The 57671-nt window shown below is 50.5% G+C and carries 47 protein-coding genes (1 of these 47 running past the window's edge); 19 read left to right on the top strand and 28 right to left on the bottom strand.

Features of this window, described 5'->3' with window-relative positions:
* Positions 1 to 473: 473 nt before the first annotated feature.
* From DWY57_RS16865 to DWY57_RS16895, 7 genes are all read right to left on the bottom strand, one after another.
* Positions 474 to 947 carry an N-acetylmuramoyl-L-alanine amidase gene (locus DWY57_RS16865; protein ID WP_035448724.1) on the bottom strand — a complete coding sequence of 158 codons (474 nt, stop codon included), beginning with the start codon at positions 945 to 947 and terminating at the stop codon, positions 474 to 476.
* A gap of 46 nt (positions 948 to 993) precedes the next feature.
* Positions 994 to 1095, bottom strand: coding sequence for a smalltalk protein (locus DWY57_RS20970; RefSeq protein ID WP_005837396.1), 102 nt, complete (start codon positions 1093 to 1095; stop codon positions 994 to 996).
* Positions 1096 to 1251: 156 nt separating this feature from the next.
* Positions 1252 to 1764: an HU family DNA-binding protein gene (locus DWY57_RS16870; RefSeq protein WP_005837397.1), complete on the bottom strand. Its 513-nt coding sequence runs from the start codon at positions 1762 to 1764 to the stop codon at positions 1252 to 1254.
* A gap of 252 nt (positions 1765 to 2016) precedes the next feature.
* On the bottom strand, positions 2017 to 3396 hold the full coding sequence (gene dnaB / locus DWY57_RS16875; RefSeq protein ID WP_119962126.1) for a replicative DNA helicase: 1380 nt from the start codon (positions 3394 to 3396) through the stop codon (positions 2017 to 2019).
* Positions 3386 to 4042 carry a hypothetical protein gene (locus DWY57_RS16880; RefSeq protein WP_117601228.1) on the bottom strand — a complete coding sequence of 219 codons (657 nt, stop codon included), beginning with the start codon at positions 4040 to 4042 and terminating at the stop codon, positions 3386 to 3388. Before DWY57_RS16880 ends, dnaB begins: the two co-directional genes overlap by 11 nt.
* 187 nt (positions 4043 to 4229) lie before the next feature.
* On the bottom strand, positions 4230 to 4532 hold the full coding sequence (locus DWY57_RS16885; RefSeq protein WP_005831107.1) for a DUF4248 domain-containing protein: 303 nt from the start codon (positions 4530 to 4532) through the stop codon (positions 4230 to 4232).
* A 319-nt stretch (positions 4533 to 4851) separates the two neighbouring features.
* The gene (locus DWY57_RS16895) at positions 4852 to 5289 is read right to left on the bottom strand and encodes a hypothetical protein (protein WP_117601286.1); all 438 of its coding nucleotides are present in this window, start codon (positions 5287 to 5289) and stop codon (positions 4852 to 4854) included.
* Positions 5290 to 5769: 480 nt separating this feature from the next.
* Between DWY57_RS16895 and DWY57_RS16900 the strand changes: the two genes are divergently transcribed.
* From DWY57_RS16900 to DWY57_RS16930, 7 genes are read left to right on the top strand one after another with little or no spacing between them, the layout of a single operon-like run.
* Positions 5770 to 6249, top strand: coding sequence for a hypothetical protein (locus DWY57_RS16900; protein WP_117601230.1), 480 nt, complete (start codon positions 5770 to 5772; stop codon positions 6247 to 6249).
* Complete coding sequence (gene bioA, locus DWY57_RS16905) at positions 6246 to 8480, top strand: adenosylmethionine--8-amino-7-oxononanoate transaminase (RefSeq protein ID WP_117601231.1); 2235 nt, start codon at positions 6246 to 6248, stop codon at positions 8478 to 8480. Before DWY57_RS16900 ends, bioA begins: the two co-directional genes overlap by 4 nt.
* A gap of 34 nt (positions 8481 to 8514) precedes the next feature.
* Complete coding sequence (locus DWY57_RS16910; protein ID WP_117601232.1) at positions 8515 to 9705, top strand: 8-amino-7-oxononanoate synthase; 1191 nt, start codon at positions 8515 to 8517, stop codon at positions 9703 to 9705.
* A gap of 6 nt (positions 9706 to 9711) precedes the next feature.
* Positions 9712 to 10401, top strand: a complete 690-nt coding sequence (locus DWY57_RS16915; RefSeq protein ID WP_057252819.1) for a pimeloyl-ACP methyl esterase BioG family protein — start codon at positions 9712 to 9714, stop codon at positions 10399 to 10401.
* Positions 10386 to 11162: a malonyl-ACP O-methyltransferase BioC gene (bioC, locus tag DWY57_RS16920; RefSeq protein ID WP_117601233.1), complete on the top strand. Its 777-nt coding sequence runs from the start codon at positions 10386 to 10388 to the stop codon at positions 11160 to 11162. Before DWY57_RS16915 ends, bioC begins: the two co-directional genes overlap by 16 nt.
* Positions 11162 to 11809, top strand: a complete 648-nt coding sequence (gene bioD, locus DWY57_RS16925; RefSeq protein WP_117601234.1) for a dethiobiotin synthase — start codon at positions 11162 to 11164, stop codon at positions 11807 to 11809. Before bioC ends, bioD begins: the two co-directional genes overlap by 1 nt.
* Before the next feature lie 29 nt (positions 11810 to 11838).
* Positions 11839 to 13011: a glycosyltransferase gene (locus tag DWY57_RS16930; protein WP_117601235.1), complete on the top strand. Its 1173-nt coding sequence runs from the start codon at positions 11839 to 11841 to the stop codon at positions 13009 to 13011.
* A gap of 5 nt (positions 13012 to 13016) precedes the next feature.
* On the opposite strand, the gene DWY57_RS16935 is transcribed toward DWY57_RS16930, so the two are convergent.
* Together DWY57_RS16935 and DWY57_RS16940 are read right to left on the bottom strand one after the other, a co-directional pair.
* A complete protein-coding gene (locus tag DWY57_RS16935) occupies positions 13017 to 14261 on the bottom strand; it encodes an ABC transporter permease (protein ID WP_117601236.1) in 1245 nt (414 codons plus the stop codon).
* 99 nt (positions 14262 to 14360) lie between these two features.
* Entirely contained in the window at positions 14361 to 15560 is a 1200-nt protein-coding gene (locus tag DWY57_RS16940; protein ID WP_117601237.1) for a pyridoxal phosphate-dependent aminotransferase, read from the bottom strand.
* Positions 15561 to 15821: 261 nt separating this feature from the next.
* Here DWY57_RS16940 and DWY57_RS16950 point away from each other — a divergent pair, with 261 nt between their 5' ends.
* Positions 15822 to 17057, top strand: coding sequence for a fucose isomerase (locus DWY57_RS16950; RefSeq protein WP_117601238.1), 1236 nt, complete (start codon positions 15822 to 15824; stop codon positions 17055 to 17057).
* Here DWY57_RS16950 and DWY57_RS16955 read toward each other — a convergent pair whose 3' ends face one another.
* The 13 genes from DWY57_RS16955 to DWY57_RS17015 form a co-directional block, all read right to left on the bottom strand.
* A complete protein-coding gene (locus DWY57_RS16955; RefSeq protein WP_117601239.1) occupies positions 17058 to 19661 on the bottom strand; it encodes a PAS domain-containing sensor histidine kinase in 2604 nt (867 codons plus the stop codon). It lies immediately after the preceding gene.
* A gap of 94 nt (positions 19662 to 19755) precedes the next feature.
* The gene (locus DWY57_RS16960; RefSeq protein ID WP_117601240.1) at positions 19756 to 21003 is read right to left on the bottom strand and encodes an FtsX-like permease family protein; all 1248 of its coding nucleotides are present in this window, start codon (positions 21001 to 21003) and stop codon (positions 19756 to 19758) included.
* Between the two features lie 39 nt (positions 21004 to 21042).
* Positions 21043 to 22275, bottom strand: coding sequence for an ABC transporter permease (locus DWY57_RS16965; RefSeq protein WP_119962127.1), 1233 nt, complete (start codon positions 22273 to 22275; stop codon positions 21043 to 21045).
* A gap of 6 nt (positions 22276 to 22281) precedes the next feature.
* Positions 22282 to 23550, bottom strand: a complete 1269-nt coding sequence (locus DWY57_RS16970) for an FtsX-like permease family protein (protein ID WP_117601242.1) — start codon at positions 23548 to 23550, stop codon at positions 22282 to 22284.
* A gap of 3 nt (positions 23551 to 23553) precedes the next feature.
* Positions 23554 to 24834: an ABC transporter permease gene (locus DWY57_RS16975; RefSeq protein WP_119962128.1), complete on the bottom strand. Its 1281-nt coding sequence runs from the start codon at positions 24832 to 24834 to the stop codon at positions 23554 to 23556.
* 25 nt (positions 24835 to 24859) lie between these two features.
* Positions 24860 to 26098: an FtsX-like permease family protein gene (locus DWY57_RS16980; protein ID WP_119962129.1), complete on the bottom strand. Its 1239-nt coding sequence runs from the start codon at positions 26096 to 26098 to the stop codon at positions 24860 to 24862.
* Positions 26099 to 26131: 33 nt separating this feature from the next.
* A complete protein-coding gene (locus DWY57_RS16985; RefSeq protein WP_117601245.1) occupies positions 26132 to 27427 on the bottom strand; it encodes an ABC transporter permease in 1296 nt (431 codons plus the stop codon).
* 1 nt (position 27428) lies between these two features.
* A complete protein-coding gene (locus DWY57_RS16990; protein ID WP_117601246.1) occupies positions 27429 to 28043 on the bottom strand; it encodes a DUF2807 domain-containing protein in 615 nt (204 codons plus the stop codon).
* Between the two features lie 144 nt (positions 28044 to 28187).
* A complete protein-coding gene (locus DWY57_RS16995) occupies positions 28188 to 29450 on the bottom strand; it encodes an FtsX-like permease family protein (protein WP_117601247.1) in 1263 nt (420 codons plus the stop codon).
* A 13-nt stretch (positions 29451 to 29463) separates the two neighbouring features.
* Positions 29464 to 30738: an ABC transporter permease gene (locus tag DWY57_RS17000; protein WP_119962130.1), complete on the bottom strand. Its 1275-nt coding sequence runs from the start codon at positions 30736 to 30738 to the stop codon at positions 29464 to 29466.
* Between the two features lie 50 nt (positions 30739 to 30788).
* Positions 30789 to 31454 carry an ABC transporter ATP-binding protein gene (locus tag DWY57_RS17005; RefSeq protein WP_117601249.1) on the bottom strand — a complete coding sequence of 222 codons (666 nt, stop codon included), beginning with the start codon at positions 31452 to 31454 and terminating at the stop codon, positions 30789 to 30791.
* A 261-nt stretch (positions 31455 to 31715) separates the two neighbouring features.
* A complete protein-coding gene (locus DWY57_RS17010) occupies positions 31716 to 32963 on the bottom strand; it encodes an HlyD family efflux transporter periplasmic adaptor subunit (RefSeq protein ID WP_117601250.1) in 1248 nt (415 codons plus the stop codon).
* A gap of 143 nt (positions 32964 to 33106) precedes the next feature.
* Positions 33107 to 34030 (bottom strand): glucosaminidase domain-containing protein, encoded by a 924-nt coding sequence (locus tag DWY57_RS17015; RefSeq protein WP_016274394.1) that lies wholly within the window; start codon positions 34028 to 34030, stop codon positions 33107 to 33109.
* Positions 34031 to 34131: 101 nt separating this feature from the next.
* Between DWY57_RS17015 and cdd the strand changes: the two genes are divergently transcribed.
* From cdd to DWY57_RS17045, 6 genes are all read left to right on the top strand, one after another.
* Entirely contained in the window at positions 34132 to 34614 is a 483-nt protein-coding gene (gene cdd, locus DWY57_RS17020) for a cytidine deaminase (protein WP_005837423.1), read from the top strand.
* 358 nt (positions 34615 to 34972) lie between these two features.
* Complete coding sequence (locus tag DWY57_RS17025) at positions 34973 to 36607, top strand: ABC-F family ATP-binding cassette domain-containing protein (RefSeq protein WP_119962131.1); 1635 nt, start codon at positions 34973 to 34975, stop codon at positions 36605 to 36607.
* A 105-nt stretch (positions 36608 to 36712) separates the two neighbouring features.
* The gene (locus DWY57_RS17030) at positions 36713 to 37252 is read left to right on the top strand and encodes a flavodoxin family protein (protein ID WP_087333058.1); all 540 of its coding nucleotides are present in this window, start codon (positions 36713 to 36715) and stop codon (positions 37250 to 37252) included.
* A 20-nt stretch (positions 37253 to 37272) separates the two neighbouring features.
* The gene (locus DWY57_RS17035) at positions 37273 to 38769 is read left to right on the top strand and encodes a 4Fe-4S binding protein (RefSeq protein ID WP_119962132.1); all 1497 of its coding nucleotides are present in this window, start codon (positions 37273 to 37275) and stop codon (positions 38767 to 38769) included.
* Positions 38770 to 38817: 48 nt separating this feature from the next.
* On the top strand, positions 38818 to 40218 hold the full coding sequence (locus tag DWY57_RS17040; RefSeq protein ID WP_119962133.1) for an aldo/keto reductase: 1401 nt from the start codon (positions 38818 to 38820) through the stop codon (positions 40216 to 40218).
* A 99-nt stretch (positions 40219 to 40317) separates the two neighbouring features.
* Positions 40318 to 42243: a TonB-dependent receptor gene (locus DWY57_RS17045; protein ID WP_119962134.1), complete on the top strand. Its 1926-nt coding sequence runs from the start codon at positions 40318 to 40320 to the stop codon at positions 42241 to 42243.
* Here DWY57_RS17045 and DWY57_RS17050 read toward each other — a convergent pair.
* A complete protein-coding gene (locus tag DWY57_RS17050) occupies positions 42240 to 43685 on the bottom strand; it encodes a hypothetical protein (protein ID WP_119962146.1) in 1446 nt (481 codons plus the stop codon). The two genes, DWY57_RS17045 and DWY57_RS17050, sit on opposite strands and share 4 nt — an antisense overlap.
* 27 nt (positions 43686 to 43712) lie before the next feature.
* Positions 43713 to 45266, bottom strand: coding sequence for an AAA family ATPase (locus DWY57_RS17055; RefSeq protein ID WP_117601255.1), 1554 nt, complete (start codon positions 45264 to 45266; stop codon positions 43713 to 43715).
* A gap of 529 nt (positions 45267 to 45795) precedes the next feature.
* On the opposite strand from DWY57_RS17055, the gene DWY57_RS17060 reads away from it, so the two are divergent.
* A complete protein-coding gene (locus tag DWY57_RS17060) occupies positions 45796 to 46434 on the top strand; it encodes an HU family DNA-binding protein (RefSeq protein WP_117601256.1) in 639 nt (212 codons plus the stop codon).
* Positions 46435 to 46548: 114 nt separating this feature from the next.
* Positions 46549 to 47355 carry an NAD(+) diphosphatase gene (gene nudC / locus DWY57_RS17065; protein ID WP_117601257.1) on the top strand — a complete coding sequence of 269 codons (807 nt, stop codon included), beginning with the start codon at positions 46549 to 46551 and terminating at the stop codon, positions 47353 to 47355.
* Positions 47356 to 47644: 289 nt separating this feature from the next.
* On the opposite strand, the gene DWY57_RS17070 is transcribed toward nudC, so the two are convergent.
* The 3 genes from DWY57_RS17070 to DWY57_RS17080 form a co-directional block, all read right to left on the bottom strand.
* Entirely contained in the window at positions 47645 to 49387 is a 1743-nt protein-coding gene (locus DWY57_RS17070) for a phospho-sugar mutase (RefSeq protein WP_119962135.1), read from the bottom strand.
* Between the two features lie 81 nt (positions 49388 to 49468).
* Positions 49469 to 51112: a C69 family dipeptidase gene (locus tag DWY57_RS17075; RefSeq protein ID WP_117601258.1), complete on the bottom strand. Its 1644-nt coding sequence runs from the start codon at positions 51110 to 51112 to the stop codon at positions 49469 to 49471.
* Between the two features lie 36 nt (positions 51113 to 51148).
* Positions 51149 to 52816, bottom strand: a complete 1668-nt coding sequence (locus DWY57_RS17080) for a M23 family metallopeptidase (protein ID WP_242496956.1) — start codon at positions 52814 to 52816, stop codon at positions 51149 to 51151.
* Between the two features lie 198 nt (positions 52817 to 53014).
* Here DWY57_RS17080 and ald point away from each other — a divergent pair, with 198 nt between their 5' ends.
* Positions 53015 to 54118: an alanine dehydrogenase gene (gene ald, locus DWY57_RS17085; RefSeq protein ID WP_117601260.1), complete on the top strand. Its 1104-nt coding sequence runs from the start codon at positions 53015 to 53017 to the stop codon at positions 54116 to 54118.
* 86 nt (positions 54119 to 54204) lie between these two features.
* Here the strand turns inward: ald and DWY57_RS17090 are convergent, their stop codons facing one another.
* Entirely contained in the window at positions 54205 to 55428 is a 1224-nt protein-coding gene (locus tag DWY57_RS17090) for an MFS transporter (RefSeq protein ID WP_117601261.1), read from the bottom strand.
* A gap of 202 nt (positions 55429 to 55630) precedes the next feature.
* Here DWY57_RS17090 and DWY57_RS17095 point away from each other — a divergent pair, with 202 nt between their 5' ends.
* On the top strand, positions 55631 to 57067 hold the full coding sequence (locus tag DWY57_RS17095) for a glutamate decarboxylase (protein WP_117601262.1): 1437 nt from the start codon (positions 55631 to 55633) through the stop codon (positions 57065 to 57067).
* Positions 57068 to 57075: 8 nt separating this feature from the next.
* Positions 57076 to 57671, top strand: the 5' portion of a protein-coding gene (glsA, locus tag DWY57_RS17100; protein ID WP_117601263.1) for a glutaminase A. Its footprint extends 370 nt past the window's final position; only the first 596 of its 966 coding nucleotides appear in the window; it begins with the start codon at positions 57076 to 57078; its stop codon lies off the right edge, out of view.

Here is a 57671-nt window from a genome sequence, read left to right on the forward strand (position 1 = left end):
AAAGGTAAGAACTTTTAAGTATATCCTCCAAATATTTTCGGAAGTTTTTTTTCTTTTTTCTGTATTTTCAAATCCTTTAAACAAGGATAAGAAAAGTAAAACAAGAAAAATTCTTTTTCTTTGCGAATCGGACTGCAAAGATAAAGAGAATTATTAATAAGCTCCAAATATTTTTCGAAAAATATTTTTATCTCTCTTTATTTCTCTGTGTCACCTTCCACACTTCTGTCTCAGTATTTCAATCTTACCACTTTCCTTCTCTTGGAAAGCGAGTGCAAAGGTATAGGATTTAACAATACAAGCCAAACATATCTATCATTTTCTTTTAATAAAAATGAAACTTTTTTGTAACTTACTGATTCATAAAAGCATTTCGCATGAACAATTTTGAAGAAAGGAAAAAGAGAGAAAATAACTATACATTATATATATACGTGCGCGAGAAAAGCACAAAGAAAGAGAATAAAAACATTTTATAAGCATGCCGGATTGGGTGGTGGCGGTTCTGTCAGTATAGTCGCCGCATCAAAGCAGGGACATTGTTTCACCCACTCTTCCGGCTCTATCTCCCCGTTATGGTTCAGGTCGGGGCTCAGGTCGCGGTGACCGCAAAGCCGGGAACCGGGATAATCCTTCAGCAGCAGCAACACAAGCACACGCAGGGAGTGCTTTTGGAAAAGGGTGCGTGTATCGGCAGGGCGACCGCACTCGTCAAGACCGCCTTCGTAGCAGACACCGATGCTACCTGCATTCCACCCCCGGACATGGGCACCAGGCAGGGACAAGGGACGCAGGGACTTGATGTCACCGTTCTTGCGGATATAAAAATGATAACCTGCGCCGGAGAAGCCCCGGCGCAGGTGGTCTGTCGTCAAGTCGTGCTCCGTATAGCAGCGGTCGCAGCGGGTGGCGGAACAATGGACGACGATAAGATTGATGAATCTCATGAGAATTAAAAATTAGAAATTAAAAATTAAAAGTGAAGGAAACCCGCTACACTGTCATGGCATGGGCGCTCAGGGCACCAATAAGCGCGGAGGCTACAGCGATTATCACTTTCAGAATCTTATCCCAAACGGATGATTTTGTACTCATAAAATTAAGGATTAATGGTTAAGAATTAATGGTTAAGGATTAGTGATTAAGGATTAATGGCTAATGATTAATGGTTAATCATTAGGGATTGATTAGCGATAAACGATTTGCTTGTGTTCATTAACCCTTAATCACTAACCATTAATCATTCCTTTTTTATCCCAGCGGATTTTCGCCCTGGTCGCCGTCGTCGCCGGAGCCGCCTCCGGAACCACCGCCTTGATTGCCGCCGCCGGAGCCGCCCTCCTCGGGCTTGTCGAGCACAAAGCCCACATTCGCCGGGCTACGGGTCACGGCGGTACTGCCGTTCACCAGCTTCAACTCCTTGTCGGGGATAAAGCGGATATTCACCTTCGAGATATTGCGCACCGTACATTTGTCCGAGGCCTCCATGCCGGGACAGCGGAACGTCATGTGGAAAGTGCCCAGCTGGTTCAGCTTCACCTTGTCGCCGTTGGCAAGGTTGCCTTGAATCTCCTCCACCAGGGCTTCGATGACGTGCTTCACGTCGCCCTTCGTCATGGCACAGTTTTTCTGAATGGAGGCGGCAAGGACATCGATGTCCACGGTGCCGCAGGTCTTGGGTTTCTGACGGAGATAGTACAACATGGGCGAAGCCGGGTTGCTTACGATTTTACGGCGCTGGAAGCGCTCTACAATTACATCCATAAATTTGAAAAGTTAAGGTTTAAGTTAAGAAAAATGAGTTATAAGAGAGAAGTGGGTAAGGGAAGGGATAGGGCACCCAAATCAATGATTATTCCTTTTCTTAAGCACATTACAAAGATACAACATTAAGAAGCGGAAGTCAAGTGTTTTGCCATTTTTTTTACTACAAAAAACACGGAGACACAGAGTTTTTCAAGCAATAAGAAAAATCTCCGTGTCTTTGTGTCTCTGCATTCTATAAATTTCCATCCATCACTTTGCATTCCTCGTCAGCCACTCCAATGGTGGTATGTAGTCCACCAGTTTTGTCATGCTTTGGTTATGGTGGAAATAGACTTCACCGGTTTTGCCATTACGGTGCTTGGCTATGATGACGATGCCCAAGCCATCGGTGGGATAAGTACTCTTCTTATCGACGGTCTTGCCGTAGAGGGCAGGGCGGCAAAGCAGCATTACCATATCCGCATCCTGCTCTATGGCGCCGCTCTCGCGCAGGTTGCTCAGGGTGGGGCGATGGTCTATGGTACCGTCGCTCGCCCGGTTCAGCTGGCTCAGCAGCAGTACGGGGATATCCAGCTCCTTGGCCAGCAGCTTTGCCTTGCGGCTTGCCTGCGCCACTTCCTGCTCGCGGTTACGGTTTTTCTGGTCACTCCTCATGTCACATAGTTGCAGATAGTCCACAATCACCATGTCACAGCGATTCTTGCTCTTCAGCAGGCGGGCGGAAGAACGCACGCGGTCCATGCTCGTCATCGGATGGTCGTCTATCAGTATGGGCAACCGCGACAACTCGGCAGATGCCTCATGCACCTGCCTCACCTCGCCGGGGGTGAGCTGGCCGCTGCGCAGGTGTTGCGGGTCTACCCCCTCCGTAGCTGCAAGCAGCCAGCGGTCGCCCAGGCGCTCGCCTTGCATTTCGAGGCTGAAGACCACCACATGACGCCCCGCCATGGCAGCGGCACGGGCCAGGTGGAGGGCAAAGGCGGTCTTCCCCACCGACGGACGGGCAGCAAGGATGTTCAAGTCGCCGCGCTGCCAGCCCGCCGTAACGTGGTCCAGAGCGTCAAAACCCGTAGGGATACCCGTAATGCCGTTGCATCCGTGCTCCATACGCTGCTCCACCTCGGCCAGCGTGTCGTCCATCAGCCGGTCTATGGAGCGAAGGTGGTCGGCTACGCCGCTCTCGTCCTCCAGCCCCTCCAGCAGTCGATGGGCTTCCACCAGGATGTCGTCAATATCCATCGACTCGTCGGCACTGAACGCCAGCAGTTGCTGGAATCCCGTACGCATGATACGCCGCGTGTGCAATTGCCTAAGGATGAGCGCATGATACTCCAGATGAGCACTGGAGCTGACCTTCGAGCTGATGCGCAGCAGTTCGTAAGGCCCGCCCACGGCATCGAGTTTGCCACGGGCTGCCAGTTCGTTCTTCAACGTGATGGTGTCTATGGGCTTCGCGCTGCGATACATCGATTGCAGGGCGGCAAAAATTTCCAGATTCTTCTCCTCGTAGAACATCTCGGGACGCAGTTTGTCCGCCACCAGAGGCATGGCAGCGCGCTCTATCATGCAGGCACCGATGACAGCTTCTTCGAGGTCACTGTCGTGGGAAAAAGTAGTTTCAGTCATCATATTCATTTTCAAAAGATTTGTCCGCCAGATAGGTGGCGGCTTGTTTACAATATTTTTGGTTGTTCAGATGGTCGTAATATTCGTCGATGTTGTCCAGTGCCCGCTGTTTCTCGCCTGCCGTCAATTTTTTCCATTCGCGACGGGCCCGGCCGATGTTTACCTTGGGATGCTCGGTGATGTCATGAAACTTTTCCCAGAAGATGCAGAAGTCCTCTCCCGCCCCAGCCACCGGCGCTGCCTTCTTCTTCCGCGGGGCTGCTTTAGGACGGGCATTGCCGGTAAGGAAATCATAATCGGGGATACGGATGTGCATCACGTAGGGGTTGGCCACCCGCTCCACGATACCGGCGTCGAACATCTTGTTGAAGAAGTAGCGCGTACGGTTGCGGGGCCACCCCAATATCTCCATCCAGCGAGCCAGGGAAAGTACGGACTCGCCACGTACACAGTCGAAAAGGTGTCCCCTGACGTTGCAGGTCACCGTGCTGTAGTTGACGTGTGTCAGCACAAAGACAAAGGCTTCGAAGGCATCGGCGGCTTTCTCTCCGGTTTTCATATTCATTTGTTCCTCAAACAAGGCTTTGGGGAAGAGGAGATAGCCTTTCTTCAGCATCTCCGTTGTCATGGGTCTCATTTCTTTTTCCATTTTTGTCTATTCTTAATTCGATAATGCGACAAAGGTAAGGGACCAGCCAGGGGGATACAAATAAGCGGTTAGAATCGGCTAAAAATTAATGAAATACATAAGGTGGCGAGAGAGGGTTTCACCTCATCCTCCACCACCCTATATAATAATATACTAAAATAATCAGAATGTATTAGAAATACATTCTCTATTTCGCATATTTTTTAGAGACCAGAAGATACGGATTTTTCACGGTCATATCCTTCACGTGGTCGGGCATCCCCCAGTAGCTCAGGAGGATGCCTATCTGTACGGGGGTGAGGTGGGCAGTCCTGGCGGTATAGCCCTGGTCCGTCAGGTCCTTCAGCAGGCAAGCGTGTTCCGCAATGGAACGGCGCAGGGCCTTTACGGCCGAGCAGGCATACGCGTAGTTTGGGTAATAGGCCACTGCTACATCTGCAATGCGATGGCATCCCTCGAGCAGCCATTCAAAACTTTGTTCTTTTATCATTTTGCATATATTTATTAATAAAACATGTTGCAAAGTTAGAATGGGAGGGAAAACTGGGAAAGTTCGAGTGGCAATAAGAAAACTTGCTCAAGAAAAATGAATGTGTCAAAACGGTTGATGACACACCCTCACTGTCTTATTGATAAAAGCAACACTTTCATACTATAGTAGTGAAGCACACATTTTGTGTATTTCATGCAACTTATCGGTCAGCGATTTTTTTTAAGAGAGACAGCCATATTATATCTCGCCTGCCTATTAACGAGGAGTTCCGCACTAATCCCTAAGGCTGCTTCTACCATAAGAGCGAAGTCACTGGTTACATCTCCCTCTCCCTCTTGAAGTACCCCAGCACCGTGGCCGGTGTAAGACAGCAGCGTTCCACGCTTTTCAGGCGGCTCTGAAAAGTATATTGGGAGCATAGCACAAGGCAGAACCAAGTATAGTTCAAGCTACGGTGCAAGCGGTGCTGAAGGTGGTCGAAAAAACGGGAAACACGGGCAAAGAAGCTAGCGATACGCTCGCGGGGGACAAAACGGGAAGGCTGTGCGGCAGCATTGCGGGAGCGCTTGGCGGTACGTTCCATCTGTGCAAGGGTATACTCCAGTTGCTCGATGTCATTGCGGGTGTTCTCCATGGTTTGTTCCAATTTCTCGCGTCGTGCCTGCTGCTTGGCATATCGTTCTTTTCTGTCAGCGATTCGATTTTTGAGGTCTTCTGCGGTGAGGTTTATTCCTTTGTTCTGGATTGATTTCATTATAAACGTCTGTTTTATAGTTGTTTGTCTGTATATAAGTTCACGAAAACACATCATCCGTCTGCACCGAATGCATAATGCATAAAGGGCAAACGGATGATATATCAGGAGCAAATGTACGATGAATATTGCAGATAAAGTTCTTAATGACCATTAAGTCTTGTTATAAAACATGATATTATCTACTGCAAATTTGGAGATTATCAGAAAACACGTACCTTTGCAAGGTGTTTTTCATAGTATTAGATTTAAGGTTAACAAAAGATTGGCTGTCTGGGATAGATAGCCTTTTTTTATGCCCATACCATTCAATTCATCCAATTAGCCTCAATTTCACTTTATACAACCTTCCAACCCACTAAAGTATTCTTAAGTCCAATTTGCGCGTTTTTTTCATGCATGACCATTACCGTTATGAAATTATTTTTTCTACATTTGCATCTGCTAAAAGGAAACAAAACCGCATCAGGCAGAAAAAACATGAGGAATACATCACCCGCCGCACCTACCATCCGCTTCCGCCGCTGGAGCAGAAAAGCCTACGCTGCATTTGCCAGCATAGGGCGGTGTGTCACCATCGGTTGCCTGCGCAAAAACGTGGCAGACAGTTCTCTCTCCAAACAGAAAGCTGCTGGAACTGCCGGACATGCCGGATGCAGGGAAGAGAGTGCCTGGAGGGGTAAAACGGAAGGAAGGAAAAGCGACATCGGCATTCCGCTGGGTAGCAGCAGCGCCCTGACAAGTATCCTCACGGAGCTTGGAACGAACCGACACATTCTTTTTGAAACACAAGTCATCCGCCCCTGCGGAAATACGGGCGGACAAGACACACATAGCCTGAAACAAAAGAGAATAAGAGGTACGGATTACTGGAAGCCATGCAGCAGAATGACGAGCTGCACCGCCCCGGCAATCCGTACCTCTGTCTTTATCCATGAACATAACCCTAGAAAGATATGACCCTACAGAAATTAAAGGAACAAGTGCTGCGCGGCAGCCACATCAGTAAGGAAGAAGCCGAATGGCTGGCTGTGCAACCAGACAAGGAAGCGCTATACGAAGCTGCCCACGAGATAACCCGGGCCCGAGCCTCGGAGGAGTTCGACATGTGCTCCATCATTAATGCCAAGTCCGGACGATGCCCGGAAAACTGCAAGTGGTGTGCACAGTCGTCGCACTACAAAACCCAGGCAGACGTGTACGACCTGGTGAATAAAGAAGAATGCCTGCGGCATGCCCTGCATAATGAAGCCCAGGGCGTGGCACGTTTCTCGCTGGTGACCAGTGGACGGAAGCCCTCCTCCAAAAACATGGAGAAACTGTGCGAAGCCGCCCGGCACATGCGCCGGCACTCGTCCATCCAGTTGTGCGCATCACTGGGACTGCTCAACGAAGACGAAATGCGGGCACTGCACGACGCAGGCATCACCCGCTATCACTGCAACCTGGAGACAGCCCCCTCCTACTTTCCCCAACTGTGCAGCACGCACACGCAGGAAGAGAAGCTGCGTACCCTGCAAGCCGCCCGCAACGTAGGCATGGACATCTGCAGCGGCGGCATCATCGGCATGGGCGAGAGCATGGAGCAACGCATCGAATTCGCCTTCACACTGCGCGAGCTGGAAGTACAGTCCATCCCCATCAACCTCCTGAGCCCCATCCCCGGCACACCGCTGGAACGGCAGGCACCACTCAGCGAGGAGGAAATACTGACCACCATCGCCCTCTTCCGCTTCATCAACCCGACAGCTTTCCTCCGCTTTGCCGGAGGACGCTCGCAACTGAGCAAGGAGGCCGTGAAGCAAGCGCTGCACATCGGCATCAACTCCGCCATCGTGGGCGACCTGCTGACAACGCTCGGCTCGAAAGTGTCGGAAGACAAGGTGCTGATAGAAGATGCCGGATACCGGTTCTGCGGCTCGCAGTTCGACAGAGAGCACCTATGGCACCCATATACCTCCACCACCAACCCGCTACCGGTGTATAAGGTGAAGCATGCAGAAGGCGCCACCATCACCCTGGAAAGCGGAGAAACACTCGTAGAGGGAATGTCGTCGTGGTGGTGCGCCGTCCACGGGTACAACCACCCTACGCTGAACCGGGCGGCAGAGGAACAGCTGGGCAAGATGTCGCATGTGATGTTCGGAGGGCTGACACACGACCCTGCCATTGAACTGGGCCAGTTGCTGCTACCGCTTGTCCCGCCGTCCATGCAGAAGATATTCTATGCCGACTCGGGCTCGGTGGCAGTAGAGGTGGCCTTGAAAATGGCCGTGCAGTACTGGTATGGCAAGGGAAAGGCGAAGAAGAACAATTTTGTGACTATCCGTTCGGGCTATCACGGGGATACATGGAATGCCATGTCTGTCTGCGACCCGGTGACGGGCATGCATTCGCTGTTCGGTGCATCATTGCCGGTGCGCTATTTCGTGCCGCAGCCGCGCTCGCGCTTCCACGGCGAATGGGATGAACGGGATACGGTGGAACTGCGGAAACTGGTAGAGGAGCATCACGAGGAACTGGCAGCGCTTATCCTCGAACCTGTGGTGCAGGGCGCTGGCGGCATGTGGTTCTACCACCCCCAGTACCTGCACGAAGCGGCACAGATATGCAAGGAACATGGCCTGCTGCTGATATTCGATGAGATAGCCACGGGCTTCGGACGGACGGGAAAACTCTTTGCCTGGGAGCACGCGGGTGTAGAACCGGACATCATGTGCATAGGAAAGGCCATAACGGGCGGATACATGACGCTGTCTGCCGTACTGACGACGAATGAAGTGGCGGATACCATCTCCAACCATACACCGGAGGTGTTTATGCACGGACCCACCTTTATGGGGAATCCACTGGCATGCGCCGTGGCGTGCGCTTCGGTGAAGCTGCTGACCTCGCCCGAATACGACTGGCAAGGCAAGGTGACTCGCATCAGCCGGCAACTGCAAGAAGAGCTTGAACCGGCACGCCGATTGCCGCAAGTGATGGATGTACGTGTGCTGGGAGCCATCGGGGTGATTGAGACAAAAGAACCCGTAGACATGGCGTGGATGCAAAAACGCTTCGTTGAGGAGGGAATCTGGGTACGCCCGTTCGGAAGATTGGTATACCTGATGCCTCCGTTCATTATAGAGCCGGAACAGCTGAGGAAGCTGACGGGAGGGTTGATGAAAATTATACAGGAAATGAATTGAGAGGATAAAGGGGAAATTATTATATCAAGAATTTATGAACGTAACTAACTATATGCAGCAAGAGCTGCAAACATTGAAAGAACACAGCAACCTGCGCCGCCTGCCGCAACTGACACACGAGGGACGCACGGTTATAGCCGATGGCCGGCATATGCTGAACCTTTCGTCCAACGACTATCTGGGTCTGGCTGCCGACCGCCAGCTAAAGGAAGAATTCCTGCAGACACTAACACCGGACACCTTCCTGCCGACTTCCTCCTCCTCCCGCCTGCTGACGGGGAACTTCGGGATTTACGAAGAACTGGAGACGGAACTCGCCACACTTTTCGGCACAGAGACAGCACTGGTGCTCAATAGCGGCTATCATGCCAATATGGGGATTCTGCCCGCCGTGAGCGATGCACAAACCCTGATACTGGCAGACAAGCTGGTGCATGCCAGCATCATCGACGGCATCCGCCTATCCACCGCACGCTGCATCCGCTTCCGCCACAACGACCTGGTGCAACTGGAACGCCTGCTGGAACAACACCATGCAACATACCGGCAACTTATTATCGTCACAGAAAGCATCTTCAGCATGGACGGTGACCAAGCCGACCTCACGGCATTGGTGCGTTTGAAAAAAAGATACTCCAACGTACTGCTCTATGTGGACGAAGCCCATGCATTCGGCGTAAGGGGACCGCGCGGCCTGGGCTGCGCCGAAGAAACCGGATGCATCCGGGATATAGATTTCCTCGTGGGCACCTTCGGCAAGGCAGCGGCGTCTGCCGGCGCATACATCGCCTGCTGCCGGACGATACGCGAGTATCTCGTCAACCGGATGCGAACCCTCATCTTCACCACGGCATTGCCTCCGACAAGTATTGCCTGGACACTGTTTATCGTGCGGAAACTTGCCGGAATGCAGAACCGCCGCGAGCATCTGGCTAGAATCGGCCGGACGCTGCGCGAAGCATTACAAGCCAAAGGGTACGGATGCCCCAGCGCAAGCCATATCGTCCCTCTGATTATCGGCCCCAGTGCCGACACTGTGCTGTGCGCAGAGTTGCTGCAGAGGCATGGGTTCTATGCACTGCCGGTACGCCCGCCCACGGTGCCCGAAGGAACATCACGCATCCGCTTCTCATTGACAGCGGACATACGGGAAGATGAGATTGGAGAACTGATTCCCCTTATTCCCCTAAAGGAAGAGAAGAATACTAACGCTATACGATTCTAAAAACAGATGAAACAAAGTTACATTATACACGAACATCATCCCCGGCTATTGCTGTTCTTTGCCGGCTGGGGAGCCGATGAGACTCCTTTCAAAATGTATCGTCCGGCAGCCAGCGACTTCATGGTGTGCTATGACTACCGCACACTGGATTTTGACGCCTCCGGACTGGAAAAATACCGCGAAATCAACCTCATCGGCTGGTCTATGGGGGTATGGGCGGCTTCGCAGACCATGCCACAGCTCTCATCGCCAGGTACGTCCGGCGAAGGTATCCATATGGCAAACAGCATCGCCATCAACGGAACACCCTACCCCATAGACCAGCATATGGGTATTCCACCCGCCATCTACCACGGGACATTGGACGGACTGACCGGGGCTTCACTGCACAAATTCCTCCGCCGCATGTGCGCCAACGGAGCAGCCTTCAAAGCTTTCCTGGAAATCACTCCCCGCCGTCCGCTGGAAGAGTTGAGAGATGAGTTGACGGAGATTGAGAAGATGTACCACACACTGCCTGCTGCCACCTTCCACTGGCAGCAGGCAGTAACGGGAGGCAACGACCGCATCATTCCGCCAGCCAACCAGCTGCAAGCCTGGGAAACACTCGGCACCCCCGTGCTGCAAACGGAGGATGCCCACTATCAGGAAGAGTTATTCAGACATTACCTGCAAGACCTATGGACAAGCCACTGAACCCGATGGACAAACAACTGATAGCCTCCCGCTTTGCCAAAGCCCGGAATACCTATACCCGGGAGGCCCGCGTGCAGCAACAAGTCGCCGAGAAGATGATGCAGCTCATAAAGGAACCATACACACGTTTCCACCGTGTCGTAGAGTTTGGCTGCGGAACGGGAAGCTACTCGCGTATCCTCCTCCACACCTTGCAACCGGAAACCCTGCTGCTGAACGACTTGTGCCGGGAAATGGAAGAGTGCGTCAAGGAACTTTGCGACGGCACTACCGTGCAGTTCGTCCCCGGTGATGCCGAAGCCATCGACTTCCCCGGAGAAACCGACCTGATAACCTCGTGCTCCACCCTACAATGGTTCAACGACCCAGGTGCTTTCTTCACCCGCTGCCACCAAGCACTGGTGGCAGACGGCCTGCTTGCCTTCAGCACCTTCGGCGCCACAAACATGCACGAAATACGCCAACTGACTGGGCACGGGCTGGACTATCCCTCCATTAAGGAGCTGCAAGCCCTGCTGTCTCCCGGCTTCGATATTCTCCATGCCGAAGAAGAGGTGATATCCCTGCCCTTCCCCACTCCCCAGGCAGTGCTGAAGCATCTGAAGCAAACCGGAGTCACGGGTACGGAAAAAAGGATGTGGACGCGTGGCCGCCTGCAATCCTTCTGCGAAGAATACACAACCCGGTTCAGTGATGCCGCAGGCAACGTAAGCCTAACCTATCACCCTATTTATATCATCGCACGAAAAAAGACAAAATAATGGAAACAAAAAACATCTACTTCATCAGCGGCATTGATACAGATGCCGGAAAAAGCTATTGCACCGCCTGGTATGCCCGTGAGCTTATGCAACGCGGCCTGCGCGTCATCACCCAAAAGTTCATCCAGACCGGCAACACCGGCCATTCCGAGGACATCGACCTGCACCGCCACCTCACCGGAACCGGCTACCTGCCGGAAGACAAAGAGGGGCTGACCATGCCCGAGATATTCTCCTACCCCTGCTCCCCCCACCTCGCCGCCCGCATAGACAAGCGCCCGATAGACTTCGTGAAAATAGAGCGTGCCACCAGGGAACTTTCCCACCGCTATGATACCGTGCTCGTAGAAGGAGCCGGAGGTCTGATGGTTCCCCTCACCGAAGATTTCCTGACGATAGACTACATTGTGGAAAAGCAGTACCCGCTTATCTTCGTCACCTCCGGAAAGCTGGGCAGCATCAACCACACCCTGCTGAGCTTCGAAGCCATCAAGAACCGGGGCATCGCACTCGATACGGTACTCTACAACCTCTATCCCACCGTGGAGGATAAGACTATCCAGGAAGACACGATGAAATACATCAAGCAGTATTTGTCCAAGCACTTTCCCGGAACAAAGTTTGAGGCAGTGCCGGAAATTGCGTAAATTTGCAGCACATAAACGTCCTACTGCACATGGAAGCATTTACATTAGATTCAACTGAAATTATCGTACTCGCCGTAGCGGGTGGTCTGTTCCTTATTCAAATTATCTACTACCTCTGTCTCTACAACCGTATTCATGCACGCCGCCGTGCCGTGAAGCAGGGAAACATGCACTTCACCCAGGAACTGCCCCCCATATCCGTCATCATCTGCGCCCGCGAGGAATCCGAAAATCTGCGCCGCAACCTGGGCGCCGTGCTGGAGCAGGACTATCCCCTATTTGAAGTCATCGTCATTAACGACGGCAACACTGATGAGAGCGAAGATTACCTGACCATCCTCGAGGAGAAATACCCCCATCTCTACCACAGCTTCGTGCCCGATTCCTCCCGCTACATCAGCCGTAAGAAGCTGGCTGTGACGCTTGGAATCAAGGCCAGCAAATATGAATGGCTGGTGTTTACCAATGCCAACTGCATGCCCCAAAGCAACCAATGGCTGCGACTGATGGCACGCAACTTCACATCACGTACCCAAGTGGTGCTAGGATACAGCGGCTACGAACGCGGCAAAGGCTGGCTGCACAAACGGGTGGCATTCGACAATCTGTTCACTTCCATGCGCTATCTGGGATTTGCCCTGGCAGGCAGCCCCTACATGGGCATCGGGCGTAACCTGGCCTACCGGAAGGAACTCTTCTACCAACAGAAAGGATTCTCCGCACACCTCAACCTGCAACGGGGAGACGACGATTTGTTCATCAACCACGTGGCTACCCCGGAGAACACGCGGGTAGAAACGGATGCCAATGCCATTGTACGCATGCAACCGCTTCTGCGTGCCAAGGACTGGAAAGAAGAGAAAATAGGTTACGCCTCCACAGCACGGCTGTATCATGGGATGCAACGCTGGCTGGCCGGTTTTGAGACCCTGACTCGCCTGGTATTCCACGCATCCTGGATAGCAGCGATGTTCATCGGCATTATGCACTTCCACTGGCTGGCAGCAGGCGTCGCTTGTCTTTTGTTCCTGTTCCGTTTCACCCTGCAGGCCGTCATTGTCAACAAGACTGCCCGCGACCTGGAAGAACAACGTAGATATTACTTCACACTACCGGCTTTCGACCTATTGCAGCCGATACAGTCTTTACGTTGGAAATGGTACTGTCTGTTCCGCAAGAAAAGCGATTTTCTGAGAAAGTGATTCTCTTATTCGTAACGGATGGAAGTTGCCGGATGGATGCGTGTAATCAGAAATGAAGGGCCCAACAACATCAGGACTGAAGCCAGCAATGTACCGGCATTCAGTAGCAGGAACAGCCAGATATTGAAAGATACCGGAACAGTAGCCATATAATAGGTCTCAGGGTCGAGCTTGAACAAGCCGGACCAGCGCTGCACAAAATAGAATGCAAGGCCGATTATGTTCCCCCAGAGCATGCCTTTCCCGATGAGGAAGACCGAAAACCAAAGGAAAACTTTACGAATAGTAAAGTTGTTGGCTCCCAAAGACTTCAGCACACCTATCATGGAGGTACGCTCTATGATGATAATCAGCAGGCCGGATACCATGGTGAACCCCGCCACTCCAATCATCAGAATGAGAATGACCCAGATGTTGACATCCAAGATGCCCAGCCAGGCAAAGATTTGAGGATTGAGCTGCTCTACATTGCGGACGCAATACTCGGCGCCATAACGGTCGGGATTCCCGTCCGTATCGGCAGCTACCTCATAGGTGGTTTCTTCCAGCTTGTCATAATCGCGTATTTCCAGCTCCATGCCACTCACCTGGTCTGGCTCCCAGTTGTTCAGGCGATTCACCAGGTAGAGGTCGGTAAGCAGGAATAGGTTGTCGTATTCAGAGAAGTTGGTTTGGTAGATACCTGCAATCTTCAGGCGGCGGGCACGCACATCGTCCTGGATGAAGTAGGTGTCTATCTTGTCACCGAGTTTCAATTGCAGCTTGTTGGCAAGAGACTTTGAGATGACTACGCGGTTGGACGAAGCAGAATCGCTGAATTGCGGAAACTCCCCCTCCAGCAAATGGCGGTGGAAGAAGGTGCTATCATACTCCTGCCCCACACCTTTCAGCACCATTCCCTGAAAGGCATCGGCGGTCTTTATCATCCCCGGCTTGGTGGAGTAGCGTTGTACATGCTTCACTTCGGGATAATCGGAAAGCGCAGCCATCATGCTGTCACCCACCACCACCGGACGCGTCTCGTATGAGCGTGCAGCATCCAGGTTGCCTATCTGGATATGGGCACCGAAACCCACGATTTTATCCCTTACCTCGCTCTTGAAGCCGACAATGACGGACACGGCAATAATCATCACCGCCAGTCCAAGGGCAATGCCCACCATGGCAATAAGGACAGCCGGACGGGAAACTTGCTTGCCCGGCTCCGAGTTGCGATAAATGCGCAACGCTATAAAGCGAGATAGATTCATGGGCCATTATTTTTTAGGCGCAGATTACACGGAAGATTTGAAACAAACGTCTTTATCTTAAGTTTTCCGTGTAATCCGCGCCTAATGAATTATTTCATTTTATTCGGTTCGCCCCGGATAGGCTTCCAATGCTTTTTGCAGGATAAACAAGGCGCGGTTCAAGTCATCTTTCTTCAGTACGTATGCGATACGCACTTCGTTGCGACCAGAACCCGGCGTAGTATAGAAGCCGGACGCAGGCGCCATGAATACCGTCTGTCCCTCGTATTCAAACTCCGACAGGCACCAGGCACAGAACTTGTCCGAATCATCTACCGGCAGCTTTGCCACCGTATAGAACGCTCCCATCGGAATGGGCGAATATACGCCCGGTATGCGGTTCAATCCGTCAATCAGGCATTTACGGCGTTCTACATATTCATCGTATGTGTCGCGCAGATAATCCTCATCAGCATCCAACGATGCTTCTGCGGCGATCTGGCCAATCAATGGAGGACTGAGACGCGCCTGGCAGAACTTCATGACAGCATCCCGGATTTCCTTGTTCTTCGTTATCAGGGCACCGATGCGGATACCGCACTCCGAATAGCGCTTGGACACGGAATCAATCAGCACCACATTGTTCTCAATGCCTTCCAGATGGCAGGCAGAGATATAGGGAGAACCCGTATAAATAAATTCACGGTACACCTCGTCCGAGAAGAGGAACAAATCGTACTTCTTCACAAGGTCGCGAATCTGGTTCATTTCACGGCGTGTATAGAGGTAACCCGTAGGATTGTTGGGATTGCAAATCAAAATGGCCCGCGTGCGCTCGTTAATCAGCTCTTCGAACTTCTCTACCTTGGGCAACGAGAAACCCTCTTCGATGGTCGTGGCAATGGTGCGTATCTTAGCTCCGGCAGAGATGGCAAACGCCATATAATTAGCATAGGCCGGCTCGGGAACAATGATTTCATCACCCGGATTGAGGCAAGCCAGGAAAGAAAACAAGACCGCCTCCGAGCCGCCGGAAGTGATGATGATGTCGTCTGCAGTCAGATTGATATTGTACTTCGCATAGTAACCCACCAACTTCTCGCGGTAACTGCGATACCCCGCACTGGGACTGTATTCCAGAACTTTCCGGTCGATGTTCCGTATCGCTTCAATCGCGACTTCCGGAGTAGGCAGGTCGGGTTGTCCGATGTTCAGGTGGAATACATGTATGCCCCTCTGCTTGGCAGCATCTGCCAAAGGAGCCAGTTTTCTGATAGGAGATGCGGGCATCTCCATTCCGCGAATAGATATTGTTGGCATGAGGTTATTTACTATTTGACAATTTACAATTTACTATTTAATAGACTATTTATAAGTGATATTGCTATCACTTTATCATTAAAGTTGCAAATGTAGCGAATTATTTGAAACCAAAAGGAAGGCAAGACCATAAAAACTTTAAAAAACTTATCTATCGTAAAAACTCTATGATATGTAAACGGAAACTTGTATCTTTGAAAAAGCAAACGAACCAAGCTGGCTCAATTGTAAATAGTAAATAGTCAAATTGTAAATAACACCATGGTCATCAACCTTATAACTTTTGCTTCCATACTGCATAAACAAGCATCAGTCCGTAGCTCCCACGAAGTGATATTGACTGAATTGGAAAAATACTTTACCGTCAACTTCATTGATTACAAAGATATAGACAAGTTATCACCCGATGACTTCAGTATTATATTCATTGCCACCGGAGGTGTGGAACGGCTGGTAATCCAGCATTTCGAATCCCTTCCCCGCCCCGCCATCCTCCTGGCAGACGGCATGCAGAACTCACTGGCCGCCGCTCTCGAAATATCTTCCTGGCTGCGCGGCCGGGGAATGAAAAGCGAGATTCTTCACGGAGAGCTCCCCGAAACCATCAAGCGTATTTTTGTCCTGCACAGCAATTTCATGGCACAACGCAGCCTTTTCGGCATGCGCATCGGCGTAATGGGCACTCCGTCCAGTTGGCTCATTGCCAGCAATGTGGATTATCTGCTTGCCAAACGCCGCTGGGGTATCGAGTACACAGACGTCTCATTGGACCGCATTTATGAATACTACGGACAGATAACGGACGACGAGGTGGGCGAAGCATGCGCCGGACTGGCAGGAAAAGCGCTTGCCTGCCGAGAGGCAAGCCCCGAAGACATGATAAAGGCCATGCGGCTGTATCGAGCCATCAAGAGGATTGTAGAGGAAGAGCGACTGAGCGCCATTACCCTCAGCTGCTTCCGTCTGATAGACCAAACGGGAACCACCGGCTGCCTTGCCCTTGCCTTGCTGAACGACGAAGGAATCATTGCCGGATGTGAAGGCGATTTGCAATCCGTCTTCACCATGCTGGCCGTAAAAGTGCTGACAGGGAAGAACTCTTTCATGGCCAATCCTTCCATGATAAATGCCCGTACCAATGAAATCATATTGGCACATTGTACCATCGGTATCGCACAAACGGAGCAGTTCATCATACGCAACCATTTTGAGACGGAAATCGGCATCGGTATTCAGGGAATCCTGCCGACAGGAGATGTAACCATCGTGAAATGCGGGAACGAAAGTCTGGACGAATATTACCTGAGCACCGGCACGCTTGTTGAGAATACAAACTACATCAATATGTGCCGCACCCAAGTACGGATAAAAATGAACTCCCCTGCCGACTATTTCCTCAAGACACCGCTGGGCAACCACCACATCATGTTACACGGCAATTACGAGGATATATTGGAGGAGTTTCTGCAAGCCAATGCCTGCAAACGGATTGAATGATTATTCGTTCGCATCCGGTATCACCACCTCGAAACGCGTTCCTTTTCCCAACTCTGAGGAGACCGAGATAGAACCATGCAAGCGGTCTACGATGGTCTGGCAAATGCTCAGCCCCAAACCGGCACCCTGCGTAAAGCTGTCTTCTTTGTAGAAGCGTTCGAAGATATGTTTCTGGGCGTCTTCGGAGATACCGCTTCCCGTGTCTTCGACAAAGATGGTGGTATATCCTTCCCGGTTCGTGACGTAGCCGAAGGTGATGCTGCCCGTTACCGTGAATTTCTTGGCATTGTTTATCAGGTTGTTCACGACCTGCTTCAAGCGGACGGAATCGGTGATGACCAATTTGTCTTCCCCTTCCGGAATCTTTATACGTAGCTCTACATCCCGAGGCATACTCAGACGCTGGGATTCATGGACTTCCTGCATGATGAACGCCAGATTGAATGCTCCGAACTTAAAGTCCATCGTGCCCGATTCTATGCGCGAGAGGTCCAGAATATCGTTTATCAACGCCAACAGCAATGTACAGTTGATGTTGATTGTTTCGACGAACTGCTTTACCTCTTCCGGAGAAAAAGCGTCCAAATCCTTCAACAAATCCGAGAAGCCGACAATGGCATTCAAAGGGGTGCGTATCTCATGGCTCATATTGGCAAGAAACGCAGATTTGAGCTTGTCGGCCTGCAAGGCACGGTCACGTGCGGCAATCAAGGCCTCTTCCGTATCCTTGTAACGCTGGATGCTCTGGCATACTCCCAATACCATGTATGGGGTATCAACCGTCAGTCCGTCATAAGCGGTACTGCGGAACTCCCACCATTCATAGCTCCCATCCGCACTCTTCAACCGGAAACTCATCCGTGAATTGATTTCATTGCCCAACAGAATGGCATCAAAATTCCTGCGCGTATGCAGCAAGTCTTCCGGATGTATAAGGGTGTCCATCTCATCACGTGCCAGCAAGTCCGTATCACCGGTATACCCGAAACGGCGCAGCAATCCACCCGGGAAATGGAAACGGTTCATATGCATGTTGTACTGCCACGGATAAATGGAGCTTTCCTCCACCGCCATATTGAAGAAGCGTCTCTGCATCTCTTCTTCGGAGATATTGCGGCATACAATCGCCATTCCCGTCATCTTTTCATTGGCAAAGATAGGTACTACCTCGCCGGAAACGGGGAAATACGTTCCCTGATGGTTTTCCTGCATGAAGGCTTTCTCCGGAATAGAAATAGGTCTCTTTCCGGTACGTACTTTCTTCAACAAGTCCTGCAAGATGTTTTCTCCATTCATGTAAATCCTGAAAATGGAGCCGGCCATCTGCCCTTCATAGAAACGGGACGTATAGGTTTCGGAAGAAAGTCCCAGCATCTGTAACAACGGACGGTTGACAAAATGGATGCGCAGGTCGGTATCATACGTAATCAAGCCGTCGCGAATGGAACAGAAGATATTGTCGAACTCGTCGCGCTGCTCCACCAGGCGGTGCTGTATCAACAAGCGGGTCTGGGCATGTATGCGCTTACGCGACTCCCTGCGGTTGGCACGGAAAAGCCAGGCAACCAGCAGCACCAATGCCCCGACAATCAGCGAATAGAACAGAATGAACCAGACACGGTAACGCTCCATCAACGGTATATTCAAAATGATGCCCTTGCTCTCCGCACGGTTCGTGTCCACACGGAAAAACTGCAACTGTTTGTAATCGAACAGCAACTTGCCCCCAAAGTCCTTTACTCCCAATGAGGCGGGTGACTTGCCCTTCAAAATACTTGCAGCCTGCCGGCCGGCAGCAAAGGCATCCTCTCCGGGAACGGCATCATACACACACAGCACACCGTTCGTCATAGCCAGGTTCTGGCTGGTAAACACGGGAGCCTTCAACTTCAAGGAAAGAAAAGGAATCCATTTGGGAGCTATAACAATATGCTTGTAGGCATTGTAGTCATAGCAAATGGAAGTGATGATAGAGTTCAAGGACTTGGCCTGCACGTTCAGCACTTTCAACTCATGCTCCGGATAGTTGCTTTTTATGCGTTCCCAAGAGTCTTCCACAGCCCTGACCCCTTTAAGGCTCAGGAAACTGCTGTCGGACAGACAAACCAACTCCCTGCGGGAAGGGAACATACGGACAGCCGCATCCAGCAAGACATCGAAATCCGTTTTCGAAACATAGCCAGAGACGTTGGGCATTCTTTCAAAGACCCTCTCATCCGGGTATTTGATGCCCGAAACCACCACCGGTATCTGATAAGGCAGGGAATCACCGCAATGGGTCAATGTGAAGAAAGCCTCATCGCTGGAAGTCACAATCAAGTCCGTTTTCCGTTGCCTGGCACGCTGGCAAATGCGGCGCATGATGAAACATTCGGAAGCGAAAGACCAGTAATCGGCATTCAGATATTCGGTAATGATATTGGCTCTAACTCCCCCCTTTTTCAGTCCGTTCTCCAGATTTTCTGTCAGGAGGCTGTGCCAAGGAGTATTTTTTGTATAAGACTGTATGAAAAGTACATTGTACGTACGTTCCGCAGCCGAAAGTGTTCCCGACATCAACCACAACAAGCCTGCAAGCAATGGAAAGAAAAGGCGTTTCATCATAATATAGATTTTGTATACTCAACGCAAAAACTCTTATTCGTCACGCAAATATACAAGTTATATTGAGAATGAGTACAGATTACTCAAAAAAAACTCATTCATCATGCAATGCTTCGGCAGGCTGCACCTCCATGGCCCGTGAAGCCGGATACCAGATTCCTGCAATCACCATTAGTGCCATCAATACCCAGACAATAGAAACGCATATGACAAATCTCCCCCAAGTGGCATCCGTGGCTTCTGTAAAAGTGACATCTGCCATAACCATGTTAATACATATTATCAAAGCCGGGATAGAAGCAAGCGCCAACAGCAGCAACCCTTCACCCAGCAATTGCCAACGTATCCTTCCACGGCTGCTGCCCATGGCCATGCGCAAGGCAATCTCGCTGCGACGATGGCGGGTACGGAACCAGAAAGTTCCCATCAGCCCAATGAATACATTGAAAACGAAGAATATCACAATGAGCCTTGCACTACGGATATATGGGGTGATTCCTTCGGCAGCATCCCGTTCTATCTTCTGGTCCTTATAGCTCTGTATGTCGAAAAGATAGAATGGAGCGACCTGCAGCTGCGACGTCATATCCTGATAGAAACAGGCTGCAAAATTATCCGTATCTGCCTCCGGACGTATCCGTAGGGAGATGAACGGAAGGTACTGGGCCTCATAGAACCAACCAGGGAAAGGAGTCAGAACAAAAGGTCCGTAACGGGCGTAATCATCCGTCTTCTGCAAGGCACAGACTGCAGAGACACGGTAACGGAGACCTCCGCTGTAATAATCCAGGAACTCGCGGCCCACCGCCCCAGTACTTGTCTGAAAAAGGCTGTCTGCCAGATCACAGGTCACCACGGCAGGCAAAGGACTAGCAGTGGAATTCCAGTCTACGACATTCCCCTGCAACAACGGAATGCGCATGACGTCGAAATATTCTGGAGACACATAGCGTACTGTAGTCTCGACAACATGTACGCTGTCCGTCGTATACCCCTGGTAAACACGCCCGCGGGTATAGGTATCGGTACCCAACCACATGGCCGCACTCTCCACAGCAGGATATTGCCTGATACGCCGGAGCACCTCCTCCATCGGTTTGAACCAGAAGGTCTGCAGACTGTCTTCCGACGTGCACGGTACTATCTGTGTGGGGTTGCAGGAAATCCTTATCTTATAGACATGCTCCAAATCATACCCCTTAGGCTGCCGTTCTGCATGGGTAAAGCCATAGAGCACATCCACACAATACCACATCAATGTAAATACAATCAACAGCTCGGCAAACAGCCAGCCATTACTGCGGCGCTGGTTCCATATCTGATGTAAAATAGAATGTATCATACTCGTTACTGTTTTTTTAATTGGGATTCGTTTATCCGTTCATTCTCCACCAAGAACCTCGGCTATGGGACGGCGGGTGGCATGCCAGGCCGGAATAAACACAGAAAGCAGGTTGAACAACAGGCACACCACCAATACAGCCACGAAAACCGTGGGACGGAAGAAAAGCCAGACACTTACATCAAAATTCGTTCCGGGAGCGCCATAGCCAAGCATCCAATCCTTACCCAGCCATAGGAATATGCATGAAAAGAGAAAACCGAGCAATGCGCCGGCAAATGCCAAAGCCAGATTCTCACGGAGCAACTGCACCATTAAAGTAGAACGGCTGGCACCGTATGCTTTCCTTACCGCAAGCTCAGCCATGCGACGGGACATTTGCGAAGATATAAGTCCGCTGACATTGATAGCAGGTACAATCAGTAATATCAGACCCAGAATTATGCAGGTTACGGCAGGGCTCATCGTATCATTACGGAAGAACTGCCGTTCCGTATAAGTGCTGAGATCGGGAAGTTCCAGTTTATACTCAGTCAGTGTCTCGTTGAAGCGGGCAAGCGACTGTTCTATCTGCCGCTTGAGCTCCTCTCTACCGACACCGGGCCTGACAAGGGCCACAGCCTCGAAATCTCCCCGTAGCCCTTCACTGCCCAAATCGGAATTCCGGGTGGAATAAGGCATCCACAACTCTCCATAGGCAAATGTGAACAGAGAGCTCACATCTTTGGTGACCCCCACAATGCGTTTAGGGCGAAAGTTAACAAAATAATTCTTGCCAATGGCTGCTTCGGCAGACCCGAAAGCTTCGCGGGCAAGCTGTTCACCTATAACCACAACATCCCGGCAAGCATCGAACTCTTCGGTACTGAAAAGACGACCTGCCACAAGAGGGATGTCGTAGACACGCCAATAGTTCAAATCCACCAGACGAACCGTGCGGCGCATTCCCCGCGCTGGCGACTCCCCACAGTATCTAAGATAGGTAGGTCCCAGATAGGTGACAAGTTCTGCTCCCGGAAGTTCCTTAAAAATAGCGTTGACAGCCCGATAAGACATACCCGTATTGGAATTGCTGCGGTCGGACTTACGGTAAGAATATCCATAAGAAGAACATACCATACTACTGCGGTGCGACTCAGGAGCCAAGTCAGCCGTCTGGATGTCATACACCATGTAAATGACCATGACAAAGGTGATGCTCACTGCCGTACCGATGACGGAAACAGCACTGAAAAAGGGATTCTGGCGAATAAGAGCTAAAATTTGTTTCATAACTTTCTATTCATCATGTAATGCTTCGGCAGGCTGCACCTTCATGGCACCTCTTGCCGGATACCAAATACCTGCAACAATCATGACAGCCATAAGCGACCAGGTTGCCACAACAGCTGCCAGAAAACGCCCTCCGCCGAAAGGAAGTTTCTCAACATCCACCAACTCCGCCATTCCCACATTGAAGGCAATAATGACGGCAGGAACGGCTGCAAGGGTAAGCAGCAATATACCCTCCGACATCAGACGGAGGAAGACACCTTGACGCGAACTTCCCATAGCCATACGGAGTGCCACTTCACGGCGACGCTGCTGTGTACGGAACCAGAAAGTGCCGATAACGCCCAGAAAAATATTCATCAACAGAAAGCCGAGCACACAAAGCTGGGTTTTGGCTTCATTCATGTCCTCACGTTCGCATATCTCGCGCAAATCCTTGAAAGAAGTTACATCGAGCAGATAGAGATTCCCTACTTGATAGAGGCGGTCAGCATCCTCCATAAGCTTCTCCATAAAGCCGGAATCGGCATCAGGACGGACACGAAGACTGAGAGTGATGTATCGTGGATTTCCATATTCTTTCAGTCTGTCAAGGTTAAGATGCAAAGCTGCATAAGTACCTCCCCACTCTGAAGAAGTATAGAAGTGCGACCAACGTACGGGTGTGCCGACAGCCCCTACGCGGCACCGTTCATCACTACCGAAATTCAACAGTGTAAGTTCACGGTCTTGTAAAGAAGCTGCATTGTTCAGGTGCAATTCAGGATAGGCTGCAAAAAGATTGGAAGAAACGACCATATGGTCATCCCGTATGGCAGCGGCCATGTGGGTCAACATCTCCTCATCCGAGCTACCATAACGGAACACACGGAAAAAATCAGGTTCCACCCAAAGCAGATGAACATTCTCCGATATAGTATCCAGCCCCAGATTGAGACCGTTGCTACCGTCATTATAAGGAAAGCAATTCTGAGAAAGTGCCACAGCTTCCACACCTGGACGATGCCTCAAACGTTCGGCAAGTTCCACAAGATGCCGCATATCATCGTCCTTGGTCAAATCGAAATTATAAGCAGTAGACTTGAGAGTAAGCTTACTGACTGCAATATTATAGCAATGTTCCGTATCAAAACCCATCGGGGCATTGTAAACACGAAGAGTAACCAGTGTCCAGTCCACAATGTACCAAAGCACCACAAAGACCAGCAGCAGTTCCGTAAAAAGGAAAAGGCTGGAACGCCATTCATTCTTAATCTGAACCAATATATTCTTCATATGTCATTCCCCCCTCTGATTGATTGCATCCACTATATTCATCCTCGAAGCCCTCCATGCCGGGATACCGGCTGAAAGCAAATTCATCAGCAAACAGAAACCGAAAGCCGACAGAAAAGCCCATGGAGAAAGTAACATGCCAGGTGTCAGTGAAGTGTCTCCATTTAAATAGGCATTGGCGCTATTGCCAAAGAGGAAGCCGTTCAATAAAAAAGTAGCACCGTAACTCAAAGCCAGCCCCAGCATACCCGCCAACAGAGAGAGCAGCAGGTTTTCGAAAAACACCTGTCTTACCAGTTCACTACCCGTAGCGCCGAAAGCTTTGCGTACCCCGATTTCACTCATACGCTTCCGCATCCGCGAGAGGGTCATGGAAGAAAGGTTGATGGCAGGCACCAGTAGCAAGATGGTGATGACAAGCGCGTAACGCAAAACAATCCCCTTCATATCCGGCAAATGGTCCCATTTACGATACAGATTGGCAAACACCCCATCGGGTTGGTCACGATAAAAGGTTTCCGCTTCGGATAGACCGGCGTTATACGCAAGGCGCAATCTCTCCGCCTCTTCACGAATAGCCGGAAAATCGGCCGACGAATGTGCTAATATCACAGCCTTCATCTGCCCCATCGTATTTTCCCACCAGGCAAAACCGGCAGCATCGGTCGAATTATAAGGTACCCACACTTGCCCGTATGCTGAAGTGGCAAGCATGGAAACATCGGCCACGACACCTGAAACCCGGTAATCCACATGATTCAGTTGCAATGTCTGCCCCGTTGCCTCCGTAGTGCCGAACAACCGACGCGCCACGGTAGCCGAGATAACGGCACAAGGTATTCCGGCATCGCTGTCTGCCTTGCTGAAACCTTTACCACTCAAAAAACGGAAACGGAAGATGTGCCAGAACTGTTCGTCCGTCTGCACCATATCCGCTGTCAGCTTTGCTCCAGCGGGCAACGACACACGCACTTTTTCCGGTAAAGATATAAGCGTGACGGCCTCTGCCGTAGAAAGCTGTTTAAAACATCCCTTACCCGTCTGTACAGACATGTGCCCATATGCCCCATGGTCAGTTCCTTTATACCTTACTGCCATGGTAGAAACATAAAGCGAACGCGAGCGGTTTATCTCCGGCTCACAATCTACCATACGTACTTGCAGGGTGATGACAAGCACCATAATCATGCAAATGGCAAGAGCGGTACCTATCACGGACACCCAAGTGATAATGGGATTCTCCCGCAAATGGTAGAAGGCTTGCTGAAAGTAGAGACGTATCATAAATAATTAAAAATTGAAAATTAAATTATTCGTCGTGCAGAGCTTCGGCGGGCTGTACCTTCATCGCCTTGCGGGCGGGGATGCCGATGCCGATAATAATCATGAGGGCTATCAACACAAAGCTGATCGCGGCACAGAGCAGCAGACGGCCCCACTCCAATGTCGTACCGTTCCTCCAGGAGTTCAATTCCAGATTCGCCAGATTATAGTCGATGAGCAATGCAACAGGAGTGACAATTGCCAACAATAATATCCCTTCACTAAGCAGCCGGCTGAAGATGGCACGGTCTGTCGCTCCATGCGCTTTGTGCAGCGCTATTTCCGAACGGCGTTGCTGCGTACGGAACCAGAATGTTCCGAGCAAGCCGAGGAAGATGTTCAGCAGCAGGAATCCCATACCCATCACATAGTTACGGATATCATTGGTCCATGCCTGCTGGAAGTTGCGGCGGATGTCCTTGAAAGAACGTATCTCCGAAATGAAGATGTTACCTACGCGAAACTGGCTCTCACTGTCTGCCTTCAACCTCTCAATGAAGTCATTGTCCTGCCCTTCACGGACACGGACACAAAGTTCGAGACCGACATAGTAGAAATTCTGCTTCACCATCATGGAATATGAGCTTCGTGCCTGGTCGTAATCGTGATAGCGTACATCTTGCAATGCGGCACCCAGCCGGTAGGTCTTCGTTGTGTCCCCAAAGAGATGGAACCGCTGGCCCACAAAGTCGGTCATCCTACGGTCATACTTACTAAAAAGGTTGTCCGAAGCCATGAAATCCCCGCGTTCCAACATTTCAGCCAATTGTTCGGGTGTCTCGCCACGCGTGCCCCGATAGCGAAATACACGGGGAAAATCCGGTGTCACCAACCTCCGGATAGTCCAACCGGGAGAACGCAACGTATCGTAGCTCACTTCAGCGCTTGAATTGCTTCCATTGTAAGGGTACGAATTCTGTGAAAGGCTCACCGCCTCTATCTCTGGCCGGTGGCGCAGACGCTCCAGCAACTTGGCTATGTCATCGTGGGTCTGCTGAGAGGTATGCCCGGCTATGTAGTCGGGGCTTTTGGGTGTCAGTTCACCCAACTCGATGAGGTAACAATGCTCGATATCAAAGCCTTTCGGCTCCAGGTAGGTAGCGGCGCGAGTATAGAGATAGTCCACCACGTACCACATCACTACGCTCACCACCAGCAGCTCCAGCACCAACCATAGGTTTGAGAGCCATTCATTCTTTATCTGTATAAGAAGTTTCTTAGTCATTTTCTTCAGCGATTAATGTTTAGTGACACGGGATTATTTATGCAAGCGTCCACCCAATGCATTTACAATGCCTACCCTCGATGCACGCCATGCGGGAATACCGGAACTCAATAAGTTCAGCACAAAGCAGAACAGCAGTGCCCAGCCAAAAGTAGAGCCATGCAGCAATATACTTGCATCCACGGCGGGAGGGCTCAGCGTCTGGCTGAATTCCTGGGCAAACAGCAGGGTATTTCCCAAATAAGCAAACACGACGCTCAGTAACAATCCCAGAATCCCTGCCAACAGTGTCACCACCAAATTCTCTGCAATGATTTGCCTCATCAGTTCCAGTCTTGTTGAACCGAATGCCCGGCGTACACCGATCTCAGCCACACGCTGGCGCAAACGGCTCTGTGTCATCGAGCTGAGGTTGATGGCAGGAACAATCAGTAGGATGATGAAGATAATGAGGCGCTGTCTGCGCGCCTGGTCCACGTCCGGTTCGATGTTGGCAGCCATGCCCGCGGCACTCTTCTCCTGGTCGTAGGGACGGTTGCGGTAAATCAACGAATAACCGTTCTCACCGATTATCGTGTTGTACTCCTGACGGCGGCGCTCCGTTTCCTCGCGGATGGCTGGAAAATCTTCGCGGCTTTTTGCCAGGATGGTGACGCTCATCATCCCCATGTGTTCGTCGCTCCAGGTATCCTTCGTTATCTCAGTAGAGGTATAGGGTACCCATACCTGCGCGTAAGCTGTGTTGGCTAAAGTAGAAACATCCTTCACTACGCCGGCCACTGTATAAGGAGCATGGTTCAAGAGGAATTCACGGCCCACGGCCTCCGTTGTCTGGAATAGCCGGCGCGCCACACTTTCCGTAATCACTGCCACGGGCAGTCCGGCGTCGAACGTAGCCCGGTCATAGGCCTTTCCTGCAACAAACGAAAAATCGAATACATGCCAAAAGGTATCATCTGTCTGCAACAAATCGATACCCGTTGCAGGTTGTCCCGGCAGATTCACGGGGGTAGAAACCACCATGCAGGTATAAATCGTTACCGCTTCCGGTGTCTTCAGCGATTTAAAGCACTCGAGCGCCGTCTTTATACCCATCGGTCCGTTGCTGGTTCCATCGCCCCAACTCTTGTTGGTAATGCTCATATAATGGGCGTGCAGAAAGCGGTCACGGTTACTTTCAGGGGCAAACGGGGCCACCTTCACCTGCTGCATCATCACCACCAGCATGATGAGGAAGATGGCAAGTGCCGTACCGGCTATGGTGACGGCACTAATCATCGGTTGCTGCCGCAACTGTGCCCAAGCTTGTGTGAAAAATTGCTTTATCATCTCAACGGCCTATTTTCAAATTATCAGTATTTACCTCGCCTATGCCTCCTTTAGAAATGTCAGCATGCCCGGCAGTTCCACTCAAAGTAATTTCACCGACTCCACCTACTTTGGCAGAGAGATAATCGCAAACTACATGGATGTCGGCACTGCCCACACCACGTAAAGCCACCCTCAGGTCACGGCAAGTCAAATCCTTCACATGTACATCACCCACGCCTTTCACTTCAAACTCCAGCTTATCCAGCTTCAAGGGTTCCTCACAGTTGAATTCACCCACACCGATAAATTCCACCATCTTTAAGTCCGGAGCCGAGAGACGGATGGTAACACCGTCATTTTGGTTGCGCACCTTCTTATCCTTGAAGCCGATGGTGAGATGACCATCCTTCACTGTGCTCTCCGTATTCTTCACGTACTTCTCCCGTCCTTCAATCTGTAGGGAGTAACTGTCGCTCTGTGTGAAATAAACCGTACCCACAGAAGTTATCCTGATGGATGAGAATGCCTCCACCTTACGTACTTCACTCACTTTGTTATCTTGTCCCCATGCACAAATTACGCCTGCAAATGCCAATGCCAATGCGATGATAACACCTATAATATTTGTCTTCATATTCTTGCTTATTTATTACGATGATTACTTACTCAAAAAACAGATAATATATTTAGTACGAACGGATGATATATTTGCCCCAAACAAGTGATGTGTTCGATACAAACAGATGATACGTTCTTTTTTATCGTTGATATTATTTTCTTATTCTTCATGTAACGCCTCTGCCGGCTCTATCTTCATGGCTTGCCGGGCCGGATACCAAATACCCATCATCACCATCAGTGCTATCAACAGCCAAGCACCTAATGAGCCTATCAGGAAACGTATCATGCTCCACTCTACCGGCCAGGTCGCAATCAATGCAGTACGTCCAATGGTGAATTCGCCGACACCTACGTTGTAACATACCAGCATAGCAGGCAAAGTAACCAATGCCAACAGCAGTAACCCCTCCCCCATAAGAAGGGAAAAAACCTGATGCTTGGTACTACCCATAGCCAACCGTAAGGCTATTTCCGAGCGACGACGGCGCGTACGAACCCAGAAAGTGCCTATCAGCCCCAAAAAGACATTACCCAAAAGGAACAATACCACTATTGTCTGACTATTCACTTTGTCCGTATCTCCATACATCACTTCAAACTGTGCCTGCATTTGCGTGTAAGGTTCCGCATCGGCAACAAATATATTGTCCGTATCCAGCCTCGGTGCTATCTCGCGGAGAAATTGTTCCCGATAGTCCGGTCCGTCGGCTGCAGGCTTTACACGGAAAACTATCTGTGCCTGCTGACTGCCGAATTCCTCACGCATAAGTTGCTCGCCCAGGCGCATAAAAATCCAATGAGCGTCATTACCATAGCGGTAATCGCGGAAACTGCCGACAATGCCACCTTGAGTAACAGTATTCACAGTATCTCCACGCCATTTCATCGGTGTGTTGAGTGAAAATTCCGGTAGCCGTTCCTTGAAGGCATCGGCAATAGCCTGACTCAACATCACATTATTGATGCCGATAGGCAAAGCGGCAAAAGTCCGTCCTTGTTCCTCCTGCATATGGAAAACCCGGGTATATCCACCGGTAGCATAAATCATACGCCCGTTCTGCCCGATGGTATCTTGTACAGCCAGCGAGTTATAACTATTTGCGCCACTCATAGGCAAACTCCAATAACTCAATGAAGCGGCCTCTACAGTCGGTTCTTGTTCCAGCCTTTTCAGGATATTCAGATACTTGTCGGCATCGAGCAATGCAGTATCACGACTCTCGCCTCCCTGAACCGTAGTAAGACGATAAACATGGTCGATATCATATCCCAACGGACGATAGAAAGTATATTTCATACATCCCAGAGAGTCGCAAAGAAACCACATCACGATGAATACCAAAAAAAGTTCGGCCAAGACCCACCCACTATTGCTCAGGCGTGCCCATATCATGCGTAAGTTGTGTAAAATGAATTTCATAATACTTCTTGTTTTATTTATCGTTCAGTGAATCTACAATTGTCCGTCTTGCTGCCATCCATGCAGGCAGTCCGGCACTAAGCGTATTGATGACCACGCAGAAAGCAAAAGCCAGCAGAAATACCCAGGGACTGAACAATGCCTCCATGCTCAAGCTAAAGTCACCGGCTGTACCGACATTCTGGCTATTGGTAAAAAGCCAGGTACGCATTCCCCATACAGCTACGTAGCTGAACAATAATCCTACCACACCGCCAAGCAGTGTCAGTACCAGGTTCTCATTCAGAATTTGGCGTATCAGTACACCGCGCGTTCCTCCGAAGGCCTTACGTACCCCAAGCTCCGAGGTACGCTGCTGCATCCGGCTGTTACTCAGCCCGCACAAATTGAGCGACGGCACCAACAGAATGATGAACAATGCAATGGCATATTGCAGGTATAGCATCGTCACATCCGGTCCTACGTTAGCCCATACATGGTTCACATGCGCCACGATGTCATCCGGTTGCTCCATGATGTCTATCTGCATATCTCCCAATCCTGCATTGACAGCCTCTATCCGTTTGGCAATACCTTGACTGATAGCCGGAAAATCGTCGGATGTACGTGCCAGCACAGCAATATGAACACTACCACCATAACTCCATACCGAAGTCACTTCCAACTTATCGGCCGGATACATACTCCATACTTGTGCGTAAGCATCCTTTGCGGTGACAGAAACATCCTTTACCACTCCTATCACACGCGCCGGTTCGCGGTTCAACAATAACTGCTGTCCCACCGCATCTGTCGTACCAAACAGTTTCCGTGCCACAGAAGCACAAACCACAACAGCCTTTGTACCTCCTGCACGATCCTCTTCGCCAAAACCGTGTCCTGCCATGAACTGCAGGCTGAATACCTTCCAAAAGCCCTGATCGGTCTGCATAGCATCCACCTTTACCCGGTTGCTACCATCTGTAAGAGACACCAAAGCGGCACTGGCCGGAACAAAAGCAGTACAAGCTTCCACTTCGGATAACGGCTGTATACATTCTTTCATAAATGCCGGTGAAGGAGTATTATAGTTTTGTACCCCCTCCTCTATCTTGCTGCTTATATGCATGGCAGAAAAGTAAAGGCACCGGCTACGGTTCACTTCCGGTTCCAAATCGGCATACTTCGTTTGCCAAATAATCACAATAGCCATAATCATGGTAATGGCAAACGCCGTACCCAGTATGGAAATTGTACTCAGCAGCGGATTCTGCTTCAAGATAGTAAAAGCTTGTCTTACGGTTTGCATTTCATTTATTGATAGTTGATAATTAATAGTTGATAGTTTCTAAGCAGTAATTATTCCACCTGACGTCCGTCGAAGAAGCGGATGGTACGCGAGGTCTGTTTGGCCTGCTCTTCATTGTGAGTCACCATCACAATGGTACGTCCGTCTTCCTTGTTCAGCTGATGCAACAGCTCCATGACTTCGGCACCCATTTTGGAGTCCAAATTACCGGTAGGCTCATCGGCGAGGATTATCTCCGGATTGCCGATGATGGCGCGGGCAATGGCTACACGCTGGCACTGTCCACCGGAGAGCTGTGTAGGCATGTGGCGCATGCGGTGGCTCAAACCGACCTTCTTCAACACCTCTTCCGCCAGACGACGGCGTTCTTTGGCAGACACCTTTCTATACAGCAAAGGCAGCTCCACATTATCCAATACATTCAGCGAGTTAATCAGATGGAAAGACTGAAACACAAAACCCAGCTTCTGGTTACGGAAAGCAGCCAGCTCCTTGTCCTTCATGCCGTCCACTTTCGTACCGGCTATTTCGATGGTACCGCTGGTGGGTGCATCCAGTAAACCCATAATGTTCAGCAACGTAGATTTTCCGCAACCGGAAGGTCCCATGATACTGAGAAATTCTCCCTTGTTCACTTCGAGGTTTACATTTTCCAATGCCACGGTTTCAATCTCGTTTGTACGATAAATCTTGTTGATGCCAGTTAACTTAATCATAATGGTAAGTATTTAATTGTTATTATTCTGTTCTGTTTCTATTCCGCACAATTTCTGCTTCAAGAGATCAAAAGTTGTACCAAAATCGTTTATTATTGATTATCTGCTATTTATACATGCAGTAAGGTGTCCGAAAATGAACACCTTGTCCGTTTTCATCTATCCGTCACGCAGGGCTTCCGTAGGTGGAATGCGACTGATACTGCGCGCCACAGTTTGTTCTGCTTCAACAGTTCCCAGACTTATTTAAGTAAGACTTTATCATTTCAGTTTCAACTTATTCTTGTTCTTATAGTTACTCATATCACTCACCACCACTTCATCACCCGGTTGCAAGCCACTGACCACTTCTACAAACTCAAAGTTGGAATCGCCCAGCTGCACCTTGCGCTTTACGATTTCCTTATCGGAATTGCGTACAAAAAGTTCATACTCCCCACGTCCCACATAATAGCTGGCATTGGCTATGCGCATCACGTCTTCCTTCACTGCATTCATCACGTATACATCTGTCTTCAGACCGGAACGGAGACGGCGGTTATTATCTTCATTCAACTGCACGGTAAAGGATATTACACCATTCTTTGAAAGCGGAGTAACACTGCTTACGGAACCTTCCAGCTTTTCGCTGCCAATCTTCACAATGGCCTTGCCGCCGGCAGCCACACGGTCACCGTAAGTATCGGCAATCTCGCCTTCCACCTTGAAGTGGCTCAAGTCGGAGATGACGGCAATCTGGGTCCCTTCAGGAACCTGAGCTCCAATCTGATTGTTGATATAAGTAAGGATGGCCTTCCGGGGCGAACGCACCTGCGCGTCATCGAGCGTACGTTTGGTTTCGGCCAGTGTCTTCTGGAACATGCTGAAATCCAATTCCTGCACTTGGTATTCCGCAGCCAACACTTCCTTCTCGTTGGCATACTGCTGCTGTAATTGCTCGTATTCCAGTTGTGCAACGTTGTAGCTCAGTTCTGCTTGGCGCACTTTGTCAGTGGTGCCGGAACCGAGGCTATCGAGGTACTGCTCGTTGCGCAGCTCCACCTTCATGCGGTCAAGCTTCATGGCGGAGACTTTGATTTTCATCTGAAGGTCGGTCAGCTTGGTTTGGTTGTCAAGTTTCAGCTGCTTTAGCTTGTAGCTGCGCATCTGCTCTTCGTCCAGCATCTTCTTGTAGTCGGTTTCGGCACTCTGTAAGTCCAGTTTCAGGATAGGAGTACCGACATCCACACTATCGCCACCTTTTCTGTACACCTCCAAAATGCGGGTATTGATGGGCGAGTTGATAATTTCCTCGAATGCCGGAACCACCTTGCCGGAGGCGCTGACACTGACTTCAATCGTGCCCTTGCCTACTTTGGAGAACACAAGATCTTTCTCTTTCACTCCCGCACGCATCAATGAAATGAGTACACTGACCACTACGATACCTGCCACGCCGATAGCACCGTAGCGGATAATTTTCTTATTGCGTTCTTTATTACGCACTTCTTTCGGAATTTCTCTATCCATATCTTTAAATTTTATTGTTTGCGAACATAACGCTTAATATATACTAAATTCATGCCAAAATCATAACCCACTGAAAGTAAGCGAAAAGACAAAAAAGAAGGGTGTCCGTTTTCGGACACCCTGTACATTTTCGGATAGATTCTTTATCTTAATCTCAAACGGTCGCCAATCTCCGGCACGTATTCCGCATCCTTGCGATTCATCTTATAAAGGTTCTTCAGACGAATGCCGTACTTTTGGGAAATGGAGTGCATGGAATCACCATCCTTCACAATGTAGACAGTATGGGGTTTAGCGGCTTTCTTACGCTTTTCTTTCAAGTAGATGATGTCTCCCGCCTCCAGTGTATATTCTTTATGGAGGTCGTTGTATTTCACCAGCTTCTTCCAGCTGATGTCAAACTCCTTGCCCAACACCTGGAAGGTGTCTCCGTCGCGTGCCACTACATAAGCTATATCGTTGGCAATGTACACCTGATGCGGATTGGCCAGCCAAGGCTTCTTTTTCAGTTCCTTCTCCCAGCTGCGGGCATCGCGCTTGCTCATGCCACGGCTGTCGTACTTATACAGTTCATAATCCTCGATAATGGTTATCAGTCGGTTGGCATACGACGGGTCGGTAGCATAGCCAGCCTTCTTCAAGCCGCGCGCCCAACCCTTATAGTCCGTAATCTTCAGTTTGAAAAGAAAAGCATAACGTGCTCCCCTTTTCAAGAAATCGGAATGGTCTTCATAAGAGTCTTTCGGATTGCGATAAGCGCGGAAACATTCATTGCGGGCATCGTCATCATGCCTCACTGTCCGTCCGCGCCAGTTGCCTCCGCACTTGATGCCGAAGTGGTTGTTGCTCTTGCGCGCCAGCGCGCTGTATCCGGCACCGCTCTCCAACAGCCCTTGGGCCAGCGTGATGCTGGCAGGTATCTTATGACGCTGCATCTGCTCCACGGCAAGGGGGGCATACTGTTTGATATACTCATTGTAGCGGGCATTCCGGCGTTGTGCCTGCACTGTTGTAATGGAAATAAAAAGAAATGCTATGATAGCAGTCAGTCTGAAAATCCGTTTCATGCTTAAAATGTTGAGTTCTGCACAAAAGTCCGTAAAAGAATTGAAATAACCAATCTCTTTTCTATCTTTGTAACATTAATTACAATATAACCCTTTGCCTTATGAAAGAATTAAATATCGAAATCGCCGTCAAGATATACGACTATGAAGAACTGGATGCCGCCGACCGCGAACTGATGGATGCCGCCCGCGAGGCTACCAACCGCAGCTATGCCCCTTACTCCCACTTCTCGGTAGGAGCTGCAGCCAGACTGGCAAACGGTATTGTAGTGACCGGCACCAACCAGGAAAACGCCGCCTATCCTTCCGGGCTGTGTGCAGAACGCACCACCCTATTCTATGCCAACTCCCAACATCCCGACCAGGCAGTAACCACCCTCGCCATTGCTGCACGCAACGAGCACGACGAGTTCCTGGAGTCTCCCATCCCGCCCTGCGGCGCCTGCCGGCAAGTGATGCTCGAAACGGAGAAGCGCTTCAAGCAGCCAATGCGGGTGTTGCTGTATGGCAAAAAGGGAATCTACGAGCTGAAGAATGTGGGAGAATTACTGCCACTCTCGTTCGATGCTTCGGCCATGAAGTAACAGAACCAATAAAGTATTAACATCGTGTCTGCAGGAAGTTAATTTCTTGCAAACACGATATTAACTTCTTGCCGACACGATATTAATATCGCAAAAAGCCTTTGTTATTCAGTGGAAATCATTACCTTTGCGCCCACTAACCAATTAATTCCACCGATGAGAATATCCGACTAAAGACAACACATTCCGGTAAACATCACTATCAACATGCTTTTTCAGACTGAACGCTGAGCATCACCTATATAGATGTTTAGCCAATACTGTGTTTGTCTGTACCCCTCCCCTTCGAGAATTTCAATTTCGGGGAATGCTTGCATCTCCCCTATCATTCTTACTTCTAAAAACACAGTAGAAACTTATGAGCTTTATCATTAAAGACCTTAGCTATATCCATGCAGATAAGGAAATCTTGTTTTCACACCTCCACTTGAGTATCAACTCCGGAGATAAAATAGCCCTGACCGGAAATAACGGTTGCGGCAAGTCTACCCTCATGCGTATTTTGGTAGGAGACTTGTCTCCAAGTTCGGGAACGGTGCTACGCCCCGAACATCTGTACTACGTACCCCAGCACTTCGGACAATACGACCGGCAGACAATAGCACAAGCTTTGGGAATCAGCCACAAGCTATCTGCCCTGCATGCCATCCTAAGCGGTAACGCTACCGAAAAGCACTTCAATACGCTCAATGATGACTGGAACGTGGAAGAACGCGCCCAGACTTCTCTCGACAGCTGGGGACTGGACGGTATCCCACTCTCCCGTCCGATGGAAGGACTTAGCGGCGGCGAAAAGACCCGCATCTTCCTGGCAGGCATGGAGTTGCACAACCCAACAGCCATCCTGCTGGACGAACCGACCAACTATCTGGACGCGGATGGACGGGAACGTCTGTATAACTTGATACGACGGACATCGGCTACCGTGCTCGTCATCAGTCACGACCGCACGCTACTGAATCAGTTGCCTGCCATCTGCGAACTCTCCTCCCAGGGATTGACGTATTACAGCGGAAACTACGACTTCTACAAAAAACAGAAGACCCTGCAACAAAACGCCCTCACCCAACAACTGGAAGAGAAGCAGAAAGCCCTGCGCCTTGCACGCAAAGTGGCACGCGAAGTAGAAGAACGGAAGGCCAAACAGAATGTGCGGGGAGAAAAAAACTCCATTAAAAAGGGGATTCCCCGCATCATGATGGGAGCACTGAAAAACAATGCGGAAAACAGCAGCAGCAGACTCAGCAGCATTCATACGGAGAAAACGGAAAAATTGCAGGCAGAAATGTCAGGTATCAAAAGTTCACTGCCACAGACAGACAAACTGAAAACAGACTTCAATGCCTCTCATCTGCATGTGGGGAAGGTTCTAGTCAAGGCAAAGGACGTCAACTTTCATTATCCCAGCCTCGCGGCTTCTCCTATGGAGACAACCCGTCCGGAGGCAGTAAAGGAGCTCTGGTCTTCCTCCCTCACCTTCCAGCTAAGAAGCGGCGACCGCCTCAGCTTGAAAGGAAAAAACGGCAGTGGAAAAACAACCCTGCTGAAACTCATCATGGGCGAATTGCACCCCACCGACGGAGTGATGGAGCGTGCCGGCTTCACCTCCGTCTATCTGGACCAGGAATACTCCCTCGTCCGTAATGAGCGCAGCGTACTCCAACAAGCAGAAGCCTTCAACCACCGCCACCTGCCGGAACATGAAGTGAAAACCATCCTCAACCGCTATCTCTTTCCCCGCGACGTGTGGAACAAGCCGTGCAGCAAACTGAGTGGCGGCGAAAAGATGCGTCTTTCCTTCTGCTGCCTGATGATTGCCGACAACACCCCGGACATGTTCATTTTGGACGAACCCACCAACAATCTGGACATCGAGAGCATAGAAATAATAACGGCAACGATACGCAACTACGCCGGCACCGTAATTGCCATCAGCCACGACCGGGAATTTCTGAAAGACACCGGCATCGAACGGGAGATACTTTTGGAATGAATCAGTAATTTAGGTAACAACAACCGTAATTTGTATACTGCCGTTCTCATAAAACCGGCCTATTTTTGTAGCACGTAATCATTTACTAACTAACGAACAACGAATATGAGCAAAAAAGTATTAATCCTCTCCTCCAGTCCCCGCAGGAATGGAAACTCCGACCTCTTGTGCAACGAATTCATGCGCGGTGCCGCAGAAGCCGGACATCAAGTAGAAAAGATTTTCCTGAAAGACAAGCACATCAACTACTGCACGGGATGCAGCGTATGCAGCATGTACGGCAAACCCTGCCCGCAAAAGGACGATGCCGCCGAAGTGGTGGAAAAGATGATTGCCGCCGACGTCATCGTCATGGCAACTCCCGTATACTTCTACACCATGAGCGCGCAGATGAAGACACTGATTGACCGTTGTTGTGCACGCTACCTTGAAATAAAGAACAAGGAGTTCTACTTCATCATCGCCGCCGCCGAAGAAAGTGTCCCCATGATGGAACGTACCATTGATGGTTTCCGTGGCTTCCTCGACTGCCTGGAAGAGCCCAAAGAATGCGGCACCATTTATGGCGTGGGTGCCTGGAAGGTAGGCGAGATAAACGACAAGCCTTCCATGCACGAAGCCTACGAGATGGGGAAAAAAGTATAAAGAACGAATACTAAACATTTATGCTACGTACCATCAGACTGACCCTTGCCGTCATCTTCTTTGCATTCATCACGCTGTTGTTCCTCGACTTCACGGGAACACTGCATGCCTGGTTCGGATGGATGGCGAAAATACAATTCCTGCCGGCCGTGCTGGCACTGAACATCGGTGTAGTACTGTTTCTTGCAATGCTGACCTTGGTATTCGGACGCATCTACTGCTCCGTCATCTGCCCGTTAGGAGTATTCCAGGATATTGTTTCCTGGCTCTCCGCCAAACGGAAGAAGAACCGTTTCCGCTATTCGCCTGTACTGAAATGGCTACGCTACGGTGTGCTGGGAGTATTCGTACTTGCCATTATCGGCGGACTGAACTCTTTTGTCGTGCTACTGGCCCCTTACAGCTCATACGGGCGCATCGTTTCCAGCCTTTTCTCCCCGCTCTACCAATGGGCAAACAACGGACTGGCCTACCTGGCCGAACGTGCTGACAGCTATGCCTTCTATGAAACGGATGTATGGATGAAGAGTCTCCCTACCCTGCTGATTGCCACGGTCACTCTGGTGGTCCTCATCGTGCTGGCATGGCGAGGCGGACGTACCTATTGTAACACCATCTGTCCGGTAGGTACAGTGCTTGGCTTCCTCTCGAAGTATTCCTTGCTGAAACCGGTAATTGACACAAAGAAGTGCAACAGTTGTGGACTTTGTGCCCGTAACTGCAAGGCATCGTGCATCAACATCAAGGCACACGAAATAGATTACAGCCGTTGCGTGGCATGTATGGACTGTATCAGCAAGTGCAGGAAAGGTGCCATCACTTACACACGCCGCAAGCCGGCCTCCGCTGCAGTCTCTCAGGAAACCTCCGTGGCACCGGAGCAGGTAAACGACGCCCGCCGCGCATTTCTCTCTACAACCGCCGTGTTTGCTGCTACGGCAGCCCTCAAGGCACAAGAGAAGAAAGTGGACGGTGGACTGGCTGTCATCGAGGACAAAAAAATCCCCGAGCGCGCCACTCCCATCACTCCTCCGGGCTCACTGAGCGCCCGCCACTTTGCACAACACTGCACAGCCTGCCAGCTCTGCGTATCGGTATGCCCCAACCAAGTGCTCCGTCCTTCTTCGGACTTGACAAAACTGATGCAGCCGGAAATGTCTTACGAACGCGGTTACTGCCGCCCCGAATGCGCCAAGTGTGCGGAGGTGTGTCCTACCGATGCCATCCATCTGACGAACCTCGCCGAGAAATCGGCCATCCAAATCGGTCATGCCGTATGGATTAAGGAGAATTGCATCTGCATCACAGACAAGATGGAATGTGGGAACTGTGCCCGCCATTGTCCGGCCGGTGCCATACAGATGGTTCCTTCAGACCCGGAAGACGAAGCCTCCATCAAGATACCGGTAGTCAACGCCGAACGCTGCACCGGATGCGGAGCATGCGAGAACCTTTGTCCGTCGCGTCCGTTCAGTGCCATTTATGTGGAAGGCCATGTGATGCACAGAACTGTCTAAAGCAGCTTTATCACCCAAATATCCATTTATAATTTCAGTCCTATCACAATGAAAGAAGACAAGAACAAGATAAACCGCCGCGATTTCTTCAAGCTCGCCGGTGCAGGAACGCTTGCCTCGGCAGCAGCCCTGTACGGCTGTTCGGGCAACAAGAACAACGGGGAGAGCGAATCGGCCGCGCTGGGCGAGATACCAACCGACAAGATGACCTACCGTACCAATCCCAACACGGGCGACCGGGTTTCCCTGCTAGGATACGGATGCATGCGATGGCCCACCCGCAAACGCACCGACGGGAATGGAGACGAAATAGACCAGGAAGCCGTGAACGACCTGATAGACTATGCCATTGCCCACGGAGTGAACTATTTCGACACCTCCCCCGCCTATGTGCAAGGTCTGTCGGAGCGCGCCACGGGCATTGCCTTGAAACGCCATCCACGGGAGAAATTCTTCCTTGCCACAAAGCTGTCCAACTTCAGTCCCAGCACGCACAGCCGCGAAGAGTCCCTTGCCATGTATCACCGCTCCTTCCGCGACCTGCAAGTGGACTACATCGACTACCTCCTGCTGCACGGCATCGGCATGGGCGGCATGGAAGCCCTCCGTTCCCGCTATCTGGACAACGGCATGCTGGACTTCCTGCTGAAAGAGCGCGAAGCCGGACGCATCCGCAACCTCGGATTCTCCTATCATGGAGACATCGAAGTCTTCGACTACCTGCTCTCCCGCCACGACGAACTGAAATGGGACTTCGTACAAATCCAGCTGAACTACGTAGACTGGCGACATGCCAAAGAAGTGAATACCCGCAACACGGACGCCGAATATCTGTACGCCGAACTGGTGAAGCGAAACATCCCGGCCGTCATCATGGAGCCGCTGCTGGGCGGACGCCTATCCCGCCTGAACGACCACTTGATGGCACGTCTGAAACAACGCCGCCCGCAGGAGAGCGTGGCTTCCTGGGCCTTCCGATTTGCAGGTACTTTCCCCGATGTGCTGACCGTACTGAGCGGAATGACGTACATGGAGCATCTGCAAGACAACCTGCGTACCTTCTCCCCGCTTGTTCCATGTACGGAAGAGGAGTTTACCCTGCTGGAAGATACCGCCCAGCGAATGCTGCAATACCCCACCGTGCCGTGCAACGACTGCAAATACTGTATGCCGTGCCCCTATGGGCTGGATATTCCAGCCATCCTGCTGCACTACAACCGCTGTATCAACGAGGGCAACGTGCCGCAGAGCAGCCAGGACGAGAATTACCGCGAGGCACGCCGTGCCTTCCTGATAGGCTATGACCGCAGTGTTCCCCGCCTGCGCCAAGCCAACCGTTGCACTGGTTGCGGCCAATGTAACCCGCACTGTCCGCAAGGCATCGACATCCCGGCAAAACTGCAGGAGATAGACCGGTTTGTGGAAGCGCTGAAGCAGGAAACCCTTTAACGGACTTATCTTTAACCCCGGTTGTCCATTTTAAGGATTACCAATCATATACAGATTCTTCTTTTTGTATAACTTTGCAAAAAGAACCATAGATAAACGATGAATAAAAAGATTTTAACCGCAATTTTAATAAGTATCGCCCTTCCGGGTAGTATGCTGTCCGCACCTGCCGACAGCCTCCGGCTAAAAAGTTACAAGCTTGATGAAGTCGTGGTGACCGGGACAAGAAATGAAACAGACATCCGCCACCTGCCAATGACCATCTCCGTAGTGGGCCGCCGGCAACTGGAACAGACCTACCAGCCCTCCATCCTGCCTGCACTGACCGAGCAGGTGCCCGGACTTTTCACCACAAGCCGCGGCATCATGGGCTACGGCGTATCCACGGGAGCCGCAGGAGGCATGAGCCTGCGCGGCATAGGCGCCGGAGTAAACGCAGCCGGAGGACCTACAACCAGCCTGCTGGTGCTGATAGACGGACACCCGCAATACATGGGCTTGATGGGGCATCCCATCGCCGACGCCTACCAGAGCATGATGACCGAACGGGTGGAAGTGCTGCGCGGTCCCGCCTCCGTCCTCTACGGGTCCAATGCAATGGGCGGGGTTATCAACATCGTCACCCGCAAGATGCAGGAGGACGGGGTGAAAACCAATGCGCAGATAGGATACGGTTCCTACAACACCCTGCAGACGGAAGTCTCCAACCGCGTAAGGAAAGGGCGTTTCAGCAGCGTGGTGACCGGCTCGTACAACCGTACCAACGGACACCGTGACGACATGGAGTTTGAGCAGTATGGCGGCTATGCCAAACTGGGATACGACTTCAGCGACACCTGGAAGCTGTGGGGCGACGTGAACATCACCCGCTTCAACGCCTCCAATCCCGGCGAAGCCGACAATCCGTATATAGACAACGACTCGCGCATCACACGCGGCATGACCTCCTTCGCACTGGAAAATCGTTACGACCGTACTTCCGGCGCCGTGAGCTTCTTCTACAACTGGGGCCGGCACAAGATTAATGACGGCTACCACCCCGGAGGAGAGCCCCAGAAGTCGCACTTCAACTCCAAAGACCGGATGCTGGGCATATCGTGGTATCAAAGTGCCACGCTCTTCACCGGCAACCGCCTGACCGTAGGTTTCGATTACCAGCACTTCGGCGGAGAGTCCTGGAACAAGGTTGTCGCCATCGACGAAGCAAAACCCGGACAGCAGATTGGCGACCATATCCCCGGTGTGGACAAGCAGATGGATGAATTTGCAGGCTATGTGGATTTCAGGCAGGACATCAACAGCTGGCTTTCACTGGACGCCGGTGTCCGCATAGACCACCATTCGCACGTAGGCACGGAATGGATTCCCCAAGGGGGACTGGCTTTCCATCTGCCCCGGCAGGCGGAACTGAAAGCAATGGTGAGCAAAGGATTCCGTAACCCCACCATCCGGGAGATGTACATGTTCCCTCCACAGAACCCCGATTTGAAAGCGGAGAGCCTGATGAACTATGAACTCTCCTTTACGGGGCAGCTTTTGGGAGGGGCCATGTCCTATGGGGTGAACCTCTACTACATCAACGGGGACAACATCATCATGACGGACCCTGCCCTGCGCAAGAACGTCAACTCCGGAGAGATAGAGAACTGGGGCGTGGAAACCAACCTCGGCTACCACATCAACCGCCACTGGCAGATAAACGCCAACTACAGCTGGCTGCACATGGAGAATCCGGTACTGGCTGCTCCCGAGCACAAACTTTATGCCGGTGCGGACTTTACGCAAGGACGCTGGAGTCTGTCTACCGGTATACAATACGTGAAGGGGCTTCATACCTCAGTCACCCCGGGCAAGGAGAAGCAGGAAAGCTTCGTACTCTGGAACCTGCGTGCCAACTACCGTCTGTGCAGTTTTGCCGACGTCTTTGTCAAGGGCGAAAACCTGCTGGCGCAACGCTATGAAATCAATGCAGGCTTCCCCATGCCGAAAGCCACGGTGATGGGAGGCGTAAATATCAACTTTTAATACTGTCGCGAAGGAGTATATTCCACCCGATAGATATGGTCGAAGAATGGTGCCCACTCATTGTCCGTGATGCCAATCTGCAGACCGTAGAAATGTGTACCGGCTTCCCGACAGCGGCGAATCTCCTCCATAGAGGCAGGTGAAGAGTGAGGAATCTTGAAATCGCTGACCCAAAGCACATCGGCATTCATATACTCCTTGCCTTCTTTGAGCAGGCGGAACGTGGCTTCTAGCATACGGGTGGCATCTGTATCCCCGCAAGCTGTCTTTGAGAAGAATTCGAGCAGCCTTGCCCGCTCTTTCCTTACGTCAATCGGATGAATGGAGACGGAAAAGGCTATCAGAAAGCAGTTCCGCCGTTGACGGTCGGCTATCTCCAGGAGCTTTATCAGCAGGGAGTGGGCAATCTTCTCCGGCTTGCCAGCCATGCTTCCCGAGGTGTCCAGACAGACAATCATCGGACCTTTGGGACGGGCAGGCTTGGTTTCGATGCGCCGGGCAGGCTGCATGATTTCCGATTTATAACGAAAGGTCTGGAGCTTGCGAGTAAGGTATTTGTAGACGAACAAATCTTCCAGTTCACTGTCAGCGGAATGGGCAAGCTCAATGGGAAGCAGAGCATTGAGGTCGTTGCCGGTACTGATACCCAGGATGTCACATTTGGAGGAGTGCTCCATTTTGTAGACGTTTCCCTCGGCAACGCGGATTTGCTCACGTCCTTCGTCGTCTGCCATACGCCCCATCTTGCGGGCCACTTTCACTATCTCGGGGCAAGAGCGCTGGATGCGCACGATTTTCCGTATACGCTCAAAGTCGACAGTATTCCACAAGCCGCTCATCATGCCCCAGGTCTGGAAGAATTCGTCCTTATCCACCCGGTTCTGGCGGATGTACTCGGGGATGTCTTTCAGATTGGAACGGAGCCTGCGCTCGAGGGCATCTTTGCGGAAAGCAATCTCTTTCTCCTTTTCTTCGTGCATCTTCAGTTGGAAGGCGTCTTCCCAGTCGTCCACCATTTTCTCCCAGACTTCATCGTCCGCATATCCTCCTTCTGTGCCGAAGTGGCTGCGGTAGAAACGGGAGTCGAAGCCGTACTCCCGGTATTTGTCGGAAATCTGTTGGAGCAAGGCTTGCCAGCCGTCTTTCCGCTTTGCCATGGACCATTCCAGCACGAGCTTCATCCCGGTCTGTTCCGACTGGCTTTTCCGGAGGTTGTACCTCTCCTTCTCCAAGTTCAATTGGATGAACTGAATCATGGTGTCGTAAAAGATACGTGCACAGACCTCATTGCCCAGCACCTGCACCTTGACCATGGAGTCGTTCATCACGGAGAGCAGATAGGCATACAAGGGCTCGGTGTCCGTCTCCGCACACTCTCCGGTGGCTACGAAACGGTCCAGTGCCTGCACATAGAAAGCGGTGTCATATCGGGTGGTATTCATGGCTGTCATCCTATTTGTTACCGGAGATTATTCGTCTCCATACCTCAATTTCCGCATATCCACACGCGCCCAGGCTATCTCCTTGCGGATGGTGGATACGTATTGAGCCACACTCTTTTTGTCCTCTTCGGAAACGAAGATATTGTCGGACAAGTCTCTTACCAGACGGTCTATATTCGTGGCAGCAGTGTCCAGTTCCGTCTCATAGTCGCGGTCGGTAATGGAGAGGTTCCCCAGCCAGAGCTGTTGCTCCTCACCCCGTTGCAGGCGCCGCATAGGGAAGCGCACACCGTTGATATAGAGATGCTTGTCGTCGCGGTAGAGGGTGACGCGTTCGGTGCCTTCCTCTTTCACGGCACTGGTGTCGGCAAAGGCGCGGATGATGGTACGCTTGGGATTGATGGGGTCGGCATACATTACGCCCAAGGTGAGGGCATCTTTGGCGCTGTACTCCTTCAGATTTTTGTAGTCCACGATAAAGATGTAGGTGTTGCCCGTACCATGTTTCTCCACCTGGTAGTAGAAGTGTTCCGTTATCAGCAGGTCATCGTCCCTACGGTCGCCGGCAAGGCGGGCTTTGTCGATGGCTTCGCGCACACGGCTGACTTTCAAATCGGATTTCAGCGAGGAGGCGATACCGGCAATCTGTTTTGTGTGGGACACGAATAAGGCACGGATAACGATGCCACGGATGGCAACGCTCTCATCAGGCTCACTCCATAGGCAGTGGTAGACGGGAAGCAGGTCGGTCATGGAGACTTCCGTGCGGCCGTGGACGAAGGCGGAGGCCTTGAGCAGCTTCACGATGTTCTTCCAGCGACGGTCGCTGACGTAGACATTGCGGCGCAGGTCGGAGTCTTGCATCTCTACGCTTGTCAGTCCGTGGCGAATGGCTGTGATGCAGGAAAGAACATCGAGAGGCAAGGTTACGCGGCGTATCTCAGCTTGCCATTCGGCATACTCGCGGTCGGAGATTTGCCATTCGCAGGCAGTCGTTTCCGGATGGTCGGCAGAATCGTCCAGCAGCATTTTGTAGAAAGATTCTTCCTGCTTGACACAGGTGCAGAGAATGCGGATGAGGAAACGGTCCCATAGGGCTTCCAGTCCCTCGCCTTGAGCGGGCAGTTCGTTGCTGGCAGCTACGAGCAGTTTGAGGGGGAGATGCAGTTCCTTGTCGCCATTGCGGAAAAGTTTCTCGTTGATGACGGTCAGCAGAGTGTTCTGTATGGCAGGGCCTGCTTTCCATATTTCGTCCAGAAACACGACATCGGCTGTGGGCAGATAGCCGTCGATGGCACGTTCATACTTGTCGGATTCTTTCAGTCGGCTAATGCTGACAGGACCGAAAATCTCGTCGGGCGTAGAGAAGCGGGACATCAGGTATTCGAAGGCACGGGCATCTGTAAAAGCCGACTTTAGCCGCCTGGCTACCATTGACTTGGCTACTCCCGGAGGTCCCAGGAGCAGGATGCTCTCGCCTGCCAGAGCTGCCAGCAGGGAGAGGTTTATTTCAGTTTCTTTTTCGTATACTCCCCGGTTCATTTCGGAAAGGAGGAGACGAATGCGTTGGGTTATTTCCACAATATGATTTATTTATAGTCAGTACTCATGTATAAAGAAAAGTGTGTAAAGATACAAAATAGTAGGGAAATCAGAGAGAGTCTTATTAAGATTCACTATCTTTGGAAAACAAATACACACAGACACGCATACACACGTTGTGATTTGCTTTCATTTCCTATATCTATTACCATTTCTACCTGGAGACAAATTGTCCCCAGGTAAGTGACCAGTCCTTCATCGGATCAGTCCCTATTATTGGGGATTTAACAATCCCCCCTCTTTTGCCGAAAACTAAAACTTTCCTCCCCAAACACTACCCTTCGTATCACAATATTTTATACCTTTGTTCACTAAGAAATAATCGTCCCATACCCATTTCTGTTTCGTCCGACAGCTGTCGGACGATAATTAAACAACTGTTGGACGATAATGCAACAGTTGTCGGACGATTAGTTTTTAGGAAGAAGAAAATTATCCGCTTAGCGACAAAAATAATTCCCCGAAGCGACGAGAACTGTTTATCGCTATAAACAAAAATAAATATCTTATGAGCGCGTATTACGACCTTTACGAAACGCCTTCGCCCGACGGGAAAGAAGACAAGAAATCACTCCATGCACGTATCTGCCCGAAAAGGACTTATACCCAAAAGGAGTTTGTGGAACATATCGCAACTTTCCAACATCTGCCCAAGAATGTGATAGGGGCAGCATTGGATGCCTGCATTGACGAGTTGTGCGATTTGCTGGCCAACGGAAACATCGTGGAGCTGGGAGAACTCGGATTCTTCAGCACTTCACTGAAATGCTTGCGCGAGACCGACGACGAGAAAAAGAAAATCCGCTCCGAATCCGTCCAATTCCAAAACGTACACCTGCGCATCAGCAGCACGTTCCGCAACAACATCAAGAAGAAAATGACGTTGGAACGTGTACACTCCACTACCAAGAAATCGAAAAAAGTAGTAGAGACCACCGAAGAAACAAGAAAAGCCGAACTGAAACTGTTCCTCAAGCAGAATGTATGTATCAACAAGAACGAATACATCCAATTGAGCGGACTAACCAGACATGCCGCCATAGACGAGCTGAACAAATTCATCCGGCAAGGGTTCCTGCGCCGCCGCGGAATGGGAAGGTCAACGGTCTATGTGCGGCAAGAAAAAGACACAGCAAACGAAATTTAGGGGGGCGAACACAGAGACACAAAGACATAGAAATTAATGCTTTATCTCTTTGAAAAGAATCTCTGTGCCTTGGTATTTTCGTGTTCATCCCCCCAAATAATAAAACAACAAACAATGGAAAAATCAACAGAACCCCAACCCTCCACGCAGTGGTTCGTCTTCTTCAAAGACCAACTGCTACTGAAAAAAGGATATACAGACAAAGGAGAAATAAAATACAGCGTACCCGTCAGTATAGAGCCTCCTCTGACACCGGAAGCCGGAAGTAATATACACGAAGTGTTCCCCCCCAACGGCAAGCAAGTACGTGCATTTGCCCTGAAACAGCCTGTGACCGAGAGCGACGAATGGGTAATGATAGGCCTGCGCGCATCGTACGACTACATCACCCCGGACGAATACCGTTCCGCAGGAAAGGCCTTCCAGATACTCTATTGGGACGAGCACAGCCGCTTCTGCCCCGTGTGTGGCACCGCCATGGAGCACCAGACCCCCATCATGAAGAAGTGTCCCAACTGCGGCAATGAGATGTACCCTCCCGTTTCCACCGCCATCATCGTACTAATACGCAAAGGAAACGAAATCCTGCTGGTGCATGCACGCAATTTCCGCGGGACCTTCTACGGACTGGTGGCAGGTTTCCTCGAAGCCGGCGAAACACTGGAAGAATGTGTGGAACGGGAAGTTTTTGAGGAAACGGGGCTGAAGGTAAAGAACATCACCTACTTCAGCAACCAGCCCTGGCCCTACCCCAGCGGATTGATGGTGGGTTTCATTGCCGACTACGAAAGCGGAGAGATAAAACTGCAGGAAGATGAGCTGACCGCTGCCGCCTTCTATTCCAAAGACAACCTGCCCGAAATACCACGAAAGCTGAGTATCGCAAGAAGGCTGATAGACTGGTGGATGGAGAACAATTAAAAATTAAAGAATTAAAAAGAGGGGGGAAGAAATTTAAAAAAGCAAATTGCGGAAAACACACACTCACAAACGAACAACTACGAATGAAACGACTCTCATTCACATCAACCAATCGGTGTGTAACCGCAATCTGCATATACTAAACTTCCCTGCAAACGTTTTGTTCATCAACCATCGGCTTTAAGTCTTTATTTAAGTTTTCTTTCAACACAGAAGCAAAAAGAAAAGGCGCAGCCCTCACGGGTTACGCCTCTCCAAACACTATATACACATTTTTTCCTCTTTCCTATCAAAAGCCGAGTGACTTGCGCACTGCCTCCACTTTCTTTTCAGCTTCGGCATCAGCGCCGGCATAGCATTTCGGACAACCCATCTCGCCCTTCACCTCGATATAGAACTTAATCTTCGGTTCCGTACCGGAAGGACGGACAGAAATCTTCGTGCCGTCTACAGTGAAATATTGAAGTACATTGGAAGTCTCTGGCATATCCAGCTTGCTTACATTACCCCGGACATCGGTAGCCTCCAATGTCTTGTAATCCTTAATCAGGCTGACAGCCGAACCGCCGATTTCCTTCGGAGGATTGGCGCGGAAGTTATCCATCATCGCCTTGATTTCTTCGGCACCGCTCTTGCCGGGTTTCACCACGTTCACGGTGGTTTCCTTTGAGAATCCGTATTCTACATAGATTTCCATCAATACGTCATAGAGTGTCTTGCCCTGGTCTTTGGCCCAAGCACAGATTTCGGCCAGCAAGGAGCAGGCAGAAACCGCATCTTTATCACGGACAAAATCTTCGGCCAGGAAGCCATAGCTTTCTTCACCACCACCGATATACTGCTGCTTGCCTTCGCTCAGACGGATTTCGCGAGCAATCCACTTGAAGCCGGTGTAGCAGTCGCGCATTTCAATCTTGTTCTTGTCTGCCACAGCCTTGATGAGTTCAGTGGTCACGATGGTCTTCACGATGAAGTCGTTCGGCTGCATCTTGCCCATTGCAATACGGTTCTTGATGATGTAGTACAAGAAAATGAGACAAGTCTGGTTACCATTAATAAGCACCCACTCGCCCTTATCGTCCTTGCAGGCCATACCGACACGGTCGGCATCCGGGTCACTTGCCATCACGATGTCAGCGTCAATCTTCTTGGCCAGCGCAATGGCCATGGAAAGGGCTTCGGCATTTTCGGGATTCGGAGAAACCACCGTCGGGAAATTGCCGTCCTTCACCATCTGTTCGGGCACGCAGTTGATATTCTCAAATCCCCACTCCTTCAATGAGTCCGGAATGAGCACGCGGCCTGCGCCATGAAGCGGAGTATACACAATGCTGAGGTCTTTCTGGCGACGGATGACTTCGGGGTCAATGGAGATGGAGTGAACCATGTCCAGATAAACCTTATCCACTTCCTTGCCGATAATCTGAATCAAGTCCTTGTTGCCGTTGAACTTGATGTCGGCCACCGTCACCTTATTCACCTCGTCTATGATGGCTGTATCGTGCGGAGCGAGCACCTGCGCACCGTCATCCCAATAAGCCTTGTAGCCGTTGTATTCTCTGGGGTTGTGGCTGGCTGTAATGTTGATACCGCTCTGGCAACCGAAGTGGCGAATGGCAAATGAAACTTCGGGCGTAGGACGAAGGTCATCAAAAAGATATACCTTGATGCCGTTTGCAGAGAAGATGTCGGCAGAAATCTTTGCGAACTTGTCGCTATTGTTGCGGCAGTCGTGCCCCACAACAACGGAAATATCCTTCTTTCCGGCAAAACATTTGTTCAGATAGTTGGACAAGCCCTGCGTTGCGGCACCTACGGTGTAGATGTTCATGCGGTTTGTACCGGCACCCATGATGCCACGCAGACCACCCGTTCCAAACTCCAGGTCTTTGTAAAAACTGTCTATCAATTCGGTTTTATCTGGATTTTCCAACATGCGTTTCACTTCTGCCTGAGTTTCGGCATCATATGCCGGGGTAAGCCATTTTTCGGCTTTCTCAGTCACCTGCTTAATCAGTTCCTGATTTTCCATAAGACTGTTATTATTTTAAGGGTTAATATAAACTTTTTTGTAAGACACAAATGTAGAAGAATAAGTTCAAATATCCTAATTTTATTCAGGCATTTTATATCTGTCTCCCGTCTGCTTAACATACTCTTCGAGGAACTCCTTCGGGTATCCCGGACGGATTACGCCTGCCGGCTGGCCGATGGAATTACGTTCGAATTGACCGTTTTTCATACGTTTGACAACGCCGTCATTATACTTTACGACAAGAAACTCGCCAAGACGTTTCCAAGTATCGAAAGTGCTTTGGGCAGTCATGTTCGTATAGTTGGTAAGGAATGCCTTTGCTTTGGCAGGGTCTTTTTCCAGCAGTTTGGCAGCAGCAGCCTCAACGCCTTCCTGCGCTTCGTTGAAGGTTGTCTCCAACTCTGTCTGAGTGGCACGCACGTCGCCCATCATCAAGTCATAACGGGGATAAACCATATTGGCCACCCAGTTGAAAATCCAGAAAGCGGAGTTCCAGGAGAAAGTGATGTAATCGGCGCCGTCCACACGGGTGTAGCATACGGGAACCTTGTCCGTACAGCAGTATACGGGCGTAAATACCGTCATGTTGGCATCATCTGTGCCGAACCACAATACTCCACCGATAGGGTCGGGCAACTCGGAGCGCATCTGTGCCACGAATACGAAACCGCTCTGCTGGGTGGAGATGGGACGCTCATTGAAGTATTCCTGGTCATCCACCTTGAAAGAGAGTGGAGAAAGGCGGTACGGGGTATGATACGGGCCTGCGCCGAAATCTTTGCTGATGTCGAGAGGAGTACCTTCATAATGGTCGCGCATGGCGTTCTTCACATCCTGCACGGAAACCTTGCGGTTGGGCTTCACAAACAGAGGCATCGGAGTGTCCGTCTCACCCAATATATAAGGCAGGAACTCGTTGCCGCGGTCGGTAAACATATTGAAATAGCTCCATACGCGTGCCTCGCAATAGCGACGGGCACCGAAATCGAGCGGAGCGTAGGCATCGGCAAAGCTGAAATCCTTGTTCACACCGTCAAAATAGCCCTTCTCGCGTGCAAAAGAGATGACGTCGGCAGAGTACATGCAGTTTTCCTTGTCATTCATATTGAACTGATGAATGCGGCTCTGATTGGCATGTGCGGAGATACAATCATCGGGCACGCGGACAGCTACCCATACGGCACCGCGCACACCGGGTCCCTTGCCAATCATCTCCATAATCCATATCTCGTTGGGGTCGGCAATGGTAAAGGACTCGCCACCGCTGTAATAGCCGTATTCCTGCACCAACTCCGTCATCACCTTGATAGCCTCGCGGGCGGTGCGTGAGCGTTGCAGACCGAGGTAAATCAAACTGCCGTAGTCGATGATGCCGGTGGTATCCACCAGCTCGGGACGTCCGCCGAATGTCGTCTCACCGATAGTGAGCTGGAACTCATTCATATTGCCAATGACATTGTACGTCTGGCGGGCCTGCTCTATCTGCCCGAGGTATTTGCCGGTGTCCCACTCGTGTATGTCAATCAGCGTACCTTTCTTGTGCATACCGGCAGGATAATGATACAACTCGCCGAACAAACCATAAGAATCGGCAGAATAGGAAACAATGGTAGAACCGTCCGCAGAAGCGTTCTTGCCCACGATAAGATTGGTGCAGGCCAGCGCATTCGCCACGGCTGCCACAACAAACAAGACGGAAAGAGTCAGTCTTTTACTTTTCATACTTCTAAATTATAATGTTACTAAATATTTCAGTCTTTACCATACAAAATCAAACTGTTCGGTGGTACGGTTGCCACAGCCATCCGTCACCGTCATCTCCACCACATGCTTGCCGCCTTTCTCCACATGTTTCGGGTCAAGCTCGCACACCAGGTTACCACTGATGGAATTGGGCTTTCCAAACAAGGCATACTTCCCGTCAATCGTACCCCGATAGGTATTGATGCCAGTTTCCTTGTCCTTGGCCTTGAAGATGATTTTTCCCGTACGTCCCCATTGGGCTTGGTTTACGGGAGTTATCACCGGCGGAACCGTATCCACCGCTACGGTATAAGTCCCCAAATCCCGTATACGCACTTTCATGACACCATCCTCATACTTACCGCCGATGCGGTATTTTCCACCGCGCGCCGTTACGCCCGCCACATAATATTTGGCCATATCCTCCACCGGACGCCGGCGCAAGCCGATACGCAAATCGCAGGCACCGTGCATAGGAATACGGGTATCGTTCAATTGATAGGTGAAAGCGATGTCGCCACTATCAGCCCGCACGGAGTAGTTCAGCAAGACGTCATCGTAGAGCATTCCTTTCGGGATAACCAACTCCAGCCCCGGCTCCTGCAGATAGTTCACCTTGTCCCATTTGAGGGCGTATTTCTCACGATGTTCCACCGGAGCAATTATCGTCTTCTGTCCCTGCACTGTGAAGCGGACCTTGGAGATATTTCCCAGCGCATCTCTCAGCGTATAGACAAACCGGTAAGGGCGTTCTTCGTTGATGTCCACCAGTCCGCGATTGCCGTTGGATGCCTGTAGCATGCGCAAGTGGTTGCCCGGCTCTATGAAAGACTTCATGTACTGGCCGTGTGTCCACGAATTGATATAGCGGTTCTCCTCATAGGCAAAGCGATCTACCGTACTGCGGAAGACTTCCTCGCCGTCCACTTCGAGAATCACCGCCTTCACGCCATATTTATTCTGCACTCCGTCCATATAGTCGTAGGCACGGATACCTGCACCAATCAGTCCCCAGGCGGTAATGGGTTTTGTTGGATGTGCCGGAAAAGCCCGTCGCGTCTGCTTGCCCTCCACCACTCCTTTTCCCGGCTGTGGAAACAGCATGATACCTTCGGCACGCGGGGCAGTCTTGTCTTTCACCTTGTTCATGAAGAAAGGCAACGGGTCTATATATTCGTCCGTAGCCGTCTCTATCATATCCAGATGCAGGTGCGGACCGAAAGAGTAACCGGTGTTTCCGCTTAAAGCTATTATCTGACCGGCCTTCACGGGATATTCATCGGGGTCGGGAGTTATTTCCACCTCCCAGCTTTCTTTTTCATATTGTAAATCTTCTATCCGACGGGCAATGTCACCCACAAAAGCACTCAAATGGCGGTTTATCGTCGAATAGCCGTTGTCATAAGTTACATCGAGCACATAACCTGAGCCGTGGGTGACGCGGATACGCGAAATATATCCGTCTGCCAGAGCGCGTACCGGCTTGCCTATGGTGCCACCGGTCTTGAAGTCCAGTCCACCATGAAAATGGTTGGCACGTATCTCGCCGAAGTTACCGGAGAAAGTGATGGGAAAATCAAAAGGCGGGATGAAGGAAGGCTTGTCTGTATCGGTTTCTTGGGCATAGCCGCTTTGCACACTACCAATAAAGAACAAAAGAGAGAAAAATATAGAATATTTCATATTTTGTACAGTCAATATTATTTTAAATGCATGCAAATATAAAAAGAATAGTTCTCTCTACCTACAGAAAGCTACAATTATCATTGATTAAAACATGCATAAAAATTCTGTTGAAGAACATAGATGCACCGATAACACCCAAGCCGGGAAATCGCTATATTGCGCCATGTTTAACCCCCAAATTAAAACTTTAAGGTTATGATTATCGGAGTACCTAAAGAAATCAAGAACAACGAGAACCGCGTGGGAATGACCCCTGCCGGAGTAGCCGAATTGGTGAAAAAAGGTCATACGGTGTATGTGCAGGCCACAGCAGGCGTAAACAGCGGTTTCTCCGACGATGACTACATCGCCGTAGGTGCAAAGACTTTACCGACCATTGAAGACACGTATGCCGCAGCCGACATGATTGTCAAGGTAAAGGAACCTATTGCACCGGAGTACAAACTGATTAAAAAGGGACAAGTGGTATTCACCTATTTCCACTTTGCAGCCGATAAATTACTAACCGAAGCCATGATTGAAAGCGGTGCCGTCTGCATTGCCTACGAAACCGTGGAAAAAGAAGACCACTCACTTCCGCTACTTACTCCTATGAGTGAGGTGGCAGGACGCATGGCTACACAAGTAGGAGCCCGCTTCCTTGAAAAGCCACAAGGCGGCAAGGGAAAACTGATGGGCGGAGTAACGGGCGTACGTCCCGCACGCGTACTTATCCTTGGAGGTGGTATCGTGGGCACCAATGCCGCACAGATAGCTGCCGGAATGGGTGCCGAGGTACTGATTGCCGACATCAACCTTCCCCGCCTGCGCTACCTGAGTGAAGTGATGCCGAAAAACGTAAAGACACTCTATTCTTCCACCCATAACATCAAGATGGAATTGCCGAACATCGACTTGGTAATCGGTTCCGTCCTCATCCCCGGTGACAAGGCCCCACACCTCATCACCAGCGAAATGCTGAAGATGATGAAAACCGGTACGGTACTCGTAGACGTAGCCATCGACCAGGGCGGTTGTTTCGAAACCTCCCACCCCACCACGCACAGCGACCCTACCTACATTGTGGACGGAATTGTACACTACGCCGTTGCCAATATCCCCGGCGCCGTACCCTTCACCTCCACCATGGCACTGACAAATGCCACCCTGCCCTACACCGTAGCCCTGGCATGCAAAGGCTGGAGACAAGCCTGCAAGGACGACCCGGCTCTGGCACAGGGATTGAACGTAGTGGAAGGCAAAGTAACATACAAAGCTGTAGCCGACGTCTTCGGGCTGAAATATGAAGCCATTGAGTGATAAGTGATGAGTGATAAGTGATAAGTGATTTGTTGGTGTTTTTCTTTCAGCATGATAGCGCAGCACAATTACCAACAAATCACTCATCACTCATAACTCCTCCCCAACAAAGAATCCTTCTTCCTCGCATACTCCCACCACATAGCGAGCAGTGTGATGCAGAGGTTGAAAATAAACGGAAATTCCCTGGAATTAGTGTGGAACAAGGTCTGAAAGAAATCTGTAATGAACGGGGACAATAGAATCGCCAGATAATTCATCACCATTACAAAGGCCAGTGCCAAAGTTGTTTTTTCCGGTATGGCCGTATCTACTGTCTCGTCATAAATCAGCGGTTGAATGACACCATATCCCAAACCAACCAACATACATCCCGGTATTATCAGCCATTCTTTAGGCGAAATCCATATCAAGAGCAAACCCACTGCAATGGACAAAAGGCTGTAGAACTTTGTGTGTTTCCCCATCCACTTCACGATATGCCCCAGGAAGAAACCCGGAGCCATAATGGCAAGGAAGAATAAGGAGATCATCAATCCGGAATTTCCGCTGGAGAAGTGATGGGCCTCCATCAAAAAAGGCAAGTCAAAAGTAACCGCCAGCACTATATACGTAGTGACGCCATAAAACAGCATCAACTGTAGCAGATGGCGGATATGGATGCCGTATTTACCGGGAACCGCACGCTTGGATTCCTCCGGAACAACGGCAGCCGTATCTTCTGCTATCTGCGGCTGACCGGTATCCCCCTTCAAATATCCGACAAGCAGCAGAGAAACCAACGGAAGCAGATATACCACGAAAGGCAAGTGCCAGTTTACCTCTGCCAGATACCCAGTCACCGCCGTTGCCACAACCAGCGTCACATTGGTGATGGCAGAACTGTAACCAAACTGCTTCACCCGATATTCCCCCGTGAAATAGCGTGAAACCAGACCGGTGGACAACGGAATAATCACCCCCGAACCGATGCCAAGCAAAGCGCTGACCACCATCAACTGCCACATTTTGTCCGAAAAAAGATAAAGTACCCCACTGGCGGCAAACATCCAAAGTCCCGCTTTCAGCAGACGCACAAAGTCACGTTTCTCGGCCAGCTTGCCCGCCAACAGCACAAAAGGAATTATCAGCAGCGAAGGCAGGGAGGTAAGCATCTGTATATCCAATTCCGTGGCATGTGGAAAAATGGTGGTAAGCTGTCCCAAAATAGGTGACACGGCCAACCCCGGCAAGGAAGTCAATGCAGAGACAGACCAAATGCCGACAAGCGTGATTAGGGGGATTGTACCCCTTCCGGTATTGATTTTCATATAGTAGTATATTAATTAAATGAATAATGTGGGAACAACAAACCCACCTTCAGAATGTTCGTTTTTTAAGATTTTACTACGCTGCCCTTTAATAAACGCCAAATAATGCAAAACCCCGGAACTTTCATCCGCAAACCCCGTTGTTGTGGGATATTCGACGGGGAAAAGCCCCGCCGCCTAAACCTTTAAAAAACTTATTAATATGGAAGATTTGAATTTCAGAAAAGGAGATGCAAAAACTGAAGTATTCGGCTCAAACCGTATGTTACAACCCTCACCCGTAGAAAAGATTCCCGACGGACCTACTACCCCGGAAATCGCCTATCAGATGGTGAAAGACGAGACCTTCGCCCAAACGCAGCCTCGCTTGAATCTGGCTACATTCGTCACTACCTATATGGACGAATATGCCACCAAGCTGATGAACGAAGCCATCAACATCAACTACATCGACGAGACCGAATATCCGCGCATCGCCGTAATGAACGGTAAATGTATCAACATCGTGGCCAACCTCTGGAACTCTCCTGAAAAAGAAACCTGGAAAACCGGCGCACTTGCTATCGGTTCCTCGGAGGCATGTATGCTGGGTGGTGTGGCAGCCTGGTTGCGCTGGCGCAAGAAACGTCAAGCACAAGGCAAACCGTTCGACAAACCCAACTTCGTTATTTCAACCGGTTTCCAGGTGGTATGGGAAAAATTCGCCCAATTGTGGCAGATTGAAATGCGTGAAGTGCCCTTGACACTCGACAAGACCACGCTCGACCCCGAAGAAGCCTTGAAGATGTGTGATGAGAACACCATCTGTATCGTGCCTATCCAAGGTGTTACATGGACAGGACTGAACGATGACGTCGAAGCCCTCGACAAAGCCCTCGATGCCTACAATGCAAAGACCAGCTACGACATTCCTATCCACGTAGATGCCGCCAGCGGCGGTTTCATCCTCCCGTTCCTCTATCCCGAAAAGAAGTGGGACTTCCGTCTGAAGTGGGTACTCTCCATCAGCGTCAGCGGACATAAATTCGGCCTGGTTTATCCGGGGCTGGGTTGGGTTTGCTGGAAAGGCAAGGAATATCTGCCCGAAGAAATGTCATTCAGCGTAAACTACCTCGGTGCCAACATTACTCAGGTAGGCCTGAACTTCTCCCGTCCTGCCGCACAGATTCTGGGTCAATATTACCAGTTCATCCGTTTGGGATTCCAGGGTTACAAGGAAGTACAGTACAACTCCCTGACCATCGCCAAGTATATCCATGACGAAATCGGCAAGATGGCTCCGTTCGTAAACTATTCCGACGAAGTTGTGAACCCGCTGTTCATCTGGTACTTGAAACCGGAATATGCAAAAGCTGCCAAATGGACTCTCTATGACCTGCAGGACAAGCTGTCACAACACGGTTGGATGGTACCCGCCTATACTCTGCCTTCAAAGCTGGAAGACTATGTCGTAATGCGTGTCGTTGTTCGCCAAGGATTCAGCCGCGACATGGCAGACATGCTGCTGGGTGACATCAAGAATGCCATCACGGAGCTGGAGAAACTGGACTACCCGACTCCCACCCGTATGGCGCAGGAAAAGAATCTGCCGGTGGAAGCCAAAATATTCAATCACGGATGCCGTACACATAAAAAGTAACAGCTAATATGGAAAAGAAAATATCAATTTCACAAATAAAGGAGGTTGCCCAAGAAGCCTACAACGAGGTGAAGGGCAGTACGGGAGGCAAGAATGCGGATTATATCCCCTACCTTGCCAACATAGACTCCAAACTGTTCGGACTCAGCATCTGCCTGATGAACGGGCAGACCATCAATATAGGCGATACAGACTATCGTTTCGGTATAGAGTCCGTCTCGAAGGTACACACAGCCATCCTTATCCTGCGCCAATACGGCGCACAGAAAGTGCTGGACATGATAGGTGCCGATGCCACGGGACTACCGTTCAACTCCATCATCGCCATTTTGCTGGAAAACGACCACCCTTCCACTCCGTTAGTAAATGCCGGTGCCATTTCAGCCTGTTCCATGGTGCAGCCAGTAGGAAACTCCGACAAGAAATGGGATGCCATTGTACAGAACATTACCGAGCTATGCGGCTCTGCCCCGCAACTCATCGACGAACTGTACAAATCGGAAACGGCTACCAATTTCAACAACCGCTCCATTGCCTGGTTGCTGAAAAACTACAACCGCATCTACGATGATCCGGATATGGCACTCGACCTCTATACCCGCCA

It is taken from the genome of Bacteroides sp. AF25-5LB, from assembly GCF_003602965.1.
GTDB classification, from domain to species: Bacteria; Bacteroidota; Bacteroidia; order Bacteroidales; family Bacteroidaceae; genus Bacteroides; species Bacteroides uniformis.

Coding starts and splice junctions, on each gene's coding strand:
- DWY57_RS17050 (WP_119962146.1), bottom strand. CDS start 43,685: ATGAATACCACCCGATATGACACCGCTTTCTATGTGCAGGCACTGGAC.
- DWY57_RS16915 (WP_057252819.1), top strand. CDS start 9,712: ATGAAACAAAGTTACATTATACACGAACATCATCCCCGGCTATTGCTG.
- ald (WP_117601260.1), top strand. CDS start 53,015: ATGATTATCGGAGTACCTAAAGAAATCAAGAACAACGAGAACCGCGTG.
- DWY57_RS16880 (WP_117601228.1), bottom strand. CDS start 4,042: ATGGAAAAAGAAATGAGACCCATGACAACGGAGATGCTGAAGAAAGGC.
- DWY57_RS17010 (WP_117601250.1), bottom strand. CDS start 32,963: ATGGATAGAGAAATTCCGAAAGAAGTGCGTAATAAAGAACGCAATAAG.
- bioD (WP_117601234.1), top strand. CDS start 11,162: ATGGAAACAAAAAACATCTACTTCATCAGCGGCATTGATACAGATGCC.
- DWY57_RS17015 (WP_016274394.1), bottom strand. CDS start 34,030: ATGAAACGGATTTTCAGACTGACTGCTATCATAGCATTTCTTTTTATT.
- DWY57_RS16970 (WP_117601242.1), bottom strand. CDS start 23,550: ATGAAGAATATATTGGTTCAGATTAAGAATGAATGGCGTTCCAGCCTT.
- DWY57_RS17080 (WP_242496956.1), bottom strand. CDS start 52,816: ATGAAATATTCTATATTTTTCTCTCTTTTGTTCTTTATTGGTAGTGTG.
- DWY57_RS16885 (WP_005831107.1), bottom strand. CDS start 4,532: ATGATAAAAGAACAAAGTTTTGAATGGCTGCTCGAGGGATGCCATCGC.
- DWY57_RS16910 (WP_117601232.1), top strand. CDS start 8,515: ATGAACGTAACTAACTATATGCAGCAAGAGCTGCAAACATTGAAAGAA.
- DWY57_RS17040 (WP_119962133.1), top strand. CDS start 38,818: ATGAAAGAAGACAAGAACAAGATAAACCGCCGCGATTTCTTCAAGCTC.
- DWY57_RS16950 (WP_117601238.1), top strand. CDS start 15,822: ATGGTCATCAACCTTATAACTTTTGCTTCCATACTGCATAAACAAGCA.
- DWY57_RS17005 (WP_117601249.1), bottom strand. CDS start 31,454: ATGATTAAGTTAACTGGCATCAACAAGATTTATCGTACAAACGAGATT.
- DWY57_RS17070 (WP_119962135.1), bottom strand. CDS start 49,387: ATGGAAAATCAGGAACTGATTAAGCAGGTGACTGAGAAAGCCGAAAAA.
- DWY57_RS16980 (WP_119962129.1), bottom strand. CDS start 26,098: ATGACTAAGAAACTTCTTATACAGATAAAGAATGAATGGCTCTCAAAC.
- cdd (WP_005837423.1), top strand. CDS start 34,132: ATGAAAGAATTAAATATCGAAATCGCCGTCAAGATATACGACTATGAA.
- DWY57_RS17000 (WP_119962130.1), bottom strand. CDS start 30,738: ATGCAAACCGTAAGACAAGCTTTTACTATCTTGAAGCAGAATCCGCTG.
- DWY57_RS17090 (WP_117601261.1), bottom strand. CDS start 55,428: ATGAAAATCAATACCGGAAGGGGTACAATCCCCCTAATCACGCTTGTC.
- DWY57_RS17095 (WP_117601262.1), top strand. CDS start 55,631: ATGGAAGATTTGAATTTCAGAAAAGGAGATGCAAAAACTGAAGTATTC.
- DWY57_RS16955 (WP_117601239.1), bottom strand. CDS start 19,661: ATGATGAAACGCCTTTTCTTTCCATTGCTTGCAGGCTTGTTGTGGTTG.
- DWY57_RS17035 (WP_119962132.1), top strand. CDS start 37,273: ATGCTACGTACCATCAGACTGACCCTTGCCGTCATCTTCTTTGCATTC.
- dnaB (WP_119962126.1), bottom strand. CDS start 3,396: ATGATGACTGAAACTACTTTTTCCCACGACAGTGACCTCGAAGAAGCT.
- DWY57_RS16865 (WP_035448724.1), bottom strand. CDS start 947: ATGAGATTCATCAATCTTATCGTCGTCCATTGTTCCGCCACCCGCTGC.
- DWY57_RS20970 (WP_005837396.1), bottom strand. CDS start 1,095: ATGAGTACAAAATCATCCGTTTGGGATAAGATTCTGAAAGTGATAATC.
- DWY57_RS17060 (WP_117601256.1), top strand. CDS start 45,796: ATGAGCGCGTATTACGACCTTTACGAAACGCCTTCGCCCGACGGGAAA.
- DWY57_RS17030 (WP_087333058.1), top strand. CDS start 36,713: ATGAGCAAAAAAGTATTAATCCTCTCCTCCAGTCCCCGCAGGAATGGA.
- DWY57_RS17075 (WP_117601258.1), bottom strand. CDS start 51,112: ATGAAAAGTAAAAGACTGACTCTTTCCGTCTTGTTTGTTGTGGCAGCC.
- DWY57_RS16975 (WP_119962128.1), bottom strand. CDS start 24,834: ATGATACGTCTCTACTTTCAGCAAGCCTTCTACCATTTGCGGGAGAAT.
- DWY57_RS16930 (WP_117601235.1), top strand. CDS start 11,839: ATGGAAGCATTTACATTAGATTCAACTGAAATTATCGTACTCGCCGTA.
- DWY57_RS16895 (WP_117601286.1), bottom strand. CDS start 5,289: ATGAAATCAATCCAGAACAAAGGAATAAACCTCACCGCAGAAGACCTC.
- DWY57_RS16985 (WP_117601245.1), bottom strand. CDS start 27,427: ATGATAAAGCAATTTTTCACACAAGCTTGGGCACAGTTGCGGCAGCAA.
- nudC (WP_117601257.1), top strand. CDS start 46,549: ATGGAAAAATCAACAGAACCCCAACCCTCCACGCAGTGGTTCGTCTTC.
- DWY57_RS17025 (WP_119962131.1), top strand. CDS start 34,973: ATGAGCTTTATCATTAAAGACCTTAGCTATATCCATGCAGATAAGGAA.
- DWY57_RS17045 (WP_119962134.1), top strand. CDS start 40,318: ATGAATAAAAAGATTTTAACCGCAATTTTAATAAGTATCGCCCTTCCG.
- DWY57_RS16965 (WP_119962127.1), bottom strand. CDS start 22,275: ATGAAACAAATTTTAGCTCTTATTCGCCAGAATCCCTTTTTCAGTGCT.
- DWY57_RS16935 (WP_117601236.1), bottom strand. CDS start 14,261: ATGAATCTATCTCGCTTTATAGCGTTGCGCATTTATCGCAACTCGGAG.
- DWY57_RS16990 (WP_117601246.1), bottom strand. CDS start 28,043: ATGAAGACAAATATTATAGGTGTTATCATCGCATTGGCATTGGCATTT.
- DWY57_RS16900 (WP_117601230.1), top strand. CDS start 5,770: ATGAGGAATACATCACCCGCCGCACCTACCATCCGCTTCCGCCGCTGG.
- bioC (WP_117601233.1), top strand. CDS start 10,386: ATGGACAAGCCACTGAACCCGATGGACAAACAACTGATAGCCTCCCGC.
- DWY57_RS16870 (WP_005837397.1), bottom strand. CDS start 1,764: ATGGATGTAATTGTAGAGCGCTTCCAGCGCCGTAAAATCGTAAGCAAC.
- bioA (WP_117601231.1), top strand. CDS start 6,246: ATGACCCTACAGAAATTAAAGGAACAAGTGCTGCGCGGCAGCCACATC.
- DWY57_RS16995 (WP_117601247.1), bottom strand. CDS start 29,450: ATGAAATTCATTTTACACAACTTACGCATGATATGGGCACGCCTGAGC.
- DWY57_RS16960 (WP_117601240.1), bottom strand. CDS start 21,003: ATGATACATTCTATTTTACATCAGATATGGAACCAGCGCCGCAGTAAT.
- DWY57_RS16940 (WP_117601237.1), bottom strand. CDS start 15,560: ATGCCAACAATATCTATTCGCGGAATGGAGATGCCCGCATCTCCTATC.